Origin of the sequence: Nonomuraea sp. NPDC049400 (genome assembly GCF_044466425.1) — a bacterium.
Lineage (GTDB): Bacteria > Actinomycetota > Actinomycetes > Streptosporangiales > Streptosporangiaceae > Nonomuraea.
On record NZ_JBITMP010000048.1, the window covers coordinates 1 to 54627 of the forward strand.

Here is a 54627-nt window from a genome sequence, read left to right on the forward strand (position 1 = left end):
CTCGATCTCTCCCCACGCCCGGTGACCTACATCGATCACCTTGGCACACGAGGAGAGACCGACACGAGATAGATCAAAAAACACCAGCTACCTAGACCTTGGAGACAAGGTCAATATCGCTGACATGGCCGCTGTGGTGATCGCCGCCGCGGTAGCTGCAGCGGCGGTCGTTGCCTGGTACAAGCTGCCTCGGGCCGCCGCCTCCGTTCCGATCAGAGCCGACGTGACGGCGGCCGCCGGGGTGCTGGCCGGCATGGTCCGCCGACAGTGGGAGGCCGAGGCGCGGCACCGATCGCTGGATGACCCCGAACCGATGCCGGTGCGCTGGCAGCTCACCAGCGACGAGGCGGTGATGAGTCACCCTCGGCTGATCAGCCAGGCGGAGTTCGCGTTCGCTGGCCGCAGCGATGACATTACCGCCCTGGCCCGCGACTTCCGGGCCCTGACTCGGAGACGACTGGTCATCACCGGCGGGCCGGGCACGGGCAAGACCACCCTGGCGGTGCAACTGCTGCTGCGCCTGCTGGCCACCCGCACGGCCGATCAAGCCGCCGCCGAGGCCGCGGAGAACAGCGAGGTGGTCCCGGTACCGGTGCTGTTGCCGGTCTCCGGCTGGAACCTTCAAGTCCATCCCCGTCTGCAGGGCTGGCTAGCCGACCGCCTGAACCAGGACTACCCGGCGCTCAACGCCCCTGAGTTCGGGCCCGGCGCGGCCGCCGCGTTGGTCGACGGTGGTCACATCCTGCCTGTCCTGGACGGTCTGGATGAGATCGGCGAACACGCCGCTGAGGTGATCGCAGCGCTGAACGCCTCCCTCAACGCCGGCGATCAGCTCATCGTGACCAGTCGCACCGCCGAGTTCGCCAGCGCCGTCACCACCGCGGGCCGTCCGCTGACCGGCGCCGCCGTCATCGTCCCGGCTCAATTGAGTCCGCAGGCCGCCGCCGACTACCTGCGCGCCTGCCTCCCCGCCCACCCCACCGTCGCCTGGCAGCAAGTCTTGGATGCGCTGGAAGCTCGCACCGTCACCGGGCTGACCGCCCTGGCCACCACACCACTCGGCCTCTGGCTCCTTCGTACGATCTACACCGTACCCGGCGCCGATCCTTCGATTCTGAGCGGACCGCTCGGCAGCAACACCGCCGCGCTACGTGCACATTTGCTGGACCGGCTCATCCCGGCTCTCATCGTTGCCCGTCCGCCCGGCACAGAGCCTGGCGACCACTTCCGGCCCCGCCACCGGCTCGACCCCGACGCCACCCGCCGCTATCTGACCTACCTGGCCCGCGCCTTCTCCCCATCCGCCACCCGCGACATCGTCTGGTGGCGGGTCACCCAGACCAGTCCACGTCTCATCCGAGGATTGACCAGAGCCACCATCGGGCTGGGGGTGGGCCTTTCCTATGGACTCGTTGGCCTTCCATGGGTGTTGGTGCCCGGTGGGGAGAACGGCGTGCTCGTTTTCGTGCTCGTTTTCGCGGGTTTGGCTGCCGGTGGCGGCTCTCTCGCGGCCAAGGACTGGTACGGCGATGTGCCGGGACATGCCAACTTCCGTCTCCGTGGACGAGTACTGAGCCTGTTCCACATTCTCCGACAAGCGTTGCTTGGCGCGATTATCGCCGGCCTTGGGGTCGGGGGCATGGCTGCCTACATTTACTCGCTCGCCACCAAGCACAGTTTCGGATCGGTGAGTGATTTGCCGTTCGCCCTGCTCGGCGGGGTCGGCATCGTAGGTACAGCTCTGGTCTGCATCGCTGAGTGGGCGGAAGTGCCTACATCCACCTCAGTCAGCACTCCGCTATCGACCTGGCGATCCGACAGAGCTCTTATCCTGGTCCGAATTTTGGCACACTCGCTGATGTCCGGGTTGATCGTCGGTATAGGCGTGGCAGTTGTCGGCGGAGTCGCTCCCGGATTGACGCTCGGGCTCGCGGCTGGGGTCACCTTTGGCCTGTTTAGCGGAATATACTACGGTGGTCATCACGCCTGGGTGATCTCCCGCATCAGCCTTGCCTGGCTGGCTGTCATGCAAAAACTCCCCGTCCGGTTCTTGAAGCTCCTCGACGATGCCCACCGACTGGGGCTGCTACGCGCTGTTGGCCCGGTCTACCAGTTCCGCCACGGTGCGCTCCACGACTACTTGGCTGCCGTGCAACTTGATCAGGATTGATAAGCGACCGACTTGCCGCAGCGGCTCCGGATTGCTGTCCCCGAGCCGCCCGCCGACTGACGCCAGCCCCGCTAGCGCCATCCTTCAATTCTCAGCGGCCTCGGCGCGACTGCCAGCAGCCTCTTCCTCTACCTCGCCGTCGCCGCCTACCACAGAGCGGGCCGTCACATCGGACGGCAGTCGGCTCATCCACAGCAGCGCCACAAAGAGCGTTGGATGAGCTGATGCCTTTCCCGCAGCAGAGGTGCGGAGAACAGTCGAAGGAGCGACCGAACCGGGTTCGGATCGTACTATCACCTTGAATGACGTTCGGTCGATCTAGTTAGACAGCCATCTAATTGATAGTGCACAGGTAGGAGCACGGCTCCGGTATCAAGTTCGGTGACGCCAGACATCCGTGTCTGACGCGCTTGCAGATGTCAGAAAGGCACGGGGGATGTCAGCGGACCTGGCAGCAGGCCATCGGAGATGTCAGTAGGCGGGTGTAAGGCAGGAGGTTCGGCCCGGGTGACGTTGGGAGCGCCCGCGTGGTCGCGGCCAACCGGGGCGATCGCTTGGAAAGATTCCTGCTCTCGCAAAACCCCGCCCGTCGCCGGGTCTTCGTCACCCGCTACATGCGCCAGGGCCTGGGCGATGAGTTCGGCGCCCGCGACGCGATGTCCGCCGCCCGCACCGCGATGACCGCGATGAAGGACATGCACCGCGCCACCACCTTCGAGGCCGGCAACGACAAGTCCATCGCGCGCCAGGAGTTCGGCACGATGGCCAAGGCCGTCGACGAGTGCATCACCAAGGTCTCCGGCATCGACAAGGTCGGCCCGCAGGTGGTCAAGCAGGAGAACACCGGCCTGCTCGCCCAGATGATCGCCGAGATGGAAGCCCGGCTCACCGAGTCGGCAGCAGGCTGACCAGGGCCGCCTCCCGAGTCCTGACAGCCGCCCCGGACACGCTTCGAATCCGACGACCAGTTAGGAGCCCATCGTGACCCCGCTCGAACGCATCCTCGCCAAGGCCCTCACCGAGGTCGTCATCCGACTGGACCTCGGCGACGACGACGCCATCACGCCCGAGGCCACGATGGAGGGCCTGGAGCCGGTGATCGCCCTCCTGCAGCGCCTCTCCGGACAAACCGGCGAGCCCTTGCCGACCTGATCAGCCAGTTCGCGCATCAGGAAACCGACCCCGAACGGCATTTGACTGTCATAGAAGCGCCTGAAACCCAGGGTCTCCTGGTCTGAGGGAAAGCACGGTGTGAGCGCGCGGCAAAAGACGGCGCCAGGCCAGCCAGCTGCCCGCGTCCTCGGGATCGTCAGGCAGGACGTCCACCAGCAGATTCGCGGCCGTCTGCCGCCAATGGTCGCGCTCAGTCCCTGGGGGCTACGCGATCACTATCAGGTTCAGCGACACGCACTCAGCTTGTTCTTTATCCTCTGGATCGTTGTGCTGAGCGGCGGGTTGATCGTTTCGCGGACAGCAAGACGGCCTTGAGTGGGTCATGTGCGGTGTCGAGTCGCTGCCGATCACTACAAGGCCGTGAAGGTGAGTCTGCTGAACGATGCCGCCTGTGTCGAGTCCTCGAGGGTGTTGTCCCGGTTCCGGAACGACGTCTACACGTGCCTTCGCGCACGGGCCGATGCGTTGTTCGAACTGACCGACGCGCTGTGTCCGCGACGACGCCCACAACGTGCCGAACGATGTCCTCAACCTGGGCGGACGTGCGGTGCACGGAATCGGTCTGCAGCTCTCTCGGCGTTGGCCGTCCGGCCTCGGGGCTTCCGCTCAGGGATGTCATTTCGCATTGAGCGCGAGCCGTACCAAGGTTCGTACCCTCTCGACCGGCATACCGGCGACATACCACGCTCTTCTAGCGTGACTTCCCGGCAAAGCAGGTAATGCACCTACTCCCGAGGAGCACCCCATGACCAGGACCCGACGATGGGCAACCGCACTGGCCAGCACCGTTCTCCCCATGACGCTCATCCCTCTGGCCGTGTCGAGCGCCTCAGCCGACCCCGTCGGGCCAATCCCGGAACGCCCTCGCTACGTCTATTCGATCAAGGTGACGAGCGTCCACAACGGCGCCGTGCTTTACAACAAGCAGCTGGCGAGCTGCTCCGCCGGGGTCGGTGGCACCTGCTCGATCTCCAAGTCGTTCTCCGTCCAGCGCACCATCCAGCTCAGCCTCGGCGTTACCCGCGGCTTCGTTGCCGGCCAGATCGGTTTCAGCAAGGCCACCACGCAAACGGTAACCGCGCAGTGCAATTCCAAGCCGTTCACCAAGCGCGGGCAGGTGTATCGGGCCTACCCGCAGGGGATCAAGAAGCGCTACAACATCATCAGGAAGACCTACGTCAAAGGCAAGCTGACAAAGACCACTACCTCCGCCGGGGTGGCCTTCAACCCCCAGGGGGTCTCCTGCTCCCTGAGCTGAGCACCTGACACAGACCGGTCTGCAGACGGGCGTGGCGCTACGCCCTCTGAAATGATCCCTCTGGCCCAGCGCCTTTGACCGTGGACGTCGTAGCTGGATGATCTCGGCGTGTCTGGCCGGGACGTGAAAGGCCGCGCAAGATCATGGAGATGTGTCGTCAACATGGGCGCGCGGCCTTGCGCCATTCTGCCTTCACGGCATCACCCGTTTAGCTGGTCGGCTGCGACCACGACGCCGTCCTGGCCGGCCTCGCCCTGCCCCACTCCTCTGGAGCCGTCGAAGGCAAGGTCTGCAAGATCTTCTAAGATGCTCAAACGACAGGTGTTTGGACGAGCTGGATTCCCCTACTCCGCAAACGAGTGCTTCTCACTCCCTGAACACCACCACGCTCCGTGATCACTTCACGGACTTTGATCCAGATCCTGAGTTCCGGCACCAGATGCCGCTGAGTTTCGGCACCAGCGGAATCTCGCCGATCTCGATGTTCGTGAGTTTGGGCGCCACCCCTCGGTGGGGGCGGGATACGTCTGTCGTCGGCCAGCGCACCGCTCACGCACGGTGACGGGTGTCGGAGGCGGGACGCGCCTTGTCTGCGGCAGATCCGCATGGGTCAGAATGTGCCGATGACGATCTCCGCTGACGACTCCGGTCCGGTCCGGATTGTGACGGCCGTTCTTCGCGACGGCGATCGGGTGTTGCTGTGTCATCGAAGCGCCGGACGCCGTTGGTATCCCGACGTGTGGGACCTGCCGGGCGGTCATGTTGAGGAGGGGGAGGATCCGAAAGAGAGCCTTGTCCGCGAGCTTCGGGAGGAGTTGGGAATCACGGCATCGGAGCCGTCCAGCCCGCCGATGCATGAGATCCGGACCGCGAGGTTCGACATGCAGATCTGGTTGGTCGACAGGTGGACCGGAACACCCGTCAACGCCGCGCCGGACGAGCACGACGCTGTGGCGTGGTTCGAGGCGTCCGACCTTGACAGCCTGCGTCTCGCCCATGAGTCGTATCTCTCGATGCTCACCGCCGTGCTCGTCACGTGACGTCGCTCCGGAAGCCAGGGGTGCGCGCCCATCGGCAGATCCGCGCACTCGCACCCGGCTCGGTTCATGATTGATTGCACGGAGGGTGAACGGGCTCCGGAGCTACCGCCGGCGCCACCGGCGCGCAAGATCCACAAGTGGTGCCGGTTCTCACGAACATCTCGGCACGCGGCGCCGCCAACGTGGCGCCGAAACATCTGGCGCCCAACCTCGCGAACGAAGCCACATAGCTGAGCGACGCAGCCCATCCGAATGCGTGAGACCTTCGGGGACAGTGCCCACATCCCGGCGATACTTGCCATCAAAATCGAGTTGGCGGTGTGTCAGGAGGCGGATTGGTGACGGCGCACCTGGCGGGGATGAGCGAACGTGAGTACTTCGCCCACGTGGCCAAGCGGTTGGGCATGTCCGTGGTGGGATCGAGGCTTACTGGGTGTTGCGCGCCATTGGTTTTACGAATTCCGCCTGTTCGGATCGGAGAGGATCACGTCGCCACCCTGATCCACAGTGAACTGAAAGCTGCCTCGCCAGCGAGGCATCTTGCGTTGGAGCCCTCGCAGTATCGCGATTGACTCTTCATCGCTGAACCCTGACGTGAACCTCCAGTCCAAGCCCGAGCCAACGACGTCGCTAACAAAGACAACCTCCGCTGCCAGCAGGACGCGGCGCCAGTCATCAATAGATAGGGCGGACTCTCTGTCGATGCGCTTCCACAGACTCCGAGTGTCGCTCGCAAGCTGCCCTGCATCGGCGAACCCCATCGCCACAGCGAACTCTTGAGTCGGTCGGGCCGGACCACCCCAATCCAGCAGCGCGGCTCGAAGAAACGCCCGCTCCCGATCGTCCAGGTCAACCGTGACAAGCCGTTGTTGATCCACCTCCGAAGACTCCCACACCTCGCCGTCCATGTGACACCCGCTCATCGGCAGAAGAGGACGACAGAACGGATCTGGCGCCCTGCATGATCGGTCAGTCAGCGGCTGCGGGCAACCAAGATCCGTAAGGCAAGCGTCATGTCGTAGTCACGATCGTGCCGTTGGACCTTGCATGGTTTCGGTCCCCGACGTGCTCAACTCCAGTGACGCCTCGTGCTCAAGCCGAGCGTCGCCTAACAACTGGGGTTGAGGGCTTCCTGGACGGTTATGACCAGCACGCGCTGCGTCATGGAGGTCCTGGTCTGAGCGGCTGGCGGGTGGCTGGTCGCTCGGCGGGGCCAGGACTGCAACCACGGCTGGCATGGGCAGGTGCGCCATATCGCTCTCCCCGACGGGTGGGAGCAGTGGGAACTGACCCGTGAAGAGGAGGCCAAGGTCATCCAGGTTCTGTTCACGCTGCTGGATGAATTCCTCACTGCCCGGGAGGCGTCGGACACCCGTGGTTCCTAGACCATCGGGCGAGACAGGGCGAGCCGACGCCGCAGCGTGTCGATCTCGATAATGATCACGGTGACCTCGTCGCCGACCTGAACCGCGTCGCCTGATACCTCTGGGGTCGAGGCGGTGAGTTCGCTGAGGTGAATCAGGCCTTCAATGCCGTCTGCCACACGGATGAAGGCACCAAAGGGCACCACTTTGGTGACCGGGCCGTGCAGGATCTGCCCCACGTGAACGCGGCGCGCGAACTGCTGGAACGGGTCCGGCTGGGTGGCGCGCAGCGATAGGCGGGCTTCGCCGTTATGGGTGTCGAAGACGAGGACTTCGCAGGTGATGTGCTCTCCCACGGAAACGACCTCGGATGGGTCCTCGAAGCGGTGCCAGGACAGCTCGGGCATGGTGATGAAGCCGACGCCGGGGAAGACGGGGTGGTCGGGCCCGTCGTCCAGATCGACAAAGACGCCGAAGCGTTCGATGGCGGCCACGGTGCCGGACAGCCGCTGTCCCGGACGCAGTGACTTCAGATGGGCCCATAGCTGGGGGTTCTCGGTCGCAGACCGCGAGAGCCGAACCTGTCGCTCGGGGAGATCAACGGCGATCACCTCGGCAGAGACCCGGCCGCCAACTTCAAGGATGTCGGCGGCCGAGCCCCCGAAGGACCCCCAGGAAAGATCGAGCGGGCCGATGACACCGACTGGAGCGGCGGCGAAAGCGTCGAGAAGCACGGTCGTTCCCGATCGCGTGATCTCTGCGACGGTCCCGGTGAGGACATCGCCGACGTTCACGGTCCTCAGGAACGCGGCGAGGGACGATTCCTCCTCCACGGTCCCCATGGCTCCAAGACTAGACAAGTTCGAGCCCTGAAGCCCCAGTGCCCAACCGACGCACATTCATGGCACTTGATCTTCGGCTGCGCACTGCCAACTTCGATGACGCGAACGCTGGTACTTCAATATCCGTCGAACTGACAGTGCCCAGGTCCGGGGCGGGTCTCACTGTCATCTTCGCTGCTTCCAGACAGAATCCCTCGGCAAGCTCTTCGTGCTGACTGCCGCACTGGCTGACCAGCTTCACGAGGGTTCGATCCCACGGCATCCAGATCCCTGAGAGGGTGTTTGCCAGCAAGCACCTGATCACGGTTCTTCGTCCCCTATAGGCTCCCTCGCGTGATCATCTGGCTGAACGGAACCTTCGGCGCAGGCAAAACAACCACCGCCGCGGAACTCGTCGAGATCGTGCCGACGGCAACGATCTTCGATGCCGAGCAAGTCGGTTTTATGTTGCGTCACGTGCAGGGCCTGCCGCGGCTGGGCGACTTCCAGCACTGGCCCCCTTGGCGAGGACTGGTAGTCCAGACGGCCACCCACCTGCTGGACTATCTCGGTGGAGTGCTCGTCATCCCCCAGACGGTCCTGATCGAGAAGTACTGGACGGAGATTCGTACTGGCCTGGGCAAGGCTGGCATTCCCCTCCGGCACTTCCTGCTGCACACCGACCGTGACACCCTTGCCCACCGCATCGAGACCGATCCTGTCGAGACCGGCGCCCGGCAGTGGCGGCTGGAGCACCTTCCGCAATACCAGAAAGCCCTTCCCTGGCTGCGGCGCGAAGCGGAGGTAGTGGACACCTCCGCTCTTCTTCCGAAACAGGTGGCCGAGGTCGTCGCGACGAAGGCGGGGATTGGAGACACCCGCACGCGTTTAGACACTTGATCTTCGGCTGGGTACTGCCAACTTCGATGACGCAAACACCGGTATTTCGAAACCCATCGAAGTGGCAGTGCCCAGGGGGAGTAGGTCTCACTGTCACTTTCGCTGCGTCCAGACACTGGACATTGATCTGGCCATCGACGAACACATCGACAACCCCATCCCGGCGGCCCTGGCGATCGCCAGCCGGATCACCAACTTCATGATCACCCCGCGGCACTATCCTCGGCGCCGCCATACCCGGCGCCTACTTCTGATCCGCCTTGACCACCCTTCACGATCTCGGCACCATGCCCGACATGAGTGTCGGCCTGATCATCGCGATGCCTCTCCGCCAGTGGGGGCTCATCGACGCATGCATGGACAACGACGCCAGCGTCGAGACAGTGGACGGCAATCGCCGGCGGGCAGACCTCGCCCGCAGCATCCGAAGGGCCGGTTGGGATCAGATCGCCCACTGGACACCCGACGTTCCCGGCTCCGGCTCGTGGCCGCCACCGGACGAGACCGTGAAACCCAAACTCACAATCGCCCAATGGCTACTCACGATCGATGTCCTCGAACGCTGGGCCCCAGCCGCTGAACGCACTGGACGTCACGATAGAGCTGCTCAAGAACGCGAACTCCGAGAACTGATCATCTCTCGGCTTCAAGCGCACGGCGTTCAGCCTCACTGAGGCCCCGCACCATGCTCGCCAACGGGAGGAACTCAAGCGATGAAGCAAGTGCCGCTCCCTGACAGGGTGGTGTTCGTTGATTGGCACGGTGTGCTTTCCTGCGACCCCTTCTGGGCGTCCATCCGAAACAACGCCCGGCATCCGCTTCACTTACAACTCGCGAAGAGCCTTGCGCCGATCTTCACCGGCGAAGGGGCCCACGCCTGGATGAAGGGTCAGGTGTCCTCCGCTCAGGTGATCGCAGGCATGGGCATCAAGCTGGACCGCCGGTTCCGCGACGACTTCCTCCAGCGCCGGCTACTGGCCGACTGCGCCCGGATGAGGGTCAACGTTCCGTTGTTCGAGATGCTCCGCGAGGTCAAGACGAGTGCCTCGATCGTCGTGGCCACCGACAACATGGACTGCTTCGCCGACACTTTCAGGCGGATACGCAAGACCCGGCGCCTGACAGGCCACCGTTCGGCGGCAACGTTGGCCGAGTGGGCCTTCGTCTGCGACGACATGATCTGTTCCAGCGACGTTGCAGCATTCAAGAGCGAAGATCCGGTCACTTTCTTCGGGCCTTGGTTGAGTCGGCACGGCATCACCTTCCACGACGCGCTGCTCATTGATGACCGAGAGGACAACTGCGCCGCCTTCCGACAGCAGGGAGGAACAGCACTGCGCTGGAGGATAGGCGCCGACGACATCACCGAGGCCGCAACCGCCCTGAGGCGATGGCTCGACGCGCCTGCCGAGTCCGAACTCCTCTGCGCTGCCGCCCGAGTGAGGAGAAACCCCACCCGGCTGGCCGATGCGAAGGTGAGAGCGACCGCTGAACGGGTCGCGGCCGGCCGCGCGGTCGCAGGCTGGGGTTATCAGCTGGTCGGCGAGCCGGTGCCGCTGGGGTAGTTGGTCAGCTTCACCGCCGGACCGCTGGTGGTCCGCGCGGTCGTGCTGCATCTGTGCTGGACCGGCGCACTGACAGTGGACCTGACCCGGCCGCTGGAGGACGCCAGCCTGGTGCAGGCCACGGTGGCGAGCAGCGGCGCAGGGGCACGGCAGTGAGCGGAGACAGCCAGGCGACCGGCCGGTGGCTGGTGATGGGCGCATGGGTGTGGTTCCACGACGAACGCCACCAGGTGGTCGGCCGGAGCGGCAGCGAGGTTCACCTGCGGTCGGCCGATGGGGCGTGGACATCCATCTACATCGCGCCCTTGATGGCGGCGCCCGGGGTTCCGTCTGGTCAGCGAGAGCTCGGCCGCGTCGGCCTCCTCTGCCGTCGACTCCGGGGCGTTGCCGGACGGCCTGCCGGAGGGCAAGGCGGCGCAAGCGGCCGTGCCGTCCAGCTGCGTCCGGGGACGCCCCGTACCCGCAGGGGGCGAGCGCAGAAGACCTGGTCAAGCCCTATGCGGGAGTTCGGGTACCTGACACGTCTCCACGTCATCCGCTACGATAATCGCCGATAACGGCAGGTTGATCATCGTTGACTGCTCGCCGCACTGTACAACCCCATCGATATGGCCGCTGACAGCGTCGGATCGCCCTGACAACCAGGCAGGATACAGGTGTCGGCACTGATCGTTCACCGAACCGAGGACTTGATGTTTCCCCTACGCACATGGAGTGGTCGCCGCCCTGGCCATTCCGGGTACAAGACTCTGAGCCTTGATGGTCTACCTGCCTGATCCGCGTCTGTGACGGGCGTTCGCTTATGGAGAGTCGCGTGGCTTCCCTCGGAGACGATGACGGATTTCGCGGAGTCGGAGAGGCGGCGGATGGCCTGGTCAAGGCCTTCGTCGCGGACGACGGGCTGCTGGAGGGACTGTCCGTTGGGGCGCGGGCCATGAGGCTCGCCCCAGAGGTCCTGGCGAGGCACGTCGTGACCGCCATACGGCAGGCGCAGGAAGACCGCCGCGGACAGCTCGCCGAGAAGAAGGCCGAGGAAGAAGCCAAAGCGGTCGCCCTGGCTGAAGCCCTGGATGCGCGGCTCGACGAGTTCGAATCCCGGCATGATCGGGAGTTCACTCAGATCACCACAGCTTTGTACGAAACGGTCCGGAAACTGGAGGGCTGATGAACGAGTTCTCACATGACGGGGCGATCATCGATGCCGAAGGTCGCCGGGCGGCGGGCCGCAATATGGGAGTGCTCGCCCGGGAGTACCGCGAACTGCGCCAGCAGTTGGACGCCATCCTGGCGAATGGTTGTGGCCTGTCCCACGAGGAGATCTGCGTTCCCTACGCGAAGTTGGCAACCAACCTGAGAGCAAAACTCGCACGGATCGCCGACGACCTGGAACACGGCGACTCCGGCCAACTCACCATGGCGGCGAACAACGACACCGCCGAGGAAGCCGGTCTGGAGTACATCAACCGAGTGAATCAAGCTCTCGGAGGCTGATCATTGGTCTTGTTCGAAGCCGGCTGGCCGAGCAAGGCTGATGAACGCCGAGATTCCGTTCGATGGCGAGGAATGACGTAAAGCGGTCGCCAGAGGGGCGAAGATGAGTGATTCGATGATTGCCCAGGGGCTTGCGATTCTGGGGCTTCCGCCGCTTACCGATACGGGTCCGCTTCGGGAGCGGCTTGCGGAGTTGCTGGGTCCGGTGAGCTCGCACGAGGGGTTTTCCGGGGGTACGGCGCAGGCCCAGCAGAGTGCGGCCGCCAATCAGGGAGTCGCCGCAGATGCCTCGAACGCCTTCGTAGAGGGCCTGATGGGCGACATCGACGAGCTCCAGCAGCGGCTCGCCGTCGCCATGAACAACATGGCCACCGCGGGGAACGCCGTCGATTGGGGCAATGCCGCCCTTGGCTTCCTGGCGGTCGCCGCGTGTACCGCCGTCTATATCGTGGCCACGAATCCCGCCATCGGAGCTCGGCTGCTGGCCAGGCTCAGGGCGCTGGCGAGCAAGGTGATGCTCAATCTTGACAAGATGAGGCAACTCGTCGGCCGGATATTCGGCGGGCTGATCAAGGAGGAAGCGCGACCGTCGAGCAGTCTGGGAGCGCAGGTCGTGCGTAGCCGGATTCCGCTGGGCAGAGCGGAGGAGGCGGTGGGGCGCGCCGGGTGGAAAGTCCAGGGCATCGAGGTTCGTATGGCCACAAGGGGAGTGTCGTCGCCTGAGGACGCGGCCTACTACGCCGGTCAACTGAACAGGGCGGGCCGCCCCCTCAACGGGGCCCGACAGCATTTGGACGACGCCCAACGCCGTGTCGACGACGCCTGGCGAAGTACGCGCATACCAGAGGAGGGGCCGCTGCCTCCAGATGTGGCCAACCTGCTAAGAACGAGAGCCGACGTCTCCGCCGTCCGGCAGCAGGAGCAGGCTCTTCAGGAGCATGTCAGCAGACGTGTCGCGGAGACCACGGAGGAACAGTGGGGGAGAATGGACCCAGAGGAGTTCCTGGCCTACTACAACGGCAGAACGCCGCCTTCCGCCTTTGGGTGACCCGCTCCGTCGTGTGCAGGACAGGGCGCATGGTACGTGGTCAGTGCAGTCGGCATGGTCCCGCACTGAGGTAAAAGGCGTTCGCGGTGGCCGGCTTGCCGAAGCCGGTCCCGCCCGGCGGGAATCGCCGATTCGGGCGTCGATCTGAGCTTCGTACCGCGCGGGCTGGGCTCGGGCCGTGCCCTTGACGGCGGAGGACGTCGACCAGTTCGAGGCCTGCAGGCCGCGCCTGGAGGCCATCGCCTACCGGCTTCCGGCTCCGCAGGGGAGGCCGGGGACGCCGTGCAGGAGACGTTCCTGGGCTGGCAGGCCGCCGATGTCGACCGCATCGTGCTGCGCTACTTCATGAACCAGCGCCGCCACGACCCCCGGGCCGGAACGCTCTGGCACGAGTGCTGCGACGACTATCACCCCACCGCGGCCAGGCGCACCCCACCACCTGCACCCGCCCGAGACCGTCGAAGACCTGGACTTGCCCGAGGCCGCGCTGCCGCTGGCCGGTGAAGGCCAATGCCCTTCGCAGACGATCACAGGCGTCCGGTCCCCCTTCCAGCGACAACGGATCGTGATTGCGGCATAGCTGGGTGAATCACCCCTCGCCGTCTGGCGTTGGGGCTTGAACCACACAGCCCAACGAGTCGTTCGCCTCTTGGGCTGGTCGGTGGCGGTATGGAACGGATCCCTGACAGTTTGGCGTGGATCTTGAGCGTCTGCGTAGGGCGGGCGACCATCCTCATGGAAACGGCAAGGAAACAACCGCTGCTCTACTACTGATCCGCATGACGTACCGAACTTCACTGACGGCACTGGCCCTGGCGCTGGCGGGGTTGGCGGCGCATCCGCTCGCGGCGGGCGCCACCGCTACCGTCGCCGCGAGCGCGAGCGCCACCGCGAACCCCAGCTCGAGCTCCGGCGTGTCGTCCGTGCAGTGGAAATCCTGCCCGGCCTACTCCGATGAGGTGATCCGCAGCCTGGGCGTGGCGGAGGACAAGGTTGCGGCGTTCCGCTCCTTGATGAAGCGCCTGGAGTGCGGCACGGTCAGCGTCCCGCTGAACCATCGTGACCCCGGCGGGCGGAAGATCGACATCGCGGTGACCCGGCTGGCCGCCACGGACGAGGCCCACCGGCTCGGCGCCATCGCCGTCCTGCCGGGCGGGCCGGGCAACAGCGGATACCTGGACCCGGTCCTGCGGGCCGCGCTCAGGAACGAGGAGATGGCGGGGCTCAACGAGCGATACGACGTCATCGGCTTCGACCCGCGCGGGGTCGGGTACAGCACCAAGGTCGCCTGCACCTTCTCGCCAAACGGCCCGCAGGAGCCCGGCACGCTGACCAAGGAGGCGGCCAGGAAGATATACGACGCCCAGGTCGCAGCCAACCAGAAATGCGGACGCTCTGACCCCGCCTTCCTCGGACAGCTCACCACCGAGAACGTGGCCAAGGACCTGGACCTGGTACGGACCGCGCTGGGTGAGAGCAAACTCAACCTGCTCGGCTTCTCCTGGGGCACCTATCTGGGCATGGTGTACCGCAGCCTGTTCCCCGGGCACACCGGACGGGCCTTCCTGGACAGCGTGGCACCGCCGTGGACCCGTATTGACGAGCACGCCAAGGACAGTGCGGAGGCGGCCGAGCGTAACTTCGGGCGCATGGCCGCCTGGCTGGCCCGCCGCGACGGGACCTACGGTCTCGGTGCCACCGCACGGACGGTGCGCGAGGAGGTGGCGAAGCTGGTCAGTACGTACGACAAGAGCCCCAAGACCTACACCGACCTGCAGCGGCCCATCGACGGCTCGGCCGTCGCCGACCTGGCCAGGCGCAACTCGACCGAGTGGGTGCGCGCGGGCAAGGCGCTGGCCGAACTGCGGACGGCGACGGGCACCACCGCCCCGCCCACCGTCAAGGAGCTGCTCGGCGCACCGATGATGGGGACGCCCGTGCCCGGCGCGCCCGAACCACTGAACAGGACCATGAACCTGGCCGTCGCGTGCAACGAGGACAGCAGCCGAGCCGGTTTCGACACCGCCTGGCGTGACTACCAGCAACTCGTGAAGCGCCATCCGGCGACCGGCCGGTCCTGGGGACTGCCTGTCATGTGTCCCGGCTGGCCGCTGCCGGTGCAGCAGGCCACGTTGAAGCGGAGCAGCGGGTCACTGGTGCTGGCGGGGCACCTGCACGAGTTCATGTCCGTCTACGACTGGACGCTGCAGACGCGGCGCGCCATCGGCGGCACCGTCTACACGGTCGCCGACGACGTGCACGTGTCGACCACCCGGGTGCCCAAGTGCGCCGCCGACGTGGTGCGGTACTTCGAGACGGGCCAGATCGGCAAAGGTTGCGAGGGCAGCACAATCCCGAGCTGATCATCGGTTACCGGCCCGGCGACCTGCCACGGGTCGCCGGGCCCGACGCCCTGGCGGCGACGTCGGGGCCTACGGCCCACCCGCCCGGGACCGCGGCGCGCACCCGGTTCATCCAGGGGCCACGTAGCTCTCGCGGCGCGCCCGGGCAGGTTCCGTCCGGTTCAAGCAGAGACTCTCACCACCTTGCCGAGCCACTACGTCGTGCTGTTCTCCCGGCTCATCCCGTGCGGGGTGTGGGGGCGGTCCACATCATCAAGGGCTGCTGGAGCAGGAGAGCGAGGCGGCGCCCAAGGAGATCCACGCCGACACCCCCTGGTACGCCGCCGCCACCGCCAGCACTCCGGCCATCCAGCGCTTGGCCGCCACGGTCATCGCGACGCCGCCCACTGCTCGAGGTGATCTTCCCGCTGCGGAAGTCGCGGGGCCGGCAGCACGCCACCGTTCGCCATCGCCTCGCCGACGGGCACTGGTCAGAACCAGTTTGCCTCTGGCCAGGCGTACGAGCTCGGCGGCGACCGGCCGGCTCACCATCAACTGCGCCACCTTCACCGGGCCAGGCACCTTGTGGCTTACGCCCGCCCGCTCCTCCGCCGCCGGCAGGTTGAGTGTCTCGGTCTCGAAGAACGCCACCGACGTCTTGCGGCTGAGCCTCGTCACGCACGCCACGTCGATCAGGACGTCCACACCGCGCAGCGCGTCGTCGAGACCGGACCTCGTGGCCCTGCCCGCGCGCCCGCTCGACCACCAGCCAGTCCGGCACGCAGCACACAACCCTCTCCGGTCGGCGAGTCCAACTACGGGTCGTTATGCCTGGGCGCGGACATGGCATGGGGAGATTCCGACGCGACCTCGAACCATTGACCGTGTAATGGCGTCAAAACAAGATCACAGCATCAGAAAGGGCTCATGTGATCATCTGGTTGAACGGCGCCTTCGGGGCCGGCAAGACGGCGACCTCCAACCAACTGATGTCCCTGCTTCCCAACGCTCGCCTCTTCGCCCCCGAAACGGTGGGCTACTACGTGCGGCAGGTCATCACCAAGGAGATTGACGGCTTCCAGAACGGGCCAGCCCTGGCATGGTGATCCGCAGGCGCGCCGCACGCACCACGCAGCGAATCGACGTAACCCGCCTTCCCGAAGACATCGTGGCGCTCATCGATGCCCTCGAACCTGGTGAGAGTTTGGTCGTCACGCGTGATGGCGGGTCGATCGCGGCGATCTCCAGCACTGTCGACGTGGTGCAAGGGGCCATCGTCGATCGCGATGCGCCGGATGACGCGAACGATCAGGTGCCGACGAACTACGAGAACGTGACAGTCGTGGCCACCGCGATGGAGCTGTCGACGGCGGCTCGGCTGGCGCTGTCCACCCAACTCGGAACGGACTATGTCGTGCTCGACATGCACGCAGCTCCCAAAACAGCCGATGTGCTGCTAGTACCGCCAGGAAGCCCGCAACTGATCGGAGCGCTCCGATCGATGTTCCCTGAAGCCCGGGTCATCATCGCCGAAATCGAGGACCACGCACTCGGAGTTCAGTACCACGGCCCCGTTCGGCGACTGCTTGACGCCGGCGCCGATGCGTATCTACCTCCGGCGAGCCTCTCACACCTGGCCAGGCAGCTTGACTACACGCTGAATCAAGGGCGTGAGATCGCTGGTGGCGCCGCTACACCACTCCAGATCGCACCGGCCGTGGAGTCAGCAGGTCCAGACAACGAATGACGCCTCGCGCATCCCTTTGATGGAGCCGTCTAGCAACGGCTCGCCGTACCCAAGGAATCGGGCCTATGAGTCAATTGCGCACACTATCTGCCACAGAAATCCCTTCGGAACGACTCCTGCTTCGCAAAGCGCACGATGCCGACCGTGAAGGATTCATCGAGCTCTTTACCGATCCGGAGGTTCAGGCATACATCGGTGGTCCCCAGCCTCGGAGTGACGTCGAGCAGCGCTTCGATGCCGCCGGAACCGCCAACGCGACAACCAGGCCTGGCAATTATGTGATCGCGGACAACACGACGAACCGGCTTATCGGACTGTTGATGCTCGCCCGCCGGTCGAACGATCGCCCCGGGCATGTCACCGAGGACGGCGAGGAACTGGAACTGGGCTATGTACTGCGGCGCAGCGCATGGGGCGCGGGGTTCGCATTCGAGGCCGCAACGGTCGCGTTGCGCGCCGCGGCTGACGAACTGCCCGACCAGCCGGTCCTGGCCGTGACCCAGACCGCGAACAAGCGATCTCTGAAACTCGCCGCCCGCCTTGGCTTCCGCCCCATCAGCACGTTCGAGGAGTTCGACGCCGAGCAGACGCTCTGCATGGCTCCCCTGTCCATGTTCCGGATCTGATCTCAGACCAGCACAGCGGCCCTCGGACCAGGAGCCCTGGGGTTTCGGCTGCTTCCCAGGTCGTCGGCTGCCGCTCGGGGTCGGTTTCGGCTTGCGCGCACTCTGCGGCTCGCCGTAGCTTCGGGAGTCCTGCGCCGTGTTGACCGCAAGCCCCGCCCCGCGCACCCCCGCCAGGTACGCGCGCCCCGGCCGCGCGTGCACGGCCGGAGGTACTGCCCCGGGAAATGGTGCCTGGACTCATCGCAGGCCGTATCAGTTGAGCCTCAGCCGGACGAGTCGTTCACCTCTTGGATCGGGAGGACGTCTTCACCGGCGGAGGAAGGTCGGGGCCAGCGCGTGTGCCAGCCGCCTCTTCCAGACGTGTGCCTGGCCCTGGACCTGCGGATACTCGACCTGGAACTCATCCCAGTCCACGTCCCAGCTGCGAATCGTGTCCAGGTCGAACTCCGCTGCCTCCCGCTCGCCCAGCGCCTCCTCCAGAACCTGCCGGAGCAGCTCACCGGGCAGCGTGACGCGCTCGGCCAGCAGTACGGCGTCGTACAGGTCCTTGCCCTGAGCCCATATGTCGGAGGCCAGCCAGAGGATCTTCCAGGCCAGAGACAGCTCGGGGGTGGCGGCCTGGACAAGAGTCGGCTCGCCGCCACCCGCCCGCGGGATCAGCGCCGTGACAGGCGGGACCGGCAGCCGCTCGTTGAAGACGAAGTCGAGCTGAACGGTCCCTGACGGCAGGCCCGCGGCGTGCCAGGTGAACACCAGACGCTGCCCCGGTGTGCGATCGTAGGTCCAGATGTCATCGACGCGGATGCCGGTGGCCTCGACGGTCACCGCGCTGGACGCGTTTGGATCGTCCGCCACGGCGCCGATGAGCCCCTTGAACATCTCCGCCGTGAACGAGCTCTCGAGCTCGACCTCATGCGGCACCACCACCCAGTCGAGGTCGCCCGGATCCCGGGCCTCGGCCCCGATCCACGCCTCCAGCAGCAGGCTGCCGCGCAGCACGAGGTTCTCCGACCAGGGCGAGCCCGCGACGATGCCGACCAGGTGGTCGATCGCCTCCCGCCGCGCCCGCCGCCAGCGCCGCCCGGTCTCCTCGTCCTCGAAGGCCGGCTCTCCGGCACGGAAGGCGTAGGTGAACTGCTTCAACGCTGGATCGAAGATCCGCGGCTGGCGGACGCCGTCACCACGCGTGAGAGGCAGGTACGTCACCGGGACGTCAGGGGATTCCTCCGCCGGCATGTCGTAGCGGTCGGACACGGGCTGCTGCTTCTTCTGCTTGCGTCGCGACGTCATCGTTCCTCGATCCAGCCGTTGTCGATGCCGGGGTTGTCGTCGTGCACCACGAACTCCTGCTCGCTCTCGAGCACCGCGAAGCCGGCCGACCTCAGCTCCGCCAGAAGTGCGTCGAACCGCCGTCTTGCCTCGGGCAGGCCGACGTTCCTGCAGCGCTGCGTGACGAACCGCTCCTGGGAGCCGTCGCCACGCAGCCGCCTGGCGTTTCGCGACACGTGCGCCGAATGCCGTCCGGCGATCGTGGCCAGGGCCGCCGGGTCATCGCGGACCGCCACCTTGGCGTGGTGCTCGAAATAGCACGCGGCCAGCGCCGCCGCCGCCTCCGCGCTCGCCGGCACGTCATCGTTCCACGGCGCGGCCTCGATCTTGACTCGGACGACGTCGAAGCCCGCCTCACGCAGCCGCGCCACGCTGATCGCGGCGGCGGCCCGCTGGCCGGTCAGGGTGCCGCGACCGGTGAAGGTGAGCATGGGCTGGGAGGGGACCTCGCCGCGGGCGAGCACGATGTGGGTGAGTTTTCCGCCGTTGCGGGCCGCCCAGGGGGCCAGACGCTCGAATGCGGTGCCGGCCGCGACGGTCACATGGACGTCGAAGACGCCTGCGAACTCCAGGCCGGACGGCGATCGTTTCCCCATGACCGCACATCGTTCCATCGGACGACGCCCGGTTCGACCAGTTTTCTCCGCGGTTAATGCAGGGGCGACGTGTACTCCCTGTAGTACGTCCCTGAATGGTCGAGGCGAATGCGTACTCGTAGCACCAGGTCCTTTTTCGCAGAGCCGGGTTGCGGACGGGTTCACCGTTTCCCGGATCGGAAGAGCAGCGCGGCAGCCGCAGCGAGCACGGGGACCACGGCGGCCAGCAGGCCGGTCGACGCCCACGGTGTCTCGAACGACAGCCGCGGCGGTGCCTCCCAGCCGGAAGAGGTGGTGAAGGGCCAGGCCAGCCCGTCACCGTGCCGCAGGCCCTCGTCGTAGGGGAACGATGGGTTTCCTGCGAGGTAGCGAAGCAGCGCCTGGTCACCGATGTAGGCCTCAGAGTTCGAGCGGTCGTCGGTCCGCACAGTGAAGTACGCCAGCCCGCGTACGCACCACACCGGTGTAGGCGCGCAGTCCGTAGGCGCAGAACGGCGGGCCCAGCAGCAGTTTCCGGCCGGTGGGGCTGACTCCGGGGCCGCACAACTCCACGATGCCACCCGGGCTCAGATAGTGGACGTGCCCCGCCACTGCCCAGGGCTCGCCGGGTGCGTCCGCGGCCTCGGGCTCGGCGTTCCAGGCCTCCAGCCGTACGCGGGCCATCCGCGCCTCGACCCGGCTCACCAGGTCGACCGGGCCCAGCGCGACGCCGCCGGGCTCGGCCGGCAGCACGCCGAACCCGCTCTCCCGCTCAGCGTCGTCGCCCAGGCCGGATGCGTCGTACAGGCCGAAGCGGCCGTACGAGATCGGTACCTCGTCCTCGACGTGGCGGATCAGCTCGGGCATCCTGTCCCTCCACCGGTCTGCACTGTCCCCGCTCCGGGAGCCCTGTCGAATCCACATGTTCGGCGGCGCCAAAAGCCCGGCCGACGACGATCGATATCGTCGCCGGCCGGGCGCGTTGAGGAGGTGCTATGGGGCTTTACTGCGGGGCGTCGAAGTTCCACTCGGCGCGGGCACCCGGGCCCACGACAAGGGTCGAACGTCCGATCCGCTCCTCGTGCCGAGTCGCCACGGACTGGTTGAGCGACATGGCGACCTGCTTCAGGCCTGCCTGCTCACGCGCAACGGAGTCGAGCTGGATGGTGGTGCCACCGCCGGACGCGATGGCGCCGCCCCCGGTGATCGCGACCTCGAAGCCGCCGGCTCGCAGCACCGGCACCGTGTTGGCCAGGTCTCGTGCGGGGACGCCGATGCGGATGTAGGTGATGTCTCGCATCAGGTGGTCCTGGTAGGCGTCGGGCAGGTAGCGCTCCCGGCTGACGTCACCGGTGTAGCTCTCCGGCTCGGTCTGGCTGCGCGGGTCGGCGAAGTACTCCGGGAAGTACTCCATCGCCCACGGGTCGAAGGCTTCGTACTGGGCGGAGGTGGTGCGGATGGTGTCGAACCACGGGATCGGGACGCCATCGCCGAAGTCACGCGTCTGGCGGTATTTGGCCGGGTCGGAGATGCCCTGGGCCTTCAGCTGCTCGGTCACCTTGGCCAGGTCGCCGGCGCGCTCGGTTGAGACGGCCAGTCCGGCGGAGCCGAAGAGGGCGTCCTGGCCGGGCAGGTCGCCCTCCCCGAACAGCTCCATGTAGGTCTCGCGGCCCTTGAGGTAGCGGCCCTTCCAGGTCATCCCGCCACCGGTCGTGGTGCGGACCTCGAAGTTGGCGAACTCGCGCAGGTAGGCGGAGTTCTCGACGGCGTCAGCGGTCGCGCGGTCCACCACGCTGTAGGCGTGGTTGTAGAACAGCAACTGCTTCTGGGACGACACCTGGGCCTTTTCGGCCTGGGCCGTCCCCACACCGCCCGCGAGCGCGACGGCGCAGGTCGCGGTGAGAGCGGTGATCATCCGTAATGTCCGGCGAATCAGCATGGAAGTGATCTTAAAGCGAGGATGATCACCTTCACTATCGTTTTGACAAGACCCATATGGCCAATGTGGCGACCCTATACCGGCGATGTGGCGAGCCCGTCACGTCGCTTCGGCCGGTCCGACGACGGGCTCCAACCCACATCAAGATCAAGAACGTCGACTCGGCGCTGTGTCCGGCATGGGGGTCGGCCTGATCATCGCGATGCCCCTCCGTCAGTGGGGGCTCGGGGGGTCAGGTCGCAGATGTCGCGAGCGTTTTGATCGTGAAGTCGATCGCCGTGGCGAGCCGTCCGGGATCGTGGCCGGCGCGTTCGCGTACGCGCAGTCCGAGCACCGTCGTGAACAGCAGCTCCACCGCGGCCTCGACGTCCAATGTGGCGGGCAGGTCGCCGTCGCGGATGCCACGGCGGAGCAGTGACGCCAGCGTTTTCCTGGTGACTTCGAACGCGGCCTCGGTCCTCTGCTGGACCTCGGGGTCGGTGGTGCCGAGCTCGGCAGCCGTATTGACCACGAAGCAGCCGCGACCGGCCTCGTGGCTGATCATCCAGATCAGCCACTCCCGCAGGATCTCGAGGCTGGGGCCGGGGGCGCTGAGCTGCTCTTCGGCTTGCGTGGACTCGGTCGCCCGATAGTGGTCCAGCGTCCGCAAGAACAGTGTGTGCTTGTCGTTGAAGGTGCGATACAGACTGCTCTGCTTGAGCCTGAGCTCGGCGCCCAGGTCGCGGACGGACGTGGCGTTGTAGCCGCGACGCCAGAACAGGTGGGTCGCCTTGGCGATCACGTCTTGCTCGTCGAACTCCCTCGGCCGCGCCATGGTCACCACTCTACCAAGATTGTGGAGCGATCGTTCCCGTATTAAGGTGTGCCGTCATATGGGAGCGATCGCTCCCGAATGAGAGAGAGGAGATCCGGCATGACGGCAACGGACCCTGCGATGACCGGGCGAGACGCGTCAGCGAGGAATCATTGGGTCGCGGTGTCCGCCGTGGCCTTTGGCACATTTCTCCTGGTGACGGCCGAGCAGCTGCCCATCGGGCTGCTCACCCCCGTCGGATCGGCGCTGTCGGTCTCTGAGGGCGCGGCGGGGTTGATGGTCACGGTCCCCAGCATCGTCGCCGCCGTCGCGGCGCCGGTGGTCCCGGTGCTCGTCGGCAGGATGGACCGCAGGCTCTTGCTCGTCGCCCTGATGGGGCTCATGACGGTCGCCAACCTGGCCTCCGCCCTGGCCCCGGACTATCCGCTCCTGGTCGCCGCCCGCGTGCTGGTCGGGGTGGCGATCGGCGGGTTCTGGGCCATCGCCGGCGGTCTGGCCGTCCGGCTCGTCCCCACCCCGCTCGTGCCGCGGGCCACGGCGATCATCTTCGGCGGCGTCGGGGCCGCGAACGTCTTCGGCGTTCCCATCGGCACGATGATCGGCGGGCTGGCGAGCTGGCGGATCGCGTTCGGCGCGCTGAGCGCCCTCGCGCTGGTCGTGCTGGTCGCTTTGCTGGCCGTGCTGCCACCGTTGACCGCTGCCCAGCCCGTCGGGCTGCGGCGGCTCGCCGACCAGTTCCGTAACCAGGGCGTACGGGTCGGCATCCTGGCGACCTTCCTGATCGTGACCGGCCACTTCGCGGCCTACACGTTCATCAGCCCGGTGCTGGAGGACCTGTCCGGCATCGATGCGCAACTCGTCGGGCCGCTGCTGTTCGGATTCGGCGTGGCGGGCGTCGCGGGGAACTTCGTCGCGGGTGCCGCCGTGGCGAAGAGGCTCCATCGGACGGTGCTCTCCATCACCGCAGCCTTGGGGGTGACCGTGCTGCTCTACCCCGTGGCGGGGCTCACCGCCGCAGGCGGGGTGACGCTGCTCGTCGTCTGGGGCCTGGTGTACGGCGGCGTCTCCACGAGCCTCCAGACGTGGATGATCAAAGCCGCGCCACAAGCGGTCGAGGAAGCATCCGCCTTGTGGGTGGCGGTGTTCAACCTTTCGATCGGTCTCGGCGCGTTGGCCGGCGGCACAATCGTCGATGCCCTGCCACTGCAGGGCATCCTATGGCTCGCCGGCGTTCTCGTCCTGGCGGCCGGGGCGGCAGTGTGGAGTGCACGCCGGAACGAGAGCCTTCGCTGACCCGTCTCCCGGTCCGGTTTCGGGCCGCCTTTGAGCGCTCGGACGTGCGAGCAGGGGCTGCCATAGTAGTCAGATGGATCATCGTTCCCGCGCCTGGGCGCGGCGGCGGCTGCGGTCGCTGGGTTGGCTGGAGTTGCTCAACATCCCGCTGCAGGCGGTGGTCTGGTTCGGCTTGGTGGGGTTTCCGGTGACGGCGGCAAACAGCGTGGGTTTCGCGTTGTTCGCGCTTATCTTGCTGGAGGGGGCCGGGTATTGGTCGGCCAAGCTCCGCCAGATCGCCACGCGAACCAGGTCCCTCCCGGGAGCCGGAGTCTTCGTGGTCGCCCGCGGGGGTAACGTTGCCGTGCTGGTGGCTGGATTGTTGTTCGTCGTCTGGGCGGTGGTGGCCGATCCGGGGGCTGGAAGCTGGCCAGGCCTGGGGTTCGGGCTGTTTGCGGTGCTGGAGCATGTTAACTACTTCCACGTCCAGCTCATGTACGACACTGCTGAGGATCTCCGCAACCTGCGCTCGCGTGGCCTGCGCCGTGCCCATCTGGCCCGCGATCTCGCAGTCAGAAAGCGTCGTCTTGTCGCGCCTCCGATGACGAACGGTGGCTCCCGAGACTGACACTCCTGCGTTCGCGGGACATGGAGACGGGCTTGGCCTGATCATGTCCGTTGCTGAAGGCGCGGCGGCGATGCCGACTGCGCAAAGCCAAGGCCCGGGGGTTGCCGCAGCATCCGCCGGGCTAAGATCCGTGGTGATGAGCGCCGACAGCAGTGTGCCGCCGGCTCCCCGTCTCGCCGACATCCGGTCCCGCTGGCTCGGCGCCGCCGTCGCCGGCCTTCACGCCGACCCTGCGGTGGCCGGCGCCTGCCTGGTGGGCTCTCTCGGAGCCGACCGGGCCGATGACTGGAGCGACATCGACCTGCTCATCGTGGTGGATGACGCGGTGCTCGACGACTGTGCGGCACCCGACCGCCTTTCCTTCGGCCTCGGGAAGCCGGCGGTCGCCTTCGATGCCCGCCACAACGGCCCTCGCGGCACCAGGGCGGTCAGCGGGCAGTATCTCGTTGACGGACTTCCGCTCTGGGTCGACTGGCACATCCATCCGATCTCCAAGGCGATCATCAAGCATTGCGGCTGGCGCTTGTCCCGATCGCGGGCAAGCGGATCGCCCGCCGGTCACCGGAAACGGCCCGGATGATCGAGTTCATCGTTGCGGCACTCGGCCTGCCCGACAGCGTCGCCGCCGGGCACGCTTACCTCGACCTTGTGGAAAATACCCTCGGCTGACTTACGCATGATTGACAGGAGCCGGGGTCCGGTCAGCGTGCCGGGCCGGTCGCAGCCGACGATGCGTGATGATGGCGCTTATGGCATTGGTGACGGAGTTCACGGAGTTGTTCGGGGTGCGGCATCCGATCGCGCTGGCGCCGATGGGCGGATCGGCCGGCGGGGCGCTGGCCGCGGCCGTCTCCAGCGGCGGCGGGCTGGGGATGCTGGGCTCCGGAAACGGGGACCGGGACTGGCTGTCCCGCGAACTGCCGATCCTCGCGCAGGGCACCGACAAGCCCTGGGGGGTCGGCTTTCTGACCTGGGCGATCGAGGTCGGCGCGGTCGAGTGGGTGCTGGAGCACGGCCCCAGAGCCGTGATGCTGTCCTTCGGTGATCCGCGTCCGTTCGCTGAGCGCATCCGGGCCTCCGGTACGGCGCTGATCATTCAGGTCACCGATCTGGAGGAGGCCCGCCAGGCGGTGGACGCAGGCGCCGACGTCATCGTGGCGCAGGGCACCGAGAGCGGCGGGCATGGGGCCCGGCATGGACGGTCGACGTTGCCGTTCGTGCCGGTCGTGGTGGACCTGGTGGCTCCGGTACCCGTGCTGGCCGCAGGAGGGATCGCCGATGGCCGCGGCGTGGCCGCGGCCCTGGCTCTGGGCGCCGCCGGGGCGCTCATCGGCACCCGCTTCCAGGCCACGGCCGAGGCGCTGGTCGACCCTTCGATCGCCAAAGCGATTGTCGAGGGACGCGGGCAGGACACCAGTCGCAGCAGCGCGCTGGACATCGTCCGTGGGTCCCGGTGGCCGTCGAAGTACACCGCCCGTACGCTCGGCCATCCGATCCTTGATCAATGGCTGGGCCGAGAAGCGGACCTGGCCATGGACTCCCAGGCCAAACAGGACTACCAGGAGGCCGTGGCACGTGGGGACGTCCCCCCGTTGCCGGTGTGGGCCAGCGAGGCCATCGATCTCATCACCGACCTGCCATCCGCAGCTGATCTTGTCGCCACTTTGGCCACGCAAGCCGAGAACGCGCTGGACCGGGCGGGTGGAAACCGGCTGGAACGGTCTGGCGAGGCGGCCACGGACCGGACCGGCCTGCCACAGGCGACGGACCTCCAGTCAAAAGCCGCGGGCGGTCGCTGAGTACCGGAGCGATCCAGGCGAGATTCGAGGGGGCGCCGTAGGGTAGCGGAGTGGTGACAAAAAGTAACGAGAGGGAGCGTGGCGATGCGAGCCGTCATCTCTACAGTGATCGGGATGGCCATGGCCGCCACCGGTTGCACATCGGTGGGGTCGTACCCTTCGCAAACGTACATGCCGAACAACGGGGCAAACGCCGACCTCAAGGGCATGCTGTACCTACGCAACGCCTTCCTGCTGAGCGGCACGGAGGAGAACTCGCCGTCTCCGCAACTCGCCCTGTACGCCGTGCTGATCAACACCGGCAGCCAGCCGGTCCGGCTCGACGGGATCACCGCCGACGGCGGCTCCGTACAGCTGGCAGGCCCCATCACCCTGCCCCCCAACCAGCCCGTCGGCACCGGTGACAAGCCCATCGGCACCGTCACCGGCGTGCGCAGCGCCACAGTGCCGATGACCTTCGCCTTCAGCGGCACCGGTCCCATGCGCGTGAACGTCCCGGTCCAGTCGAGAGCCGGAGAGTACGCCAACCTGCCCACCGCCACTGCGGGGTGATGACAACCCGCCGGGTCACTGCTTCGGTACGAGGCCTACGTCGAACTGCACTTCCACCTCGTCGCTGAGTTTGAGCGCGCCGAGCAGCGCCGAGTACGGCCGGATCCCCCATCGGGTCTGCACGATGGTCGCCGAGCCGCGTACGCGTCCCTCGGACACCGAGCACTGGACCGAGACGGGCTGCGTGACACCGACGATGGTGAGGTCGCCCTCGACGCGGAACGACTCCGCGGTCCCCTCCACCCGGGTCGACCGGAACATGATCGTCGGGTACTTCCGGACGTGCAGGATCTTCTCTCGAATGGTCTTCTCGATCTCCGCGTGATCGGAGGTCGTCAACGGCTTGACGCCGCCGGTTCCTTTCCTGACTTCGAGCGAATCGGCGTCCGCCTCGAGGGCCACGGAGGAGCCTGCCGGGTAGGCGGTGTCGACCGTGGCGTCGCCGCGCCAGCGGGTGACCTCGATGGTGAGATCATGGCCGGCCTTCGCCCCCAGCCCGGTACGGGTCGTATTGACGAGGAGCCGGCCGGACTCGGGGCCGAACGTGTGGTTACCAGCGGAGATGCTCACCTTGTCACGCTAACCCGCACCTGACGGGTGCGCGGTGACACGTGCCGTCAGCTTGGCGAATCTGGGGCTGCCGGTTGCGTTTCAGGGGTGAAACGCGAGCCGGCCGGGAGCCGATCAACGGGAGCACGGCTCTGCATCCTCGCCACCCCAACCGATGCGGACATTTGACATGATTCGGCCATGCCTATCGACGCACATCTGCTCTTGCTGTTCACCGCGACCACGATCATCGCCATGATCACTCCTGGGCCCGACATGCTGTTCGTCCTGGGCTGCGGGATGCGGGGCGGCCCGCGCGCCGGCTTGCTCGCCACGGCCGGGGTGGCCACGAGCGAGGCCGTCCACGTCGCCGTGGCCGCCGCCGGGCTCGCGGCCCTCTTCGAAGCGGTGCCGGTGGCCTTCACCGTGGTACGCATCGTCGGCGCCGCGTACCTGATCTACCTCGGCGTGCAGATGCTGCGTAACCGCAAGGGCGTCGAGAGTGAGATGCCCGTGGCCGGCGGGGGAGGGATGTCGGGACGCCGGGCGTTCACCAGCGGCCTGCTGACCAACCTGCTGAACCCGAAGATGGTCACCTTCACCATCGCCTTCCTGCCCCAGTTCATCAACCCGCAACTGGGCCAGGTCTGGCTGCAGTTCGCCATCCTCGGCGCCATCCTGATCGTGCTGGAGTTCGTGGTGGACGGCACGGTCGGCGTGCTCGCGGGCCGGATCGGGGGCTGGCTGCGCCGCCGGCACGCCGCGCGCCGCCGCGTCGACATCGCGACGGGCGGCATCTTCATCGGCCTGGGGGTACGGCTGGCCGTCGAACGATGAACCCCGGCCGCCGTGGCAAGCCGTGCAGACGATCTACTTCACGTTCGGCAACAAGCGGACGCTGCTCAAGGAGCTCGTGGACGTGTCGATCGCCGGCGACGACGAGCCCGTCGCGACGATGGACCGGCAGTGGTTCCGTGAGGCCCTCGCTGCCGCGACGGCCGAGGAGCAGTTGCGGCTGCACCTCGGCGGCACGCGTAAGGCGCTGGAGCGGGTCGCCCCCATCGTCGAGATGCTCAGGGCCGCCTCGGCGGCCGACGCGGAGGTCGCCGCGCTCTGGGGCTACGACACCGACCCGAGGTTCACCGTGCTCTCGGCCGCCGCGCAGGCCCTGGTGACCAAGCCGGGCGCGCGCGAGGGAGTCCCGGCCGGGCATGCCGCCGACGTGCTGTTCGGTCTGCTGAGCCCCGAGCTCTACCTGGTGTTCGTCCGTGATCGGGGCTGGTCACCCGATCAGTGGGAGCGCTGGGCGCACGACACGCTGAGATCCCAGCTCTGCTCCCGCTGAGGTGTCCCGCGGCGCGAGCCGTCGTTCTCAGGCTCGGGTGAAGACAGACGCCCGGAGCTGGGGGTAGAAGTCATCCGGCAGCGGGCCGAGCTCTCGCCAGCCGAGCTTGCGGTAGAGGCTGGCGGCGGGGGCGTGGGGGCTGGTGATGAGCCACGCGGTGGGCCAGCCGGCGGTCATCCGGGTGAGCAGGTGTGACGCGATGCCCTGGCCTTGGTGGTCGGGGTGGACGAAGAGCTCGGCGACCTCGAAGGCGCCGCGGGTGAGCTCGGTCGTGGCCGGCAGCCCGAATGCCGTGATGAGGGCGTCGTAGATGCGGTTGCCGGTCAGGTCGGCGGGGGTGGGCCAGCCGTAGCAGACGCCCGTGAGCCGGCCGGTGTGGTCGCTCGTGGTCAGTGCCGAGAAACCCGGGAGCGCGGCGGAAGCGGCCAGTTTGGCGGGGTAGGCGCCGAGCTGTTCGGGCGTTTCCGACCATGGGGGCGCGGCATAGCAGCGCTGGTACAGGTCGATGATCTGGGCGGACAGCGGGGCGATGCCGGGTCCGTCGTGGCGGTCGTACGGGTGGATCATGCGCCAGATCCTAGTTGCGAATGATTTGCAATAGCAAGAAGTCGCAATAAGCCACTGGATGCCCTGTGAGATAATGACCTCCACGGAGCCCTCTCGGCCTCGGGCGCAGCCCGGGCGAGAGGGTTTTTTCATGCCCGCGGACGCAGTGACGCTCTGCCTGCGGCGGGCGCCCCCGTTCACCTGATCAAGGAGCTTTCCCATGGATCTCGGTCTGACGTGCCCTCGGTTCACCTGGCCCGGCGGTGACGCCGCCATCGCCGGCAGATTCGCCGCCGTCGCCCAAGGCGCCGATCAGGCGGGACTGCGCAGCCTGTGGGTGATGGACCACTTCTTCCAGATCCCCAACTTCGGCGCCGCGGAGGATCCGATGCTGGAGGCGTACGGCGCGCTGTCCTACGCCGCCGCCCTGACCAGCCGGGTGAGCCTGGGCGCGCTCGTCACCGGCGCCGTCTATCGCGAGCCCGGCCTGCTGATCAAGCAGGTCAGCACCCTGGACGCGCTCTCCGGCGGACGCGCCGTCCTGGGCATCGGCGCCGGCTGGTACGAGCCCGAGGCCCGCGGTCTCGGGCTCCGCTTCCCGCCCCTGGCCGAGCGGTTCGAGCGGCTGGAGGAGACGCTCCAGATCGCACGGCAGATGTGGAGCGACCAGGACAAGCCTTACGAGGGCCGGCACTACCGGCTGGAACGTACGCTCAACGCGCCACAGGCCAGCCCGCCCATCCTCATCGGCGGCAGCGGCGAGAAGAAGACCCTCCGCCTCGTCGCCCAGTACGCCGACGCGTGCAACTTCCTGCACGGCGCCGACGTGCGGCACAAGCTCGCCGTGCTGCGCGCCCACTGCGAACGGCTGCGACGGCCCTACGAGGAGATCGAGAAGACCCTCCACATGCGCATCCCCGAGGGGCAGAGCGTCGAGGAGAGTGCCCAGCGCTGCGGGGAACTGGCCGCCTTGGGCATCGACCACGTCATCGTCGCCGTCCCGGACGCGGCCGACGACTCTTGGCTGGCCCACCTGGCCGAACTCGCCGTTCGGATCGCCACCATCACCCCGCTCGGCCGCTGAGCGCACCACCGTCAGGGCGGATCGGCTTTCTCCGATCCGAGACTTGGTGAGGTCTTGGAACCACCCATGCCAATCCCCGAACCCCCCGTGCACAGGCTGCTACGACTCGCGTGTTCGACTGGGTGAGGGGATTGGCCCATGAAGACTCAGCGAGGCCGGTCGATTACCGGCCGTATCACGCTGTTCACCGGGGTGGTCGCGGCTCTGCTGTCCGCGCTCCTGGCCACGACCGTCATGATCGCGGTCCATCGGTTCGCCACGGGACATCTCGTCGGGGAGCTCGCCGCCGCCGGTGGCCGCGTGGCCCATGAGGTGGAGCACCACCAGGTGGTCACGCCGCTGGTCGAGCACGAGGACCCCAACCTGCAGGTCGTCGACGCCACGAGGCGGGTCGTCGACGCGACGCCGCAGCTGCGGGGCAAGCCGGTCATGGCCGGTTTCATCCCCGACGGCAAGAAAATCGTCAGTGGCGTCGTGTGCGGCGGGGTCTTCCCTTCCGGCGAGTGCAACATCGTGGTCGCGCAGTCGGCTTTGCGGGACGGACAGGACTGGGTCGTCTACAGCGCCTCTCCCGTCGTCCCCCTGTACGTCGATCCGTGGCTGGCCGCGACGGTGATCGGCGCTGCCACGCTGATGGCCCTGGCCATCGCCGGCATCGGCCGTCGGGTCGCCACCGCATCCCTCAAGCCGGTGAACGCCATCCGAGCGGAACTCGACAAGATCACCGAAACCTGCTCCGACCGGCGGGTGCCCCTTCCGCGGAGCCGGGATGAGATCTACGACCTGGCCGACAGCGTCAACCGGACGCTGGCCCGGCTGGAGGCCGCGATGAAACAGCAGCGCCACTTCACCTCGGACGCCTCCCACGAGCTGCGTACCCCCATCGCCGCGATACGAGCCGAGGTCGAGGACGCCCTGCACGCACCCGAGGAGACCAGCGTGCCCACGCTTGGCAACACCGTGCTGAGCAGCCTGGACCGGCTCGAGGCGATCGTGGGCGACCTGCTGACCATCGCACGGCTGGAGGCGGGCAAGGGGGTCGAACGCGAGCCGATCGACCTGGCCGAATTCGTGACCTCGGAGTGCGAGAGGCGCCCGAAACCGAACAAGAGGCTCGAGTACTCGCTCGAGCCCGGCGTGGTGGTGACCGCCGACCGGTTCCAGCTGTCGCGCCTGCTCACCAACCTGATCGACAACGCCGAACGGCATGCCGCCAGCACCATCGCCTTCCACGTACGGCATGCGCCCAGCCCCAAGCGTGACGCCCAGCGCTTCCCGCGCGGCATCGCGATGCTGGAAGTGGCCGACAACGGGCCCGGCATCGACCCGGACAAGCGCGAGCTCGTCTTCCAGCGCTTCGCCCGGCTGGACACCGCCCGCGACAGGGACGCCGGAGGCACCGGTCTCGGCCTGTCGATCGCCCGGCAGATCGCCGAGGCGCACTGCGGAACCCTGCAGATCGAGGACAGCCCGCAGGGCACCCGGTTCGTGCTGCGCCTCCCGCTCGACTAGCTGCCCCTTTGGTGTCATAGCAGGTCAATGGGGTACTGGCCGGAGCGCGGGGGAGTCCGGCACGAGCTGATCGCGCCACGCGAAACCTTCATGGCCTTGAGACGTCCGCCGCTTGTCCGGCACGAATCTCGACCAGTCATGTGAGGGGACGCATGAGCAGGAAATCCGACACACTGGCCCGCGCGCTGGGCTGGGTCAGCCTGGCGCTGGGCGCGGCGCAGCTGGCCGCTCCGCGCATGGTCAACCGCCTGAGCGGCGTCGACGACTCCCGACTCGCCAGTACGGTGACGCGGATGGCAGGCACGCGGGAGCTGATGCACGCGGCGGCGCTGCTGGGCAGCCGCCGGCCCGGACCGTGGACCTGGGGCCGGGTCGCGGGCGACGCGCTGGACCTGGCCGTGCTGGGCCGGGCGATGGCGAACCGCTCCGGCCGCTCAGCCCGCTCCGGCCGCTGCGACCGCTCCGCCCGCAGACGGCGGCGGGCGGTCGCCGCGACGGCCGCCGTGACCGGCATCACGGCCCTCGACCTGGCCACCGCCCTGTACTCCTCCGGCCTCGGCGTCAGGCGGCCGATGCGGCTGCAGGCCTCGATCACCGTCAACCGGCCGCGCGAGGAGGTCTACGCCTTCTGGCGCGACCTCGAGAACCTGCCCGCGTTCATGCTCCACCTCGAGTCCGTACGGACCACGGGGGAGCGCCACTCGCGGTGGCGCGCCATGGTCGCGACGGCGGACGTGGAGTGGGCGGCGGAGATCCTGGACGAGCAGGCCGGCGAGCTGATCGCGTGGCGGTCGGTGCGCGGCTCCATGATCAACACGAGCGGCTCGGTGAGGTTCACCGAAGGGCCCGCAGGGCGCGGCACGACGGTGCACCTCACTCTGGAGTACCGCGGCCGCGGGCGGGCTCTCGGCGCCGCCGTGGCCGGGATGCTCGGCGAGTACCCGCAGCAGCAGGTCCGCGACGACCTGCGCCGCTTCAAGCAGATCATGGAGACGGGAGAGGTGCTGCTCGCCGAGGGCAGCCCCGAGGGCGTCCGGCTGCTGAGCCGGCTCAGGCAGCGCCCCGCCCAGCCGGTGGGAGGGCGGTCATGAAGGCCAACTGCTGGATGGGACGGAACACCCTCGAGGTGCTGGACGTGCCGGAGCCGCGGATTCTCAACGCCCAGGACGCCGTCGTCCGCGTCACGTCGACCGCCATCTGCGGCTCCGACCTGCATCTGGTCGACGGCTACGTCCCGACGGTGAAGAAGGGCGACGTCCTCGGCCACGAGTTCATGGGCGAGGTCCTGGAGGTCGGCTCCGCGGTGACGAAGCTGCGTCCCGGCGACCGCGTGGTCGTGCCGTTCCCGATCGCCTGCGGCCGCTGCTTCGCGTGCGCGGAGGGCCTGTATTCGATCTGCGAGAACTCCAACCCCAACGCGGGCATGGCCGAGAAGCTGATGGGGCACGCGCCGGCGGGGATCTTCGGCTACTCGCACATGCTCGGCGGCTTCGCCGGCGGTCAGGCCGAGTACGCGCGCGTGCCGTTCGCCGACGTGGGACCGATCAAGATCGAGGACGACCTGCCGGACGAGAAGGTGCTGTTCCTGTCCGACATCCTGCCGACCGGCTACATGGGCGCCGAAATGTGCGACATCAAGCCGGGGCAGACGATCGCGGTCTGGGGCGCGGGACCGGTCGGGCAGTTCGCCGTGGCCAGCGCCTACCTGCTCGGCGCGGGCAAGGTCATCTGCATCGACCGCTACCCGTACCGGCTGGACTACGCCCGGCGCGCGGGCGCGTACACCCTCAACTACGCGGACGTGGACGTGCTGGAGGCGCTGCGCGACATGACCGGCGGACGCGGTCCCGACGCCTGCATCGACGCGGTCGGCATGGAGGCCCACCACCCGACCCCGGCCATGTACGGCTACGACCGCGTCAAGCAGGCCGTGCGGATGGAGACCGATCGCCCGTACGCACTGCGCGAGGCCATCCTGGCCTGCCGCAACGGCGGCGTGGTCGCCGTCGTCGGGACCTACGGCGGGCTGCTGGACAAGTTCCCGATGGGCTCGCTGATGAACCGGTCGCTGACGCTGCGCACCGGCCAGTGCCACGTCCAGCGCTACCTGCGGCCGCTGCTGGACAGGATCCGCGCCGGCGAGATCGACCCGAGCTTCGTCATCTCGCACCGGCTGCCGCTCAGCGAGGCCCCGTACGGCTTCGAGCTGTTCAAGAACAAGCAGGACCACTGCAACAAAGTCGTCCTGACGCCCTGACCCGCCCCGAGCCGCTCTGGGCGGCCACCGCGATCCGCGTGGCCGCCCGGCGGCCCGGTCTGCTCAGCGGGGGGCGGGCTCGCGGCCGGGCGGCTGCCGCAGGCGCTGCTCCGGCTCCGGCGCCGGCGGGTTCTGCAGGGTGACCGGCTCCGCGTGCAGCGGGAACGCCTCGCCGTGGTGGGTCAGCGTGATCGGCGGGCCCTCCAGCAGCCGGTAGCTCGTCGTGCCGCTCGTGACGCCGACGTGCAGCAGGCTGCCGCGGTAGCGCAGCCGGAAGGCCAGCCGGGTGATGCCCGGCGGCAGCCTCGGGGCGAAGCGCATCCGGCCCTGGCCGGCGCGCATCCCGCCGAACCCCGCGACCAGGGAGATCCAGACTCCGGCCAGCGAGGCCATGTGGAGGCCGTCGACGGTGTTCCGCTCCAGGTCCGCCAGGTCCATCATGGCCGCCTCGCCGAGGTAGCGGTCGGCGAGCTCGAGCTGCCCCACCTCCGCGGCGATCACCGCCTGGGTGCAGGCGGACAACGACGAGTCGCGAACCGTCAGCGCCTCGTAGTAGGCGAAGTCGCGGGCCTTCTGCTCGGGCGTGAACGCGTCGCCGCGCAGGTGCAGCGCCAGCACGAGGTCGGCCTGTTTGACCACCTGCCGCCGGTAGAGGTCGAAATAGGGGAAATGCAGGAGCAGCGGGTACTGGTCCGGCTTGGTGGCGGCGAAGTTCCAGAGCCCGTGGCGGGTGAACCCCTCGCTCTGCGGGTGCACGCCCAGCCGCTCGTCATAGGGGACGGACATCGCGCTCGCCGCGTCGCGCCACCTCGTGATCTCCTCCTCGGTGACCGCGAGCCGAGCCGCCCGGTCGGGATGGCGGGCGGCGACCTCGGCCGCCTCGCGCAGGTTCCGCTGGGCCATCAGGTTGGTGTAGACGTTGTTGTCGGCGACGGCGCTGTACTCGTCCGGCCCGGTCACGCCGTCGATGCGGTAACGTCCGTCGGCGTCGTGATGGCCGAGGGCGCACCACAGCCGGGCCGTCCCCGACAGCAGCGGCAGGGCGGTGTCGCGCTCGAACGCCGTGTCCCCGGTGGCGTCGACGTACTGCGCGACCGCGTGGGCGATGTCGGCGTTGACGTGGAACGCCGCGGTCCCGGCGGGCCAGTAGCCGGAACACTCCTCGCCGTTGATCGTCCGCCAGGGGAAGGCGGTCCCGGCCAGCCCCAGCTGCGTGGCGCGCGCCTCCGCCGTCGGCGCGGTCGACTTCCGCCACGACAGCGCGTCCGCGACGGCCCGCGGGTAGGTGTACGTGAGCACGGGCAGCACGAAGATCTCGGTGTCCCAGAAGGCGTGGCCGTCGTAGCCCGAGCCGGTCAGCCCCTTGGCCGGGATGGGGCGGTCCTCCAGGCGCGCGGCCGACTGCAGCAGGTGGAACATCCCGAAACGTACGGCCTGCTGCACCTCGGCGTCGCCCTCGACCTCCACGTCCGCGCCCTCCCAGAACCGGTCGAGGAACTGCCGCTGATCCGCGCACAACCCGTCCCAGCCGACCAGCCGGGCGGCCGCCAGCGCCGCGACCACCTGGTCGTGCATGGCTGGCCGGGAACGCCGCGCCGACCAGCCGTACGAGAAGAACTTGACCAGCCGCAGCGGCCGGCCCGGCGAAAGCCGCGTGGCGACGGTCACCCGGCTGACGTCGCCGCCGCCCTGCGCCTCGATCCGCGTGTCGTCCGGCCCGTCGATCTCGTGGCACATGGCGGCGCCCACCCGCAGGCCGCTGGCCCGGGTGTGGTGCACCATGACCGCCACGCCGTCCTTCGCCGGCATGTTCTCCTCCAGGACCAGCGGCGACTCCAGAGGCGCGGCCTCACGCGGGTCGCCGCCCACGTACTGCCGGGTCTCGTTGGCGACGAGCTCGGACTGCACGACCACGTGCCGCGGCTGGTCGACGGCCTCCACCTCGTACCGGATCGCGGCCACCGCGCGGTGCGTGAAGGACACCAGCCGCGTGGACGTCAGCCGCACCCGGCCCCCGGTCGGGGAGCTCCACAGGACCCTGCGGGTCAGCGTGCCCGCGCGCAGGTCCAGGACCCGCTCGTGCTCGTGCAGCGTGCCGTATCGCACGTCGAACGGCTCGTCGTCGACCAGCAGCCGGATCACCTTGCCGTTGGTGACGTTCACCACCGTCTGCCCTGACTCGGGGTAGCCGTAGGCCGTCTCGGCGTACGGCAGCGGCCGCACCTCGTAGAACCCCCCGAGGTAGGTGCCCGGTTCCCCGTACGGCTCGCCCTCCTCGAGGTTGCCGCGCAGGCCGAGGTGCCCGTTGGACAGCGCGAACACCGACTCGGTCTGTGCCAGCACGTCCAGGTCGAGCCGGCATTCGCGCACCGACCAGGGCTCGACCGCGAACGCCGGATGCTGGATCATCGTGCCGCCTCAGCCCGCGGCTCCAGTAGCTCGGCGAGGTCGCTCACCACGATGTCGGCGCCGTGCTCGCGCAACGCCTCCGCCTGCCCGGTCCGGTCGACGCCGACGACGAAGGCGAACCTGCCCGCCCGGCCCGCCGCCACCCCCGCCAGCGCGTCTTCGAACACCGCCGCCTCCGACGGCTTCAGCCCGAGCGCCTCGGCGCCCGCGAGGTACATGTCCGGGGCCGGCTTGCCGGCCAGGTGCCGCTGCCGGGCCACGACCCCGTCGACACGAGCCTCGAAATACTCGGTGAGACCGGCGGCCGACAGGACCTTCGCGGTGTTCGCGCTCGACGACACGACGGCCCTGCGCAGCCCGGCGTCCCTGGCGGCCAGCACGTACCGGACGGAGCCGGGAAACGTCGCCACGCCGTCCCGGTCGATGACCTCCTGGACGAGCGCGTTCTTGCGGTTGCTCAGCGCGTGCACGGTCAGCGCGTCCGGGGGATCGCCCGGCGACCCCTCGGGCAGGCTGATCCCGCGCGCCCGCAGGAAACTCCTCGTGCCGTCCAGCCGTTCCTTGCCGTCGACGTAGCGGTCGTAGTCGGCGACCGCGTCGAACGGCACGAACGGTTCCCCCGTCCGCCCGGCCCAGCGTTGCAGGAACTCGTCGAACATCGACTTCCACGCGGCGGCGTGCACCGTCGCGGTGCGCGTCAGCACGCCGTCCATGTCGAAGAGACACCCGCGGACTCCGTCAGGCAGCCCGAGCATCAGCCCCCCGATCCGGCACGTGTTCCGTACCTGGCCGCTGACTACCCCGCATCCCCCGCTTCTCACCGGGGCGTCTGGGTTTCCCCGCGCCGGGCCGGCAGCGGGAGGGCGGCGAAGGCGCACGTTGCCTGGGTCCGGGTTGCGGCCACGCACGTCTGGGGCGCCGCCGATGTGATCGGTGGCGCCCCCCACGTGCTTGCCGGATGGATCGCGTCCGTTACGCCATCGACGTCCGGTTCCGGAGTTGATGTGCCTTCCGGTCCTCCCGGATCTCGAAGTCCATCGCATCCCCTCATCTGGGGTGTTGCGACGACCACCGGAAGAGAAGCCGGGAGGGGCGGGCCTTTTTGCGTTAGGAGCCCGTCAGCGGGTGGCCGGCATCTGTGCCGGCGCCTCCTTTTCGCCTGCCCGCATCGGTCCGCCGGCCGGCGTGGTGTCAATCTGAATTCATGTCACCCCGCGGCTTAAAGGACTTGCGCTCGAACTTGTCGCGCTCGTAGTCAAAGTCGTGGTGCCTATGGCGGTCGTAGTCGAAGGTGAAGTTGTGGTTGCGGTTGAAGACCAGGACGTCGGCGCTCTCACGGTGCCGGCGCGGAGGAGGTGGCGGGGGCACGTACCGCTTCTCCTTGTGGACCTGCGGCGCAGCCTGCGGTGCGGGCGCCGGTGGCCCACCGGCCTGGAAGCCCGCGCTGGCTGCGGCTGCGCCGAGTGGAAGGAACATGAGACCGGCGACCGTGCCGGTCAGAGCTAGTGCCGCGAACCGCCCATGGCGTGGGGTTCGTGACCGCCGACTTTCAGTATTCACTGCTCTGGTTTCCGTTCATTGGGTCGATAGGCCTGGAATCTGGCACCCGCCATTTCGGCGGGCATACAGATTCGACAGGCACTCGGACGGAAACAGACATACCCATACGAGATATTAACAGTTACCTCTTTAATCTCAAACAACTCGTAAAACCTAAAGGATGTTATATAACCATGATTTGATGTTTGAGAACGCCGTTGCCCGAAGCCGTCGGCTGGGGCCACCGGCACCACCGGTCACGAGGTCAGGAGGGCGCAGGCGCTCGTCGAGCTGAGCTCCTCGCACAGCGGATCCAGAGAGTGCTTTGGGTTCGGTGGTGCGGTGTGGCTGGTTCGACTGCCTCGTCAGTTCGATGTTGTTCGTGTCAGGAGGTGGATGCGCAGCTTGTGCAGCTGTGGCATCAAGCCGTAGATGACGATGGGGACGGCGATGGTGGCGAGCACGAAGGTCCGCAGCACTGGCGTCATTGTGGCGAGCCAGTCGCCGAGGGAGAGGTTGAGGACGGTGAGGGTCGGGAAGACCGCCAGCCAGATCATTACGGCGAGCTGGTGCTTGGTCGGTGGACCTGCCTTGACGGGTGTGGTGCTGTCGCTGGCGTTGGGGGTGTTGGTCATTGTCTGTTCCTGGTTCTCTGGCAGTTGTGGGGCGTTCTTGGGGTTGTTCAGGTGGTGGAGCCGTGGTTGAAGGCGTGGACGGCTTCGCGCACGTCGTCTTCGACGAGGTCGGCGTTGATGGCGATGGCGGCGGCGGAGCCGGCGCCGGCGGCGGTGATGACCTGGGCGCGGGGGTCGACGACGTTGCCGGCCGCCCATACGCCGCGAACGCTGGTGCGTCCGGTGCTGTCGGTGGTGACCCAGCCGTCGTCGGCGGCGCAGTCGAGTCCGATGAGGAGCTGGTTGTTCGGGAGGAAGCGGGGAGGCACGAATAGTGCGTCGCGCGGTACGACACAGCCGTCGGCTATCTGGACGCCGACCAGCTGGTTGTCGTCGATGACGAGTTGCTCGATGGTGCCCTCGGTGACGCCGATGGCGCGAGCCAGCAGCTCTGAGCGCTCCGCGGTGGTGAGGGTGTCGGGCGCGGTGAAGTAGACCAGGTCGTGGGTCCACTGCCGGACGATCTGGGCGTACCGGACGGCACCGGGGGTGCCGCCGATGACGCCGAGCCGGCGGCCGCGGACCTCGTGCCCATGGCAGTAGGGACAGTGCAATACGTCGCGAGCCCACCGGTCCGCCAGGCCCGGGATGTCTGGTAGGTCGTCGCGCAGGCCGGTGGCGACCAGCACCTTGCGTGCGGAGATGCGTCGCCCGTCCGCGAGCAGGGCCCAGAAGCCGTGTCGTCCGTTCTGTGCGAGTTCGGTCACCTCACCGAGGACGATGTCGCCCCCGTAGCCCTCGACCTCCCCTCGACCGACGGATAGAAGGTCCGCGGGATCCGTGCCGTCGCGGGACAGGAAGCCGTGCATGTGTGTGGCTGGGGCGTTACGTGGTGATCGGGAATCGATCACGACGACCTTGCGACCCGCGCGGGCGAGGACGAGGGCTGCGGACAGGCCGGCGGCGCTTCCGCCGATGACTGCTACGTCGTACTGACTCATATGCACCAGCCTCGGGTGCTGTCCGGTTCTGGCCAATCGATGTTGCCGTTTCTGGGAAAGGCGAGTGAGATGAAGTTGTGAACGGTACGGGGGCACGCGATGTGACGAGCGCGCGCGGTGGATTCGGTGCAGCCGTCGAGGCGGCGGTTGATGGCGTTGGTCCGCGGCTGAGGAGGGTGCGGGCGCAGCGTCGGATGACGTTGACCGGGGTCGCGGAGGCGACGGGCATCTCGAAGAGCACGCTGTCGCGGCTGGAGAATGGGCAGCGGCGTCCCACACTGGAGCTGCTCCTGGCGCTGTCCCGGACGTACCGGGTGCCGTTGGACGATCTCGTTGGTGCCCCGGATGTCGGCGACCCGCGCATCCGCCTCAAGCCCGGCCGCGTCAAGGGGCGGGCCGTCATTCCGCTTACCAAGCAGCCCGACGGGATGCAGGCTTGGAAGATCGTCATCCCGACCAGCATGGTCGACCCCGAACCGCGAGCGCACGACGGGCACGAGTGGATCTACGTTCTGGCCGGCCACATGCGACTTGTCCTCGGTGTCGAGGACTGGGTGCTCGGGCCCGGCGAGGTAGCCGAGTTCGACACTCAGGTGCCGCACTGGTTTGGCAGCACCGGGCAGGAGCCGGCGGAGATCCTGAGTATCTTTGCACGGCCGGGCGAACGCATGAGCGTCCGGACGCGGCCTCCACGGTCGTAGTCGACGGTCCATCAGCGCGGTCGGAACCGCCAGGTAGGCTCCACGTCGTCCGGGGTTGCGGGTCAGGGCGTGAGTCGGGCGGTGCGGACCGGCCGGGTGATGCCGTCGAGCGGAGAACTCATGGGCACCCTCGGGGAAGGCGTCGTTCCACGGCCTGACCGGAGCCGCCGGTCATCGCGGGTGGCCGGCGGCATGGAGGCGGTCATCGCCATCGGTCTCCGGTAGGCACGCACGTACTTGCGCCACACGTACCGCCAGGGGGCGACCGCGAGGATGACGACGACCAGGGAACAGCTGACAGTGGTCTCGGTCGTGGCCGGGTCGAGGTCACCAGTGGTGGCTTTGGGGAGGGCGACCAGACAGAGCCAGAGGAGCTTCCAGGCCGTTCGAACAGCAGCAGGGGCAGCAGCTTGACCCGGTGGCGCAGCTCGAGGAAGATCAGCAGGGACATGGCGGTGAGGAGGCACAACGTCATGCCCTCGTAGAGCGGCAGGGCGTCAGCCTCGGAAAGCAGCGGCCACTTCACCACTGCGAGTCCGACACCCATGAGGAGGTAGCCGGCGCGCATCAGGTGCAGGCGGGTCAGTGACAGATCGATCACGGTCGTGGGTGCCGCACGTGTGGCGACGGACATGGGTTTCCCTGTTCAGACGGGATCGGCGGTTGCGCCGGTGAGCGTGTAGTTCGGATGTGTCGGCCACGTTCGCCGTCCAAGCCCGAGATTTATAGATGTTGCTGGGAATCAGCGTCGTGGGCTGTGTCGGTGGGCGTGACCGAGATGAGGGTGGCGCCGAGGTCGCGGACCTTGGCGAGCAGGCCGTGCAGCTGCGACTGGTCCGTCACGACGCCGCGAAGGGTGGTGGCGCCGTCGTCCTCGTGGGTGATGGCGAGGCCGCCGAACCAGGTCGACCAGTGCTGGTCGAGGTGCCCGTGGATGCGGAGTTCATAGCGCATGGGTGCATGGGGGTCGTGTGGCATGGTCAGTTCCCTGCCCGTCGCGGCTCGTGCTCGCCGTACCCGGTGGACTTCGGGTCGGCGGATGATCCATTCGGCGATGGCGGCGTCGATCAGCCAACCGGAGCTGACCGACAGAGCGGTGCTGAGATCGCCGGTGCCGAAGATGCCTTCACCGATGCCTTCACCGCGTCTTCAGGGACGATGACCTGGAAGCCGAACTCGTCGGCGAACCGCGCCGTCTGCTCGACGCCGAAGTTCGTGGCGATCCCGGTGATGATCAGAGTGTCGATGCCGCGCGAGCGCAACGCCTCCTCCAGCCCGGTGTCGTGGAAGGCGCACCGCCTCGGCCAGGTCGAGGGAGCGGGCCACCACGGCGGGACCGGCATGCGGCGCCGTGGGCTGCTCGACGATGCGCGTCATCAGGTCGATGAGGATGAGCGCGGTACGCCGCTCCAGCTTGTCCGTGATCGACATCGTGGTGGTCACTCGACGCGCGTCAGGACGGTGTCCTCGGCCAGGAAGATCCGCCCATCGGGGTGGACCGCCAGGTTCTGCGCCGGCCGGTCGAGCAGCAGCTTGCCGGTACGGCCGGTCAGGTCGATCTCGAACAGCAGGTGCCGCTGGACCAGGGCGTAGATCCGGCCGTCCGCGGCCGGACGGGCGAGCTCGCCCGCGGTCGAACCCGTGTCCGGGGCCAGCTGCAGGCGGTGCACCACCTGCCGGGAGGCCACGTCGAAGGCGAAGAGCTGCCCGTCGGCGAGTCCCCACAACAGGCCGGTGGAGTCCTGGAGGAGCGCCGGGATGGCCGGGGCTCCGGGGACCGGCGTCATCTCGAAGGCCTTGCCGGCCGAGACGGTCCAGCCGAACAGGCGGGCCTCGGGCTGGGTCGGCGTGGGCGTCGAGTAGCCGCCGTGAATCGACGTCCCGCCGACGATCGTGCCGTCCTGGTAGGCCAGGCTGACGATGGACTGGTCGGTGACTACCGGCAGGTGGACGGCTGCCGCCAGGGTGGTCTTGTCGACGATGACGAGGGCGCCGTTCAGCGTGGTCCCGTCCGGCATGGTGCCGTAGGCCAGGTCGGTGCCCGCGTCGGTCATCGCGCGGATGCGTACCTGGTGCTGCGCCTTCAGATCGGTGATCTTCACCGGGTTGTCGGCCGTCCCCGGCGGGCCGGGCGCGTACTCGGGGCTCGACCAGGGCAGGGACGGGTCGTAGCGGTACAGCCGGGAGTCCGGGTACCCGCCGATCCAGACGGCGCCGCCGATCTCGCGGATGCTCTCGATCTGCCCGAAGCTGTGATAGTCCGCCTGTCCGGTGCCGGGATCGATCTCGGCGAAGCCGCTGAGGAACCCGCCGGCGTACACGGTCCCGCTCTGACCGGCGTGCAGCGTGAGGATGAGGACCGGGTCGCCGGGCACGTCGGTCTGGACGAGCTCGCCGCGGCCGGTGATCGGGTTGTGCCGGAAGAGCGCGCCGCGCCACAGGAGCCCGGTGACCGTCTCGCCGGGCCAGTCGCGCGTGCCGAGGTCGGCCCATCCGATGCCGCGGTTGTTGGCGACCCGGCCCATGATGTCGGGGCCGACCGCGGTGAGTTTCCCGGTACGCGGCTGGTAGCGGGTGAGGCGGTTGTTCCGGGTGAAGTAGACCTCGCCGCGCCGGCCGGGCGAGGAGACGTCGAGGCCGGCGACGCCGTCGATGAGGTCGATCCACTTGCCGGCCGAGATGTCGTAGACGCCGAGCTTGCCGTTGATCGCGGTGCCGAAGCGGGCGTAGAGCTTTCCGGCGTAGGCGTTGAGGTCGTTGACGAGTTGCCCGGTCCCGTCGCCGAGCCCCTCGGGGAGGGGGAGCTCGCGCTTGGCGCCGGTGTCCTTGTGGATGGCGATGACGTGGGCGTCCGGCAGGGTCCCGGCGTAGATGTAGGACCCCCAGACGGCGATGCTGCGGACGTACTGGAGGCCGGGCAGGAGCTGGCCGTAGTCACGGACCCGGCCGGTGCGGTGGTCGTAGCGGAAGACGCGGCCGCCGGGATAGGTGCCGCCGTAGAGGCGGTCCTCATCGTCGATGGCCAGGCGCCAGATGTAGTGCTCGGAGGGGAGCGGGCGGCCGAGGTTCTCCGGCGTGCTGCCCGGGCCCGGCTTGCGGCGGTAGAGGGAGCCGGTGTCGTAGGTGCCGACGTAGAGGGTGCCGTCGCGGGTGGCGACGACCGCGTACGCGCCCGGCGACCCGGTCAGCGGCTGGGTGAGCACCGTCTTGGCGGTAGCGGGGTCCACGGCGTTGAGCTTGGCCGGTTCGCCGGTGGCGACTGACCACAGGACCTTTTTGCCGTGCGGGCCAGGCGCCATGGCGCCGCCGACCAGCGTGACGTCCTGGAGCGGGGAGCCGAGCGGCGTGACGGACACGGCGCGTGCCGGGGTCGGGATGAGGGCGGCGCCCGGCGCCAGGATCGCGGCGGCTAACAGGCTGCGGCGGGTGAGCATAGCGGGGTCCTCCATCTTCGGCCGGGACCGAAAGGCCCGTTGGCAGGAGATCTGCGGCACCCATGAGAATATCGGTATTGACCGAAAGTACGTCAATGCCTCTAACTTGATCTTTAACCTGTGCGTCGAGGACGGGGGTTCGCGGGTTTCTTCGTCGTCGATTTCCGGGCCGGGGTACGGCTTCGGCGTACGCGACGACGCCGGGCCCGTGCCGCTGCTGGACGCGGTGGAGGGGAGGAGCATTTCGTAGAACGGCGGGCCGGACCGTTGACAATTACGGTCCGGCCCGTTATTCCCTTGCTATGCGCATCCTCTCCGTCGTGCTGTCCACCTTCTTAGCCGCCTCGCCGGTCCAGGGGACCGTCACCGACTTCGGCGTCCAGGCCGCCGCGCTCACCGTCCATGAGGGCCACTTCGGCACCGGCCAGGACGGCCGGCCCGCGGTCTTCGCCATCCAGATGGGCACCCCCGGCGTCGTGGCCGAGGTGGACCCGGTGACCCGCGAGCTGCGTGACACCGTGCCCCTGCCCGGCTCGTCGGGCGGCTGGGGCATCACCCAGACCGCCGACGGCACCGTCTACGCCGGCACCTATCCCAACGGCCACCTCTACTCCTTCAAGCCCGGCGCCGACGTCGCGACCGACCTCGGCCAGGTGGTGCCCGGCGAGACGTACGCCTACGGCCTGCAGGCCGGGGCGGACGGCACCGTCTACGGCGGCACCTACCCCGGGGCGCACGCCTTCTCCTACTCGCCGTCGGCCGGCTTCCGTGACCTGGGCGCGATGTTCCCCGGCCAGCAGTACACCGTGGACGTCGCCGTCGACACCGACCGGCAGCTGCTGTGGGCGGCCATCGGCTCGGCTGGCCACCTGATCAGGCTGGACCTGGCCACCGGCGAGAAGCGCGACATCTGGCCCGAGGCCCTACGCGGCGACGCCAGCTATCCCTACGACATCAACCTCGTGGCCGGCAAGCTCTTCGTCAAACGCAGCAAGAACCAGGCGCTCGTGCTCGACCCGGACACCGGGGCAGTGCTGGCCGACGGGTTCACCATGAACTCGCGCGGCACCACCAAGACCGCCGCCGGCGGCTACGTCTACTTCACCTCCAGCGGCGCGCTGTGGCGCTACGACCTGGCCGCCGACCGGCCCGAGCCGGTGCCCGGCCCGGTGAACGCGGGCGGCCCCGCGGTCGGCTGGGGCTTCGTCGACGGCAAGCTCTACGCCGCGATCGGCAACTATGGCGGCGACGCCTTCTCCTACGACCCGGCCACCGGCACCGCCGAGCGCTTCAAGCTGCCCTTCCCGCACCAGCCCATCGACATCGCCAACATCACGGCGGGGCCGGACGGCAGGATCTACACCAACCTGTTCATCAACGGCAACCTCGCCGTCCTGGACCCGGCCACCGGCACGGTCACCCAGCTCGGCCGCACCGGGCAGACCGACGGGTGGTTCTGGAAGGACGGCAAGCTCTACCTCGGCGTCTACCCCAACGGCTCGATCATGCACTACGACCCGGCGCAGCCCTTCGTGTCGGGCACGAACCCGCGCGAGCTGTTCCGCCTGATCAGCGACGGCCAGAACCGCCCCGTGGCGTTCGCCTCCTCCGGCAGCAAGGTCTACATCGGCAGCACCCCCGACTACGGCCTGTGGGGCGGCGCGCTCACCGTCTACGACGAGACCACCCGCACCCACACCGTCCTGCGCGCGCCCGTCACCGACCAGGGCGTCACGTCCCTGGTCGTCCTGGGCGGCACGCTGTGGGGCGGCACGTCGATCAACGGCGGCGGCGGCACCACACCGAGGGCGACCGAGGCTAAGCTGTTCACCTACGACCTGGCCACCGGCGCCAAGCGCTCTGAGTACACCCCCGTCCCGGGCGCGCGGACGATCACCTCGCTGATCGAGGGGCCGGACGGCCTGCTGTGGGGCCTGGCCGACGGCACGCTCTTCCTCGCCGACCCGGCCACCGGTGAGGTGGTACGACGGGTGAAGCTGAGCACCGGCTCGGGTAGCGTGCCCGACGAGCTGCACCTCAACGCGGACGAGCACGTCTACGCCGCGCTGGACGGGAAGCTGCTGGGGATCGACCCGCTGTCGAAGGAGGTCACGGTGGCGGTGGAGTCGGGCGTTCACCGGAGTGCGCAGGACGGGGCCGGTAACGTCTGGTTCCGCAGTGGCACGAAGGACGCCGACGGTGCCATCCAGGGTGGTGCTCGGCTGCTGCGGTACACGCCGCCTGTCGACGCCTGTCCGCGTTCGGACTTGTCGCCGACGGTCACGATCAAGGATCGGGACAGCGGGGTCGCCAACCGGTACCGGGCCGATGGGTGCACGGTCGAGGATCTCATCGAGGACGAGAAGTATTCCGGTGGGCAGCTGGTTACCCATGTGGCCAGGAAGAGTGCGGAGCTGGCGGCTTCTGGGCTGATCACGGCTCGGGAGGCGGGGCGGATCATCGCAGCAGTCCGCTAGCCGCCACCTCGACACCAGCCACCTCGACACCAGCCACCCGCTGACCGTCACCCGCTGGCCGCCGCCCCGCTGGCCGTCATCGGGTGGCGGTCACCGGCGGTTGGTCGTCATCGGGTGGCGGTCACCCGACAGCTGGCCACCCCGGAACCCCACCCGGAAACCCCCGACCCCGCCCGGCCTCAGACCCCGCCGCCCGACCCCACGCCGCCCCGCCCTCACGCCGCCCCCGGGTCGCCCGACCCGGCCTCCGGCGCCCGCCCTCCGGCCCGGGCCTTAGAGGGCATTTGATTTGAGTAGATTGCGCCTTATGTTCTAGTAGGTGCCTCGCCAGGTTGGGGTGGTCTCGTCCGTTATGCGTTTGGTGAGGTTGTCAATCGAGGCGATATAGATCATGGCTTCGGAGCTGATGGGAAGGGTTGTGCTTCCCCTCATAACGTGGAGACCGAACCGGGAGAGGTTTGGTCGTGGCAGGAGTCACGAGGCGACGATTCGATCCGGAGTTCCGAGCGGGCGCGGTGCGTATCGTCAAGGAGACCGGTAAGCCCGTCGCGCAGGTGGCGCGAGATCTAGGGATTAGCCCGTACACGCTGCACAATTGGGTGCACATGGATCGGCTCGCCGGGCATTACAACGGCGACGGGAGCCGAACGCTGGAGGAGTCCGAGCAGGAGGAACTGGCGCGGCTGCGGCGTGAAAAGGCCGAGCTGGTCAAGCAGCACGCCCAGGACAAGGCGGCGTGGGAGAAGGAACGCGCCGAGCTGGAAGACGAGCGTGACGTGCTCAAGCGCTCTGTGGTCTTGTGGGTCAAAGAGGCGATGGGCCGGTAAGCGTGGCGGCCTTCATCAGCTCCCAGAAGACCGAGTACGGCATCGACCACGTCATCTCCTGCCGGGCGTTAGGGGTGTCGCAGTCCTGGTTTTACAAGTGGAAGAACCGCATCGGTCAGGACGCGCCTACCACGCGGGAGCGCCGGCGGGCCGACCTGGACGCGGAGATCACCCGCTCGTTCGAGGACTCCGGCGGTACCTACGGCTCACCTCGCATCACGCGTGACCTGCACGAGGCGGGCTGGCGGGTGTCGGAGAACACCGTCGCGGCGCGCATGGTCGAGCTCGGCGCGTACGGCGGGGCGATCACGGAGCGGGTGTAGTAGCCGCGCGCCATGATCAGCGAGGGGCGCTCCCCGTCCAGGTACGCCGTCCCGGCCAGGAACCGGTCCACCCGGTTGCCGTAGGAGTCGCCCCAGGACGAGACGGTGCCGCGGGGCGGGTCGTAGTTCACCGTGGACATCGCGGCGCCGGTCTGACCGTTGAACATGGTCAGGAACTCGGGACCGGACAGAACGTACCCGCTGGAGTTGCGGTGGTCGGCCGACGCGTTGCCGATGACCGTGCCCCGGCCGTCCCTGGTGCCGTCGGCGGTCTTCATCGCGACCTCGGCCCGGCCGTCGCCGTCGTAGTCGTAGACCTGGAACTGGGTGTAGTGGGCGCCCGCGCGGATGTTGCGGCCCAGGTCGATGCGCCACAGCCGGGTGCCGTCCAGCCGGTACGCGTCCACGAACACGTTGCCGGTGTAGCCGGACTGGGAGTTGTCCTTGGCGTTGGACGGGTCCCACTTGAGCACGATCTCGTACCGGCCGTCACCGTCCACGTCGCCGACACTCGCGTCGTTGGCGCTGTAGGTGTACGCGCCGCCGTCGGGTGTGGTGCCGCCCGACGGCGGCTGGATCGGCACGTCGAGGTAGGAGCCGCCGGTGAAGCGGAGCGAGGCGGGGGAGGCGGCCTGCTCGGTCCCGCCGGTCACCGCCCTGATCGTGTACGAGGCGTCGGCGGCCGCGCCGTTGTCGAGGTAGTTGGTGGAGCCGGTGAGGTTCGAGGCGACCCTGGTGGAGCCCCGGTACACGTTGAAGGCCACGCCGTCGGGGTCGGTGCCGAGCAGCCGCCAGGACACCAGGTTGCCCGATCCCGACCGGACGCTGATCAGGCCGCGGTCGAGGTCCTCCATCTGCTTCGTGGGCGGTGCGGCGTGGGCGGGGGCGCCGCCGATCGCCAGGGCGAGGATCGCTGCCATGCCGGCCAGTCGTAAACGCACGGTGCTGACTCCCTTCGTGGTAAGCGCTTTCCCATGGCCCCGGAAAAAGAAAGTTTCATCACGGGATCCGGCCGTGGGTTAGCGCTAACACGGAAATGCCGAGAAGGAGGGCTCCCCTGGTGAGGGCCAGACCTGCGGGAATGGTCACGGGACTCTCCTCGTCGGCGGCGGGGGCGCCCTGCCCCGCGCCGCGCGGTATTAAAGCCGCCGCCCTTACACCCGCAAGCCCCCGGAGTCAGGTCAGGGCGTCCAGTGCGCGGTCGACGTCGTCGGCGGTGTTGTAGACGTGGAAGCTGGCGCGCACCTTTCCCGCACGTACGGCCGCGCGGATCCCGGCCGCCGCCAGTCGCTCGCCCGGGGCGTCCACGGAGACGATGGCGGTGCCGGACGGCTCCAGGCCGAGCCCGGTCCTGAACCGGTTGGCGAGGGCGACGTTGTGGTCGCGGATCCGTTCGGTGCCGAGCTCGTTGAGCAGCTCGATGGCCGGGGCGGCGCCGACGTACGAGAACCAGGCCGGCGACAGGTCGAACGCCCGCGCGTCCGGCGCCAGCCGCAGCGGCGGGCCGTAGTAGGACCCGCCCTCGTCGGCCCCGCCGTACCAGTTGGCGGCCAGCGGGCGCATGCGCTCGCGCAGGCCGGGCGACAGGTAGCCGAACGCGGCCCCGCGCGGCGCCATCAGCCACTTGTACGCGGCGCAGGCCAGCGCGTCGACGCCCGCGATGTCGATGGGCAGCCAGCCGCAGGCCTGGGAGCCGTCGACGATGACGAGCGTGTCATGGGCTCGGGCGGCCTCGATGATGTCCTGAAGCGGCGCGACGTACCCCGTGGCGGACTGGACGAGGCTGAAGGCGACGGCGGCGGTGGCGCCGTCGATCGCGTCGGCCAGGCGGTCGGCGGGGACGGTCTCGACCTCGGCGGCCACCGCCCACGGGAACAGGTTGCTGGTGAACTCGATCTCCGGCACCACGACGCGCGCGCCCGGCGGGAGCGCCGTGGCCACGATGGACATGATCTGGGAGACGGTGGAGCTGACGGCGATGTCACCGGCCGGGGCGCCGATGAGGCGGGCGAAGGCCTCCCGGGAGCGGCCCACGAAGGCGTCCCAGAGTTTCCAGTCGCTGCTGCCGTGCCGCCAATCGGTCAGGGCGGCTTGGAGCTCTTCGAAGGCGTGGCGAGGGGGCAGGCCGTAGGAGGCGGTGTTGAGCCAGCCGGGGTCGGCGTCCCAGAGCCTGCCCGCCGAGGCGATGTCCATGTGATCAGCGTAGGTCACGGGCGAGCAGGCGCCCGGGCCTGGCTGCCCTTGATCGTCAACCGGTGCGCACCCCCGGCCGTCCTCCGGTTGCGGCCTTTCCGCGACGTGGACGGGGCGCCTTCAGGCGGTATCGGGACCCGTCCCGGGTGAGCACGCTGGGGAAGGCGGGGTCACTCGGCCGGGGCGAGGTCCTTGATGAAGACGATCCCGTCCGTCGTGTCCACCTGGCCGGGTTCCAGGGGGAAGTGGCCGTGGTTGGCGGAGGGGCGGACAGTCAGCCCGGCGTCTTTGATGGCCGTGCTCAGGCGTCTGGAGTCGACGAGGTAGTGGTTCTCCGGGAGGGCGGCGTACAGGACGCCCTCCAGGGTGTCCGGCGGGGGAGCAGCGAGGCCGAGGTGGGGCGCCGCGCCCAGGGCCGAGGCGATGAAGGCGTACTCGGCGCCCACGCGCGCGGCGACGACCGCGCCGGCGCTCCACCACTCCAGCAGCAGGTCGCCGCCCGGCCAGCCGGCCGTCTGCCAGACGCTCTTGTCGCGCTGGAGGTGGCGGTTGTGGGCGTGGACCAGCACCGGGCCGTACGGCGGCGCGATGGCCAGGAGGTTCTCGGCCATCATCGTGTCCCGCAGCCCCATGAGACGCGCGACGCGGGCCGGAGACGTGTCGGCCATCCCCGCGTGGTAGCGGAGCAGGCCCGTGGCCGTGCGCCCGTGCAAGGAGGCCCGCCACCACGCCTCGCGTGAGGTGGCGGACATCAGGCGCGGCGACTCGGCCATGAGCAGGGCCACGAGGTCGTCGGCGATGAGGCGGAGCGAGACGGCGTCGGCGGACCTGCCGATGGACCGGGTGGGGTCCATGGTCGCCGCGGGGTCGGTCCACCGGGCGTCGGCGCCGAGCAACCGGTCGAGGTCGGCGAAGGGCAGGATGTCGAGATGGGCGGCGAGGTAGCCGTGCAATTCGGCGAGCGCCTGCCGGGGACTGCCGGGTCCGGCGATCTCGAGCGGGCCGTCGAAGCCGAAGAAGCGGATCCGCTCGGCCGCCGGCCGGTCGCGGTTGCAGGACCGCATCCACGCCACGAGTTCCCGATTCGCGGCCGACTCGCCGAGCCCGTGGCTGAAGCCGCGCCGCATGACGTCGTCGAGCGTCCCCACGCCCTCCGTGACGTATTCGTCGACGATCAGGCCCGCGAGGCAGTCGCTCTCGATCGCGATCGACCGGTACCCCTCGTGCTCGACGAGATGCCGGAAGATCTCGTTGCGCTGCCGCGGCAGCGACTCCTCGCCGTGCGTGGGCTCGCCGAGCCCGAGGAGGCGGGGCGGCTCCGGGCGGGACCGGAGGAGCTTCGTGATCGAGGCGCCCTCGAAGGGCCAGGCGCAGTCAAGGATCGCGGATGCCATACCTTCAACCATATCGTTGAACCTTCCGTGTAAACTTTGCCAATGCCACGCGAGCGACTCCGACCCGTGGACCTGGCGCGCGAGCACGGTCTGTCCACACAGGCGATCCGGAACTATGAACAAGCGGGCATCCTCCCGCCCGCCGCGCGCACGCCCAGCGGCTACCGCGCGTACACCCCTGCCCACGCGCGGGCCCTGCGCGCGTTCCTCGCCCTGATGCCCGGCCATGGGCACCAGACGGCCACCTCGATCATGCAGGAGGTGAACAGGGGCGCGGTCGAGCAGGCCCTGCGGCTGATCGACGAGAGCCACGCCCAGCTGCTCGAGGACCGCCGCACGCTGCTGGCCGTCGAGCGGGCGCTGCGCGACCTGACGTCCGAGGACGGGCCCGGACCACTGGAACGCCCCGAGCCCGGCGGCGTCACCTTCATCGGCCCCCTGGCAAGAAGGCTCGGGATCAGGCCCGCGACCTTGCGTAAATGGGAGCGCGCCGGGCTGGTCGATCCGCGCCGCGACCCTCAAACCGGCTACCGCGTCTACACCGCCGCCGACGTGCGGGACGCCCGGCTGGTCCACCAGCTCAGGCGCGGCGGTTACCTGCTGGAGCAGATCGCGCCGCTGCTCGCCCAGGTTCGCGCCGCCGGAGGGCTGGCGCCCTTGGAGGCCACCCTGCGCGACTGGCATGCCCGGCTGTCCGCGCGCGGCCGCGCCATGCTGGCCGGCGCCGCCGAGCTCGACGCCTACCTGCGCGACCCCGCCCCGGGCAGCGGCGAATCGGAGGATTAAGATACAGTACAGCTCTGTATAGTAATCCGCCTCGACAGGCAGACGGGATGACGCCATGGGTGCATATGTGCTCGGCTTCCACGACATCGACAAGACGCTGCTCCCCCTGGTCGGCGGCAAGGGGGCCAACCTCGGCGAGCTGTCCGCCGTCGAGGGCGTGCGGGTGCCGCCGGGCTTCTGCGTCACCACCGAGGCCTACCGCGCGGTGGTGGAGTCGGACGAGGCGGTCGCCGAGCTGATCGACGGGCTCTCCGGGCTGCGGGCGGACGACCGTGACGGGATCGCGGAGGCGGCCGCCCGGCTCAGGGCGGCCGTCGAGACCCTGCCCGTGCCGGCCGAGATCGAGGGCGACATCCTGCGGCGCCTCGGCGAGCTGGGCGACGGGCCCTGCGCCGTGCGCTCCAGCGCCACCGCCGAGGACCTGCCGTCGAGTTCGTTCGCGGGGCAACAGGACACGTACCTGAACGTCAGCGGAGCGCAGGCGGTGCTGGCGAGCGTGCGGCGCTGCTGGGCGTCGCTGTTCACCGACAGGGCCGTGGCCTACCGCATCAAGAGCGGCTTCGGTCACCGGGCGGTCCGCGTGTCCGTGGTCGTGCAGCGGATGGTCTTCCCCGAGGCGGCGGGCATCATGTTCACCGCCGATCCCGTGACGTGCAACCGGAACGTGGTCTCGATCGACGCCGGGTTCGGCCTGGGTGAGGCGTTCGTGTCGGGCGTGGCGAACGCCGACAACTACCGGGTGCGCGCGGGCGAGATCATCACGCGGAACGTCGTGACCCAGACCATCGAGCTGCGCCCGTCACCGGACGGCGGCACGGAGGAGAGGGAGATCGAGCCCGCGCGCCGCCACGTCCAGACACTGGCCGACGAGCAGATCGTCCGCCTCGAGCGGCTTGGCCGCCGCATAGAGAGCCACTTCGGCCGCCCCCAGGACATCGAGTGGGGCCTGGTCGACGGCGAGTTCCAGATCCTCCAGAGCCGTCCCGTCACCACGCTCTACCCGGTGCCCGCCGTCCCGGACGGCAAGAACCACGTCTTCATGTCGTACGGCCACCGCCAGATGATGACCGACGCCTTCAAGCCCCTCGGCCTGTCGGTCTTCGCGCTCCTGCACGACCGGCTGGGCCGTTCTGCGGGCACGGTGTCCGGCGGCCGGTTCTACAAGGACGTCTCGCCCGAGCTGTCGTCGCCGTGGGCCCGCGCGGTCACGCTCAAGAGCCTCGGCCAGGTGGACGTGCTCATGGCCAACGCGTTGCGCCAGGTGCTGGCCAGGAAGGACTTCGTGCGCGACCTGGCCCACGGCAAGACCTCGATGCTGGACTTCGGCGAGGGCGGGCTGCTGCCGATGGCCCGCCAGTACCTCAAGCTGTCCGGCAAGGACGACACCGAGGCCGTGCCCGAGCTGATCGCCGAGAACGAGCGGACGGTCGAGGAGCTGCGGCGGGGCATCGCCGGCAAGTCGGGCGACGAGCTGTTCGCGTACCTCCTGGACGACCACGACGTGCTGGCCCGGCTCACGTTCGACCCGCGCAGCGTGGCGGCGGCCTTCGTCGGCATCCAGGCCGTGAACTGGGTCAACAAGCACATGAAGGCCTGGCTCGGCGTGCAGAGCGCCGCCGACCCCATCGCCCAGTCCGCCGACCACAACGTGGTGGCCGCCATGGGGCTCGACCTGCTCGACGTGGCCGACGCGATCCGCCCGTACCCGGCGGTGGTCGAGCACCTCGAACGGGCTGATCGCGACACGCTGCTCACCGGGCTCGACGGCCTCGAGGGCGGTCCCGAGGCCCGCCGCGCGATCGAGCGCTATCTGCGCGCGTACGGGATGCACTGCTCGGGCGACATCGACATCACCAGGACGCGGTGGAGCGAGGACCCCACCCAGCTCGTCCCGCTCCTGCTCGGCAACGTCAGGAACTACGCGCCCGGCGAGCGCGCCCGCAAGATCGAGCGGGGCCGCGCCGAGGCCGAGCGCACGATCGCCGGCCTGCTGGAGCGCCTCAGGGAGCTGCCCGGCGGCGAGCGGAAGGCGAAGAAGGCGGCGCGGCAGATGAGCCTGATCCGCCACTTCATCGGCTACCGCGAGTACTCCAAGCATGCCCTGCTCCAGCGGTACGAGCTGTACAAGCGGGCGCTCCTCGCCGAGGCCGCCGAGCTCGCCGGGCGAGGAGTGATCAAGGAGCCCGAGGACGTGTTCTTCCTGTCGCTGGAGGAGTTCAGGGAGGTCGTGCGGACCGGGCGGCTCGACTACTGCCTCATCGAGGAGCGGCGCGCGGCGTTCGAGGAGTATCAGAAGCTCACGCCGCCGCGCGTCATCACCTCCGAGGGCGAGGTGATCTCCGGCGAGTACGACACCGGCGCCCTGCCCGAGGGCGCGCTGCCGGGCATCGCGGTGTCGTCGGGCGTCGTCGAAGGCCGGGCCCGGGTCCTGCTGAACATGGACGAGGCGGCGGTCGAGGAGGGCGACATCCTCGTCACGGTCTTCACCGACCCGAGCTGGTCGCCGCTGTTCGTCTCCGTCAAGGGTGTGGTGATGGAGGTCGGGGGAGTGATGACCCACGGCGCGGTGGTCGCCAGGGAGTACGGGCTGCCCGCGGTCGTCGGCGTCGAGAACGCCACCCGCCGCATCGAGGACGGGCAGCTCATCCGCGTCAACGGCATGGAGGGGTACGTAGAACTGCTCTGACCTGGTAAAACGCGGGCGGTCCCGGGCTTTCCGGGGCCGCCCGTTCGTGTGTCCGCAGGCATCTTGGCGGCGGGCATCGTCATCGGCGACCTGGTCAAGGCGCTGTCGGGCGGCTAGTTCGCCGATGCCGCCGGTGCCGCGGCGCACGGGGTGGCATGGTGGCTGGCACATGTCGTACGCGATGTGCCGCCCGTTCTCGCCATGGCCGAAGCCGAGTCACGGCGGGGTCGTGCCGCCACCGCGCAGGGCCGTCTCCATCCCGCCACCGCCGCTCCGGCGACCGCCACGCGGCGCTCCTGGGCGACGCCTGACAGCGGCCGGGTGAAGGCGCTCGCTGGACGGCTTGGTCAGCCGGCCCTCGCGTTCTCCTTCTTGCGGGCGTACCAGGTGGCCATCCAGAGGATCAGGCCGAGCGCGAGCAGCACGCCCGCGATCTCGTACTGGCCTGCGGGACGCCCGGAGGACCATGGCAGGACGAGATACAGGCATGTGATCGC

General features: G+C 68.4%; 58 protein-coding genes and 2 pseudogenes (1 of these 60 only partly in view). 36 read left to right on the plus strand and 24 right to left on the minus strand.

Features of this window, described 5'->3' with window-relative positions; genetic code table 11:
* Nucleotides 1–124 precede the first annotated feature (124 nt).
* The 5 genes from ACIBVN_RS46710 to ACIBVN_RS46730 all read left to right on the plus strand — a co-directional run bounded on the left by ACIBVN_RS46710 (nucleotide 125) and on the right by ACIBVN_RS46730 (nucleotide 5641).
* On the plus strand, nucleotides 125–2170 hold the full coding sequence (locus ACIBVN_RS46710; protein ID WP_397146911.1) for a hypothetical protein: 2046 nt from the start codon (nucleotides 125–127) through the stop codon (nucleotides 2168–2170).
* Nucleotides 2171–2724: 554 nt separating this feature from the next.
* Nucleotides 2725–3078: a hypothetical protein gene (locus ACIBVN_RS46715; RefSeq protein ID WP_397146913.1), complete on the plus strand. Its 354-nt coding sequence runs from the start codon at nucleotides 2725–2727 to the stop codon at nucleotides 3076–3078.
* A 73-nt stretch (nucleotides 3079–3151) separates the two neighbouring features.
* On the plus strand, nucleotides 3152–3322 hold the full coding sequence (locus tag ACIBVN_RS46720) for a hypothetical protein (RefSeq protein ID WP_397146915.1): 171 nt from the start codon (nucleotides 3152–3154) through the stop codon (nucleotides 3320–3322).
* A gap of 817 nt (nucleotides 3323–4139) precedes the next feature.
* Nucleotides 4140–4601 carry a hypothetical protein gene (locus tag ACIBVN_RS46725; protein WP_397146917.1) on the plus strand — a complete coding sequence of 154 codons (462 nt, stop codon included), beginning with the start codon at nucleotides 4140–4142 and terminating at the stop codon, nucleotides 4599–4601.
* Between the two features lie 623 nt (nucleotides 4602–5224).
* Nucleotides 5225–5641, plus strand: a complete 417-nt coding sequence (locus ACIBVN_RS46730) for an NUDIX domain-containing protein (protein ID WP_397146919.1) — start codon at nucleotides 5225–5227, stop codon at nucleotides 5639–5641.
* A gap of 452 nt (nucleotides 5642–6093) precedes the next feature.
* Here the strand turns inward: ACIBVN_RS46730 and ACIBVN_RS46735 are convergent, their stop codons facing one another.
* Nucleotides 6094–6549, minus strand: coding sequence for a hypothetical protein (locus ACIBVN_RS46735; protein ID WP_397146921.1), 456 nt, complete (start codon nucleotides 6547–6549; stop codon nucleotides 6094–6096).
* Nucleotides 6550–6885: 336 nt separating this feature from the next.
* Here ACIBVN_RS46735 and ACIBVN_RS46740 point away from each other — a divergent pair, with 336 nt between their 5' ends.
* Nucleotides 6886–7026 carry a hypothetical protein gene (locus ACIBVN_RS46740; protein WP_397146923.1) on the plus strand — a complete coding sequence of 47 codons (141 nt, stop codon included), beginning with the start codon at nucleotides 6886–6888 and terminating at the stop codon, nucleotides 7024–7026.
* On the opposite strand, the gene ACIBVN_RS46745 is transcribed toward ACIBVN_RS46740, so the two are convergent.
* A complete protein-coding gene (locus tag ACIBVN_RS46745) occupies nucleotides 7023–7847 on the minus strand; it encodes a S1 RNA-binding domain-containing protein (protein ID WP_397146925.1) in 825 nt (274 codons plus the stop codon). The genes ACIBVN_RS46740 and ACIBVN_RS46745 overlap by 4 nt on opposite strands.
* Nucleotides 7848–8180: 333 nt before the next feature.
* On the opposite strand from ACIBVN_RS46745, the gene ACIBVN_RS46750 reads away from it, so the two are divergent.
* The 9 genes from ACIBVN_RS46750 to ACIBVN_RS46790 all read left to right on the plus strand — a co-directional run bounded on the left by ACIBVN_RS46750 (nucleotide 8181) and on the right by ACIBVN_RS46790 (nucleotide 15193).
* A complete protein-coding gene (locus tag ACIBVN_RS46750) occupies nucleotides 8181–8726 on the plus strand; it encodes an ATP-binding protein (RefSeq protein ID WP_397146927.1) in 546 nt (181 codons plus the stop codon).
* 296 nt (nucleotides 8727–9022) lie between these two features.
* Nucleotides 9023–9400, plus strand: a complete 378-nt coding sequence (locus tag ACIBVN_RS46755) for a hypothetical protein (protein WP_397146929.1) — start codon at nucleotides 9023–9025, stop codon at nucleotides 9398–9400.
* 39 nt (nucleotides 9401–9439) lie between these two features.
* Nucleotides 9440–10291: a hypothetical protein gene (locus tag ACIBVN_RS46760; protein WP_397146931.1), complete on the plus strand. Its 852-nt coding sequence runs from the start codon at nucleotides 9440–9442 to the stop codon at nucleotides 10289–10291.
* Complete coding sequence (locus ACIBVN_RS46765) at nucleotides 10292–10447, plus strand: hypothetical protein (RefSeq protein ID WP_397146933.1); 156 nt, start codon at nucleotides 10292–10294, stop codon at nucleotides 10445–10447.
* A gap of 646 nt (nucleotides 10448–11093) precedes the next feature.
* A complete protein-coding gene (locus tag ACIBVN_RS46770; protein WP_397146935.1) occupies nucleotides 11094–11456 on the plus strand; it encodes a hypothetical protein in 363 nt (120 codons plus the stop codon).
* Nucleotides 11456–11782, plus strand: coding sequence for a hypothetical protein (locus ACIBVN_RS46775; RefSeq protein WP_397146937.1), 327 nt, complete (start codon nucleotides 11456–11458; stop codon nucleotides 11780–11782). The genes ACIBVN_RS46770 and ACIBVN_RS46775 overlap by 1 nt, the downstream gene beginning before the upstream one ends.
* Before the next feature lie 103 nt (nucleotides 11783–11885).
* The gene (locus tag ACIBVN_RS46780) at nucleotides 11886–12830 is read left to right on the plus strand and encodes a hypothetical protein (RefSeq protein ID WP_397146939.1); all 945 of its coding nucleotides are present in this window, start codon (nucleotides 11886–11888) and stop codon (nucleotides 12828–12830) included.
* A 282-nt stretch (nucleotides 12831–13112) separates the two neighbouring features.
* On the plus strand, nucleotides 13113–13334 hold the full coding sequence (locus ACIBVN_RS46785; protein WP_397146941.1) for a hypothetical protein: 222 nt from the start codon (nucleotides 13113–13115) through the stop codon (nucleotides 13332–13334).
* Nucleotides 13335–13609: 275 nt separating this feature from the next.
* Complete coding sequence (locus ACIBVN_RS46790) at nucleotides 13610–15193, plus strand: alpha/beta fold hydrolase (RefSeq protein WP_397146943.1); 1584 nt, start codon at nucleotides 13610–13612, stop codon at nucleotides 15191–15193.
* Between the two features lie 252 nt (nucleotides 15194–15445).
* Here ACIBVN_RS46790 and ACIBVN_RS46795 read toward each other — a convergent pair whose 3' ends face one another.
* Complete coding sequence (locus ACIBVN_RS46795; RefSeq protein WP_397146945.1) at nucleotides 15446–15877, minus strand: hypothetical protein; 432 nt, start codon at nucleotides 15875–15877, stop codon at nucleotides 15446–15448.
* 224 nt (nucleotides 15878–16101) lie between these two features.
* On the opposite strand from ACIBVN_RS46795, the gene ACIBVN_RS46800 reads away from it, so the two are divergent.
* The 3 genes from ACIBVN_RS46800 (at nucleotide 16102) to ACIBVN_RS46810 (ending at nucleotide 17545) form a co-directional block, all read left to right on the plus strand.
* The gene (locus ACIBVN_RS46800) at nucleotides 16102–16278 is read left to right on the plus strand and encodes a hypothetical protein (protein ID WP_397146947.1); all 177 of its coding nucleotides are present in this window, start codon (nucleotides 16102–16104) and stop codon (nucleotides 16276–16278) included.
* The gene (locus ACIBVN_RS46805) at nucleotides 16272–16919 is read left to right on the plus strand and encodes a hypothetical protein (RefSeq protein WP_397146949.1); all 648 of its coding nucleotides are present in this window, start codon (nucleotides 16272–16274) and stop codon (nucleotides 16917–16919) included. Before ACIBVN_RS46800 ends, ACIBVN_RS46805 begins: the two co-directional genes overlap by 7 nt.
* A gap of 65 nt (nucleotides 16920–16984) precedes the next feature.
* The gene (locus tag ACIBVN_RS46810) at nucleotides 16985–17545 is read left to right on the plus strand and encodes a GNAT family N-acetyltransferase (protein WP_397146951.1); all 561 of its coding nucleotides are present in this window, start codon (nucleotides 16985–16987) and stop codon (nucleotides 17543–17545) included.
* A gap of 306 nt (nucleotides 17546–17851) precedes the next feature.
* Here ACIBVN_RS46810 and ACIBVN_RS46815 read toward each other — a convergent pair whose 3' ends face one another.
* The 6 genes from ACIBVN_RS46815 to ACIBVN_RS46840 form a co-directional block, all read right to left on the minus strand.
* Complete coding sequence (locus tag ACIBVN_RS46815) at nucleotides 17852–18835, minus strand: nucleotidyl transferase AbiEii/AbiGii toxin family protein (protein ID WP_397146953.1); 984 nt, start codon at nucleotides 18833–18835, stop codon at nucleotides 17852–17854.
* Nucleotides 18832–19470: a hypothetical protein gene (locus tag ACIBVN_RS46820; protein WP_397146955.1), complete on the minus strand. Its 639-nt coding sequence runs from the start codon at nucleotides 19468–19470 to the stop codon at nucleotides 18832–18834. Before ACIBVN_RS46820 ends, ACIBVN_RS46815 begins: the two co-directional genes overlap by 4 nt.
* Nucleotides 19471–19631: 161 nt before the next feature.
* On the minus strand, nucleotides 19632–19898 hold the full coding sequence (locus tag ACIBVN_RS46825; protein WP_397146957.1) for a hypothetical protein: 267 nt from the start codon (nucleotides 19896–19898) through the stop codon (nucleotides 19632–19634).
* A complete protein-coding gene (locus tag ACIBVN_RS46830) occupies nucleotides 19870–20316 on the minus strand; it encodes a hypothetical protein (RefSeq protein ID WP_397146959.1) in 447 nt (148 codons plus the stop codon). The genes ACIBVN_RS46825 and ACIBVN_RS46830 overlap by 29 nt, the downstream gene beginning before the upstream one ends.
* A 136-nt stretch (nucleotides 20317–20452) precedes the next feature.
* Nucleotides 20453–21388 (minus strand): DUF5829 family protein, encoded by a 936-nt coding sequence (locus ACIBVN_RS46835; RefSeq protein WP_397146961.1) that lies wholly within the window; start codon nucleotides 21386–21388, stop codon nucleotides 20453–20455.
* Between the two features lie 232 nt (nucleotides 21389–21620).
* A complete protein-coding gene (locus ACIBVN_RS46840) occupies nucleotides 21621–22202 on the minus strand; it encodes a TetR/AcrR family transcriptional regulator (RefSeq protein ID WP_397146963.1) in 582 nt (193 codons plus the stop codon).
* Between the two features lie 120 nt (nucleotides 22203–22322).
* Between ACIBVN_RS46840 and ACIBVN_RS46845 the strand changes: the two genes are divergently transcribed.
* The 5 genes from ACIBVN_RS46845 to ACIBVN_RS46865 all read left to right on the plus strand — a co-directional run bounded on the left by ACIBVN_RS46845 (nucleotide 22323) and on the right by ACIBVN_RS46865 (nucleotide 26453).
* Nucleotides 22323–23495 (plus strand): MFS transporter, encoded by a 1173-nt coding sequence (locus ACIBVN_RS46845; protein ID WP_397147065.1) that lies wholly within the window; start codon nucleotides 22323–22325, stop codon nucleotides 23493–23495.
* A 73-nt stretch (nucleotides 23496–23568) separates the two neighbouring features.
* The gene (locus ACIBVN_RS46850; RefSeq protein ID WP_397146965.1) at nucleotides 23569–24102 is read left to right on the plus strand and encodes a hypothetical protein; all 534 of its coding nucleotides are present in this window, start codon (nucleotides 23569–23571) and stop codon (nucleotides 24100–24102) included.
* 43 nt (nucleotides 24103–24145) lie between these two features.
* A complete protein-coding gene (locus tag ACIBVN_RS46855) occupies nucleotides 24146–24682 on the plus strand; it encodes a nucleotidyltransferase domain-containing protein (RefSeq protein WP_397146967.1) in 537 nt (178 codons plus the stop codon).
* 169 nt (nucleotides 24683–24851) lie between these two features.
* A complete protein-coding gene (locus tag ACIBVN_RS46860) occupies nucleotides 24852–25901 on the plus strand; it encodes an NAD(P)H-dependent flavin oxidoreductase (protein ID WP_397146969.1) in 1050 nt (349 codons plus the stop codon).
* An 84-nt stretch (nucleotides 25902–25985) separates the two neighbouring features.
* Nucleotides 25986–26453: a hypothetical protein gene (locus ACIBVN_RS46865; protein ID WP_397146971.1), complete on the plus strand. Its 468-nt coding sequence runs from the start codon at nucleotides 25986–25988 to the stop codon at nucleotides 26451–26453.
* Nucleotides 26454–26468: 15 nt separating this feature from the next.
* Here ACIBVN_RS46865 and ACIBVN_RS46870 read toward each other — a convergent pair whose 3' ends face one another.
* Nucleotides 26469–27023 carry a YceI family protein gene (locus ACIBVN_RS46870; protein ID WP_397146973.1) on the minus strand — a complete coding sequence of 185 codons (555 nt, stop codon included), beginning with the start codon at nucleotides 27021–27023 and terminating at the stop codon, nucleotides 26469–26471.
* 180 nt (nucleotides 27024–27203) lie between these two features.
* On the opposite strand from ACIBVN_RS46870, the gene ACIBVN_RS46875 reads away from it, so the two are divergent.
* Both ACIBVN_RS46875 and ACIBVN_RS46880 read left to right on the plus strand, forming a co-directional pair.
* Nucleotides 27204–27839, plus strand: coding sequence for a LysE family translocator (locus tag ACIBVN_RS46875; protein ID WP_397146975.1), 636 nt, complete (start codon nucleotides 27204–27206; stop codon nucleotides 27837–27839).
* 22 nt (nucleotides 27840–27861) lie between these two features.
* Nucleotides 27862–28347: a TetR/AcrR family transcriptional regulator gene (locus ACIBVN_RS46880; protein ID WP_397146977.1), complete on the plus strand. Its 486-nt coding sequence runs from the start codon at nucleotides 27862–27864 to the stop codon at nucleotides 28345–28347.
* A gap of 27 nt (nucleotides 28348–28374) precedes the next feature.
* On the opposite strand, the gene ACIBVN_RS46885 is transcribed toward ACIBVN_RS46880, so the two are convergent.
* Nucleotides 28375–28914 carry a GNAT family N-acetyltransferase gene (locus ACIBVN_RS46885; RefSeq protein WP_397146979.1) on the minus strand — a complete coding sequence of 180 codons (540 nt, stop codon included), beginning with the start codon at nucleotides 28912–28914 and terminating at the stop codon, nucleotides 28375–28377.
* Nucleotides 28915–29113: 199 nt separating this feature from the next.
* On the opposite strand from ACIBVN_RS46885, the gene ACIBVN_RS46890 reads away from it, so the two are divergent.
* The 4 genes from ACIBVN_RS46890 (at nucleotide 29114) to ACIBVN_RS46905 (ending at nucleotide 33746) form a co-directional block, all read left to right on the plus strand.
* The gene (locus ACIBVN_RS46890; RefSeq protein WP_397146981.1) at nucleotides 29114–29977 is read left to right on the plus strand and encodes an LLM class F420-dependent oxidoreductase; all 864 of its coding nucleotides are present in this window, start codon (nucleotides 29114–29116) and stop codon (nucleotides 29975–29977) included.
* Nucleotides 29978–30115: 138 nt separating this feature from the next.
* Entirely contained in the window at nucleotides 30116–31489 is a 1374-nt protein-coding gene (locus tag ACIBVN_RS46895) for a sensor histidine kinase (protein ID WP_397146982.1), read from the plus strand.
* A gap of 152 nt (nucleotides 31490–31641) precedes the next feature.
* Complete coding sequence (locus ACIBVN_RS46900; protein WP_397146984.1) at nucleotides 31642–32580, plus strand: SRPBCC family protein; 939 nt, start codon at nucleotides 31642–31644, stop codon at nucleotides 32578–32580.
* The gene (locus ACIBVN_RS46905; RefSeq protein ID WP_397146986.1) at nucleotides 32577–33746 is read left to right on the plus strand and encodes a zinc-dependent alcohol dehydrogenase; all 1170 of its coding nucleotides are present in this window, start codon (nucleotides 32577–32579) and stop codon (nucleotides 33744–33746) included. Before ACIBVN_RS46900 ends, ACIBVN_RS46905 begins: the two co-directional genes overlap by 4 nt.
* 63 nt (nucleotides 33747–33809) lie before the next feature.
* Here ACIBVN_RS46905 and ACIBVN_RS46910 read toward each other — a convergent pair whose 3' ends face one another.
* From ACIBVN_RS46910 to ACIBVN_RS46930, 5 genes are all read right to left on the minus strand, one after another.
* The gene (locus tag ACIBVN_RS46910; protein WP_397146988.1) at nucleotides 33810–36155 is read right to left on the minus strand and encodes a glycoside hydrolase family 65 protein; all 2346 of its coding nucleotides are present in this window, start codon (nucleotides 36153–36155) and stop codon (nucleotides 33810–33812) included.
* A complete protein-coding gene (locus ACIBVN_RS46915; protein WP_397146990.1) occupies nucleotides 36152–36910 on the minus strand; it encodes a beta-phosphoglucomutase family hydrolase in 759 nt (252 codons plus the stop codon). The genes ACIBVN_RS46910 and ACIBVN_RS46915 overlap by 4 nt, the downstream gene beginning before the upstream one ends.
* A gap of 436 nt (nucleotides 36911–37346) precedes the next feature.
* Complete coding sequence (locus tag ACIBVN_RS46920; protein ID WP_397146991.1) at nucleotides 37347–37631, minus strand: hypothetical protein; 285 nt, start codon at nucleotides 37629–37631, stop codon at nucleotides 37347–37349.
* Nucleotides 37632–38059: 428 nt separating this feature from the next.
* Nucleotides 38060–38329 carry a hypothetical protein gene (locus tag ACIBVN_RS46925; protein ID WP_397146993.1) on the minus strand — a complete coding sequence of 90 codons (270 nt, stop codon included), beginning with the start codon at nucleotides 38327–38329 and terminating at the stop codon, nucleotides 38060–38062.
* A gap of 47 nt (nucleotides 38330–38376) precedes the next feature.
* Nucleotides 38377–39309: an NAD(P)/FAD-dependent oxidoreductase gene (locus ACIBVN_RS46930; RefSeq protein WP_397146994.1), complete on the minus strand. Its 933-nt coding sequence runs from the start codon at nucleotides 39307–39309 to the stop codon at nucleotides 38377–38379.
* Nucleotides 39310–39410: 101 nt separating this feature from the next.
* On the opposite strand from ACIBVN_RS46930, the gene ACIBVN_RS46935 reads away from it, so the two are divergent.
* Nucleotides 39411–40010 (plus strand): helix-turn-helix domain-containing protein, encoded by a 600-nt coding sequence (locus ACIBVN_RS46935; RefSeq protein ID WP_397147067.1) that lies wholly within the window; start codon nucleotides 39411–39413, stop codon nucleotides 40008–40010.
* A 723-nt stretch (nucleotides 40011–40733) separates the two neighbouring features.
* Here ACIBVN_RS46935 and ACIBVN_RS46940 read toward each other — a convergent pair.
* The 3 genes from ACIBVN_RS46940 to ACIBVN_RS46950 form a co-directional block, all read right to left on the minus strand.
* Nucleotides 40734–40964, minus strand: coding sequence for a hypothetical protein (locus ACIBVN_RS46940; protein WP_397146996.1), 231 nt, complete (start codon nucleotides 40962–40964; stop codon nucleotides 40734–40736).
* Between the two features lie 113 nt (nucleotides 40965–41077).
* Complete coding sequence (locus ACIBVN_RS46945) at nucleotides 41078–41353, minus strand: isochorismatase family cysteine hydrolase (protein WP_397146997.1); 276 nt, start codon at nucleotides 41351–41353, stop codon at nucleotides 41078–41080.
* A gap of 96 nt (nucleotides 41354–41449) precedes the next feature.
* Nucleotides 41450–43444 carry a hypothetical protein gene (locus ACIBVN_RS46950; RefSeq protein ID WP_397146999.1) on the minus strand — a complete coding sequence of 665 codons (1995 nt, stop codon included), beginning with the start codon at nucleotides 43442–43444 and terminating at the stop codon, nucleotides 41450–41452.
* Between ACIBVN_RS46950 and ACIBVN_RS46955 the strand changes: the two genes are divergently transcribed.
* Together ACIBVN_RS46955 and ACIBVN_RS46960 are read left to right on the plus strand one after the other, a co-directional pair.
* Nucleotides 43437–43694: a hypothetical protein gene (locus ACIBVN_RS46955; protein WP_397147001.1), complete on the plus strand. Its 258-nt coding sequence runs from the start codon at nucleotides 43437–43439 to the stop codon at nucleotides 43692–43694. The two genes, ACIBVN_RS46950 and ACIBVN_RS46955, sit on opposite strands and share 8 nt — an antisense overlap.
* A 52-nt stretch (nucleotides 43695–43746) precedes the next feature.
* A complete protein-coding gene (locus ACIBVN_RS46960) occupies nucleotides 43747–45921 on the plus strand; it encodes a hypothetical protein (RefSeq protein WP_397147002.1) in 2175 nt (724 codons plus the stop codon).
* Between the two features lie 312 nt (nucleotides 45922–46233).
* Here ACIBVN_RS46960 and ACIBVN_RS46965 read toward each other — a convergent pair.
* A pseudogene (locus ACIBVN_RS46965) lies at nucleotides 46234–46338 on the minus strand (IS5/IS1182 family transposase); the annotation flags it as partial.
* Between the two features lie 47 nt (nucleotides 46339–46385).
* On the opposite strand from ACIBVN_RS46965, the gene ACIBVN_RS46970 reads away from it, so the two are divergent.
* Nucleotides 46386–46748, plus strand: a complete 363-nt coding sequence (locus ACIBVN_RS46970) for a transposase (RefSeq protein WP_397147004.1) — start codon at nucleotides 46386–46388, stop codon at nucleotides 46746–46748.
* Nucleotides 46749–46750: 2 nt separating this feature from the next.
* Nucleotides 46751–47071, plus strand: a complete 321-nt coding sequence (locus tag ACIBVN_RS46975; protein ID WP_397147006.1) for an IS3 family transposase — start codon at nucleotides 46751–46753, stop codon at nucleotides 47069–47071.
* 38 nt (nucleotides 47072–47109) lie between these two features.
* Here ACIBVN_RS46975 and ACIBVN_RS46980 read toward each other — a convergent pair.
* The 3 genes and pseudogenes from ACIBVN_RS46980 to ACIBVN_RS46990 form a co-directional block, all read right to left on the minus strand.
* Nucleotides 47110–47991, minus strand: a pseudogene (locus ACIBVN_RS46980) (rhamnogalacturonan lyase); the annotation flags it as partial.
* A gap of 256 nt (nucleotides 47992–48247) precedes the next feature.
* The gene (locus tag ACIBVN_RS46985) at nucleotides 48248–49264 is read right to left on the minus strand and encodes an aminotransferase class V-fold PLP-dependent enzyme (RefSeq protein ID WP_397147007.1); all 1017 of its coding nucleotides are present in this window, start codon (nucleotides 49262–49264) and stop codon (nucleotides 48248–48250) included.
* Between the two features lie 170 nt (nucleotides 49265–49434).
* A complete protein-coding gene (locus ACIBVN_RS46990; protein ID WP_397147009.1) occupies nucleotides 49435–50658 on the minus strand; it encodes an erythromycin esterase family protein in 1224 nt (407 codons plus the stop codon).
* Nucleotides 50659–50700: 42 nt separating this feature from the next.
* Here ACIBVN_RS46990 and ACIBVN_RS46995 point away from each other — a divergent pair, with 42 nt between their 5' ends.
* Entirely contained in the window at nucleotides 50701–51444 is a 744-nt protein-coding gene (locus ACIBVN_RS46995; RefSeq protein ID WP_397147011.1) for a TioE family transcriptional regulator, read from the plus strand.
* 55 nt (nucleotides 51445–51499) lie between these two features.
* On the plus strand, nucleotides 51500–54130 hold the full coding sequence (gene rph, locus ACIBVN_RS47000) for a rifamycin-inactivating phosphotransferase (RefSeq protein WP_397147012.1): 2631 nt from the start codon (nucleotides 51500–51502) through the stop codon (nucleotides 54128–54130).
* 347 nt (nucleotides 54131–54477) lie between these two features.
* On the opposite strand, the gene ACIBVN_RS47005 is transcribed toward rph, so the two are convergent.
* A protein-coding gene (locus ACIBVN_RS47005) for an APC family permease (RefSeq protein WP_397147014.1) crosses the window boundary here: on the minus strand, nucleotides 54478–54627 show its final stretch. It continues 1260 nt past the right edge of the window; 150 of the gene's 1410 nt are visible here — the last part of the coding sequence; its start codon lies beyond the right edge, outside the window; it ends in the stop codon at nucleotides 54478–54480.

Bases quoted from the DNA above. Each gene is read 5' to 3' on its own strand.
- ACIBVN_RS46745 (WP_397146925.1), bottom strand. From the start codon at position 7,847: ATGGGGACCGTGGAGGAGGAATCGTCCCTCGCCGCGTTCCTGAGGACC.
- ACIBVN_RS46865 (WP_397146971.1), top strand. From the start codon at position 25,986: ATGCGAGCCGTCATCTCTACAGTGATCGGGATGGCCATGGCCGCCACC.
- ACIBVN_RS46760 (WP_397146931.1), top strand. From the start codon at position 9,440: ATGAAGCAAGTGCCGCTCCCTGACAGGGTGGTGTTCGTTGATTGGCAC.
- ACIBVN_RS46805 (WP_397146949.1), top strand. From the start codon at position 16,272: ATGGTGATCCGCAGGCGCGCCGCACGCACCACGCAGCGAATCGACGTA.
- ACIBVN_RS46775 (WP_397146937.1), top strand. From the start codon at position 11,456: ATGAACGAGTTCTCACATGACGGGGCGATCATCGATGCCGAAGGTCGC.
- ACIBVN_RS46780 (WP_397146939.1), top strand. From the start codon at position 11,886: ATGAGTGATTCGATGATTGCCCAGGGGCTTGCGATTCTGGGGCTTCCG.
- ACIBVN_RS46770 (WP_397146935.1), top strand. From the start codon at position 11,094: ATGGAGAGTCGCGTGGCTTCCCTCGGAGACGATGACGGATTTCGCGGA.
- ACIBVN_RS46735 (WP_397146921.1), bottom strand. From the start codon at position 6,549: ATGGACGGCGAGGTGTGGGAGTCTTCGGAGGTGGATCAACAACGGCTT.
- ACIBVN_RS46950 (WP_397146999.1), bottom strand. From the start codon at position 43,444: ATGCTCACCCGCCGCAGCCTGTTAGCCGCCGCGATCCTGGCGCCGGGC.
- ACIBVN_RS46725 (WP_397146917.1), top strand. From the start codon at position 4,140: ATGACGCTCATCCCTCTGGCCGTGTCGAGCGCCTCAGCCGACCCCGTC.
- ACIBVN_RS46940 (WP_397146996.1), bottom strand. From the start codon at position 40,964: ATGCGCTATGAACTCCGCATCCACGGGCACCTCGACCAGCACTGGTCG.
- ACIBVN_RS46840 (WP_397146963.1), bottom strand. From the start codon at position 22,202: ATGGCGCGGCCGAGGGAGTTCGACGAGCAAGACGTGATCGCCAAGGCG.
- ACIBVN_RS46945 (WP_397146997.1), bottom strand. From the start codon at position 41,353: ATGCCGGTCCCGCCGTGGTGGCCCGCTCCCTCGACCTGGCCGAGGCGG.
- ACIBVN_RS46900 (WP_397146984.1), top strand. From the start codon at position 31,642: ATGAGCAGGAAATCCGACACACTGGCCCGCGCGCTGGGCTGGGTCAGC.
- ACIBVN_RS46885 (WP_397146979.1), bottom strand. From the start codon at position 28,914: ATGATCCACCCGTACGACCGCCACGACGGACCCGGCATCGCCCCGCTG.
- ACIBVN_RS46835 (WP_397146961.1), bottom strand. From the start codon at position 21,388: ATGCTGATTCGCCGGACATTACGGATGATCACCGCTCTCACCGCGACC.
- ACIBVN_RS46990 (WP_397147009.1), bottom strand. From the start codon at position 50,658: ATGGCATCCGCGATCCTTGACTGCGCCTGGCCCTTCGAGGGCGCCTCG.
- ACIBVN_RS46845 (WP_397147065.1), top strand. From the start codon at position 22,323: ATGACCGGGCGAGACGCGTCAGCGAGGAATCATTGGGTCGCGGTGTCC.
- ACIBVN_RS46850 (WP_397146965.1), top strand. From the start codon at position 23,569: ATGGATCATCGTTCCCGCGCCTGGGCGCGGCGGCGGCTGCGGTCGCTG.
- ACIBVN_RS46930 (WP_397146994.1), bottom strand. From the start codon at position 39,309: ATGAGTCAGTACGACGTAGCAGTCATCGGCGGAAGCGCCGCCGGCCTG.
- ACIBVN_RS46815 (WP_397146953.1), bottom strand. From the start codon at position 18,835: ATGACGTCGCGACGCAAGCAGAAGAAGCAGCAGCCCGTGTCCGACCGC.
- ACIBVN_RS46710 (WP_397146911.1), top strand. From the start codon at position 125: ATGGCCGCTGTGGTGATCGCCGCCGCGGTAGCTGCAGCGGCGGTCGTT.
- ACIBVN_RS46730 (WP_397146919.1), top strand. From the start codon at position 5,225: ATGACGATCTCCGCTGACGACTCCGGTCCGGTCCGGATTGTGACGGCC.
- ACIBVN_RS46855 (WP_397146967.1), top strand. From the start codon at position 24,146: ATGTCCGTTGCTGAAGGCGCGGCGGCGATGCCGACTGCGCAAAGCCAA.
- ACIBVN_RS46925 (WP_397146993.1), bottom strand. From the start codon at position 38,329: ATGACCAACACCCCCAACGCCAGCGACAGCACCACACCCGTCAAGGCA.
- ACIBVN_RS46915 (WP_397146990.1), bottom strand. From the start codon at position 36,910: ATGCTCGGGCTGCCTGACGGAGTCCGCGGGTGTCTCTTCGACATGGAC.
- rph (WP_397147012.1), top strand. From the start codon at position 51,500: ATGGGTGCATATGTGCTCGGCTTCCACGACATCGACAAGACGCTGCTC.
- ACIBVN_RS46895 (WP_397146982.1), top strand. From the start codon at position 30,116: ATGAAGACTCAGCGAGGCCGGTCGATTACCGGCCGTATCACGCTGTTC.
- ACIBVN_RS46810 (WP_397146951.1), top strand. From the start codon at position 16,985: ATGAGTCAATTGCGCACACTATCTGCCACAGAAATCCCTTCGGAACGA.
- ACIBVN_RS46830 (WP_397146959.1), bottom strand. From the start codon at position 20,316: ATGCCCGAGCTGATCCGCCACGTCGAGGACGAGGTACCGATCTCGTAC.
- ACIBVN_RS46910 (WP_397146988.1), bottom strand. From the start codon at position 36,155: ATGATCCAGCATCCGGCGTTCGCGGTCGAGCCCTGGTCGGTGCGCGAA.
- ACIBVN_RS46820 (WP_397146955.1), bottom strand. From the start codon at position 19,470: ATGGGGAAACGATCGCCGTCCGGCCTGGAGTTCGCAGGCGTCTTCGAC.
- ACIBVN_RS46960 (WP_397147002.1), top strand. From the start codon at position 43,747: ATGCGCATCCTCTCCGTCGTGCTGTCCACCTTCTTAGCCGCCTCGCCG.
- ACIBVN_RS46890 (WP_397146981.1), top strand. From the start codon at position 29,114: ATGGATCTCGGTCTGACGTGCCCTCGGTTCACCTGGCCCGGCGGTGAC.
- ACIBVN_RS46875 (WP_397146975.1), top strand. From the start codon at position 27,204: ATGCCTATCGACGCACATCTGCTCTTGCTGTTCACCGCGACCACGATC.
- ACIBVN_RS46985 (WP_397147007.1), bottom strand. From the start codon at position 49,264: ATGGACATCGCCTCGGCGGGCAGGCTCTGGGACGCCGACCCCGGCTGG.
- ACIBVN_RS46860 (WP_397146969.1), top strand. From the start codon at position 24,852: ATGGCATTGGTGACGGAGTTCACGGAGTTGTTCGGGGTGCGGCATCCG.
- ACIBVN_RS46905 (WP_397146986.1), top strand. From the start codon at position 32,577: ATGAAGGCCAACTGCTGGATGGGACGGAACACCCTCGAGGTGCTGGAC.
- ACIBVN_RS46920 (WP_397146991.1), bottom strand. From the start codon at position 37,631: ATGTTCCTTCCACTCGGCGCAGCCGCAGCCAGCGCGGGCTTCCAGGCC.
- ACIBVN_RS46755 (WP_397146929.1), top strand. From the start codon at position 9,023: ATGAGTGTCGGCCTGATCATCGCGATGCCTCTCCGCCAGTGGGGGCTC.
- ACIBVN_RS46790 (WP_397146943.1), top strand. From the start codon at position 13,610: ATGACGTACCGAACTTCACTGACGGCACTGGCCCTGGCGCTGGCGGGG.
- ACIBVN_RS46995 (WP_397147011.1), top strand. From the start codon at position 50,701: ATGCCACGCGAGCGACTCCGACCCGTGGACCTGGCGCGCGAGCACGGT.